General features: G+C 32.7%; 58 protein-coding genes and 1 tRNA gene (1 of these 59 running past the window's edge). 33 read left to right on the plus strand and 26 right to left on the minus strand.

Annotated elements, in window-relative coordinates; all coding sequences use genetic code 11:
• From ACEN2F_RS07515 to ACEN2F_RS07540, 6 genes are all read right to left on the minus strand, one after another.
• A partial coding sequence (locus ACEN2F_RS07515) for an ATP-dependent DNA helicase (RefSeq protein WP_441737558.1) occupies window positions 1–1,170 on the minus strand: 1,170 nt, incomplete at its 3' end.
• Between the two features lie 295 nt (window positions 1,171–1,465).
• Entirely contained in the window at window positions 1,466–2,032 is a 567-nt protein-coding gene (locus ACEN2F_RS07520) for an OmpH family outer membrane protein (protein ID WP_441738017.1), read from the minus strand.
• A gap of 293 nt (window positions 2,033–2,325) precedes the next feature.
• The gene (locus ACEN2F_RS07525) at window positions 2,326–3,174 is read right to left on the minus strand and encodes a class I SAM-dependent methyltransferase (protein ID WP_441737560.1); all 849 of its coding nucleotides are present in this window, start codon (window positions 3,172–3,174) and stop codon (window positions 2,326–2,328) included.
• A 141-nt stretch (window positions 3,175–3,315) separates the two neighbouring features.
• A complete protein-coding gene (gene mnmG / locus ACEN2F_RS07530; protein WP_441737562.1) occupies window positions 3,316–5,187 on the minus strand; it encodes a tRNA uridine-5-carboxymethylaminomethyl(34) synthesis enzyme MnmG in 1,872 nt (623 codons plus the stop codon).
• 140 nt (window positions 5,188–5,327) lie between these two features.
• Entirely contained in the window at window positions 5,328–5,747 is a 420-nt protein-coding gene (gene ybeY, locus ACEN2F_RS07535; RefSeq protein WP_441737564.1) for an rRNA maturation RNase YbeY, read from the minus strand.
• Window positions 5,744–8,881, minus strand: a complete 3,138-nt coding sequence (locus ACEN2F_RS07540; RefSeq protein WP_441738019.1) for a hypothetical protein — start codon at window positions 8,879–8,881, stop codon at window positions 5,744–5,746. Before ACEN2F_RS07540 ends, ybeY begins: the two co-directional genes overlap by 4 nt.
• Window positions 8,882–9,345: 464 nt before the next feature.
• On the opposite strand from ACEN2F_RS07540, the gene gltX reads away from it, so the two are divergent.
• Together gltX and ACEN2F_RS07550 are read left to right on the plus strand one after the other, a co-directional pair.
• Window positions 9,346–10,851 carry a glutamate--tRNA ligase gene (gltX, locus tag ACEN2F_RS07545; protein WP_441737566.1) on the plus strand — a complete coding sequence of 502 codons (1,506 nt, stop codon included), beginning with the start codon at window positions 9,346–9,348 and terminating at the stop codon, window positions 10,849–10,851.
• A gap of 339 nt (window positions 10,852–11,190) precedes the next feature.
• A complete protein-coding gene (locus tag ACEN2F_RS07550) occupies window positions 11,191–12,183 on the plus strand; it encodes an SPFH domain-containing protein (protein WP_441737568.1) in 993 nt (330 codons plus the stop codon).
• A gap of 31 nt (window positions 12,184–12,214) precedes the next feature.
• Here ACEN2F_RS07550 and ACEN2F_RS07555 read toward each other — a convergent pair whose 3' ends face one another.
• From ACEN2F_RS07555 to ACEN2F_RS07570, 4 genes are all read right to left on the minus strand, one after another.
• On the minus strand, window positions 12,215–12,469 hold the full coding sequence (locus ACEN2F_RS07555; RefSeq protein ID WP_441737570.1) for a DUF6327 family protein: 255 nt from the start codon (window positions 12,467–12,469) through the stop codon (window positions 12,215–12,217).
• Window positions 12,470–12,474: 5 nt separating this feature from the next.
• Window positions 12,475–12,825, minus strand: coding sequence for a competence protein (locus ACEN2F_RS07560; RefSeq protein ID WP_441737572.1), 351 nt, complete (start codon window positions 12,823–12,825; stop codon window positions 12,475–12,477).
• A 20-nt stretch (window positions 12,826–12,845) separates the two neighbouring features.
• On the minus strand, window positions 12,846–13,193 hold the full coding sequence (locus ACEN2F_RS07565; RefSeq protein WP_441737573.1) for a YtxH domain-containing protein: 348 nt from the start codon (window positions 13,191–13,193) through the stop codon (window positions 12,846–12,848).
• A 286-nt stretch (window positions 13,194–13,479) separates the two neighbouring features.
• Window positions 13,480–15,582: a glutamine--tRNA ligase/YqeY domain fusion protein gene (locus ACEN2F_RS07570; RefSeq protein WP_441737575.1), complete on the minus strand. Its 2,103-nt coding sequence runs from the start codon at window positions 15,580–15,582 to the stop codon at window positions 13,480–13,482.
• A 122-nt stretch (window positions 15,583–15,704) separates the two neighbouring features.
• Between ACEN2F_RS07570 and folB the strand changes: the two genes are divergently transcribed.
• Entirely contained in the window at window positions 15,705–16,064 is a 360-nt protein-coding gene (folB, locus tag ACEN2F_RS07575) for a dihydroneopterin aldolase (protein ID WP_441737576.1), read from the plus strand.
• 105 nt (window positions 16,065–16,169) lie between these two features.
• A tRNA-Cys gene (locus tag ACEN2F_RS07580) sits at window positions 16,170–16,240 on the plus strand.
• 240 nt (window positions 16,241–16,480) lie between these two features.
• On the opposite strand, the gene ACEN2F_RS07585 is transcribed toward ACEN2F_RS07580, so the two are convergent.
• The 3 genes from ACEN2F_RS07585 to rnr are packed head-to-tail and all read right to left on the minus strand — an operon-like array spanning window position 16,481 to window position 20,103.
• A complete protein-coding gene (locus tag ACEN2F_RS07585) occupies window positions 16,481–17,158 on the minus strand; it encodes a LysE family translocator (RefSeq protein ID WP_441737578.1) in 678 nt (225 codons plus the stop codon).
• Window positions 17,159–17,200: 42 nt separating this feature from the next.
• On the minus strand, window positions 17,201–17,908 hold the full coding sequence (locus tag ACEN2F_RS07590; protein WP_441737580.1) for a head GIN domain-containing protein: 708 nt from the start codon (window positions 17,906–17,908) through the stop codon (window positions 17,201–17,203).
• Window positions 17,909–17,913: 5 nt separating this feature from the next.
• Entirely contained in the window at window positions 17,914–20,103 is a 2,190-nt protein-coding gene (gene rnr / locus ACEN2F_RS07595; protein ID WP_441737582.1) for a ribonuclease R, read from the minus strand.
• Window positions 20,104–20,211: 108 nt separating this feature from the next.
• Between rnr and ACEN2F_RS07600 the strand changes: the two genes are divergently transcribed.
• The 3 genes from ACEN2F_RS07600 (at window position 20,212) to ACEN2F_RS07610 (ending at window position 22,887) form a co-directional block, all read left to right on the plus strand.
• Complete coding sequence (locus tag ACEN2F_RS07600; RefSeq protein WP_441737584.1) at window positions 20,212–20,445, plus strand: DUF2007 domain-containing protein; 234 nt, start codon at window positions 20,212–20,214, stop codon at window positions 20,443–20,445.
• Window positions 20,446–21,186: 741 nt separating this feature from the next.
• A complete protein-coding gene (rpiB, locus tag ACEN2F_RS07605) occupies window positions 21,187–21,615 on the plus strand; it encodes a ribose 5-phosphate isomerase B (protein ID WP_441737586.1) in 429 nt (142 codons plus the stop codon).
• A gap of 129 nt (window positions 21,616–21,744) precedes the next feature.
• Window positions 21,745–22,887, plus strand: a complete 1,143-nt coding sequence (locus tag ACEN2F_RS07610) for an ATP-binding protein (RefSeq protein WP_441737588.1) — start codon at window positions 21,745–21,747, stop codon at window positions 22,885–22,887.
• Here ACEN2F_RS07610 and ACEN2F_RS07615 read toward each other — a convergent pair.
• The gene (locus tag ACEN2F_RS07615) at window positions 22,866–23,135 is read right to left on the minus strand and encodes a DUF1294 domain-containing protein (RefSeq protein WP_441737590.1); all 270 of its coding nucleotides are present in this window, start codon (window positions 23,133–23,135) and stop codon (window positions 22,866–22,868) included. The two genes, ACEN2F_RS07610 and ACEN2F_RS07615, sit on opposite strands and share 22 nt — an antisense overlap.
• Window positions 23,136–23,353: 218 nt before the next feature.
• Window positions 23,354–23,935, minus strand: a complete 582-nt coding sequence (locus ACEN2F_RS07620; protein WP_441737591.1) for a hypothetical protein — start codon at window positions 23,933–23,935, stop codon at window positions 23,354–23,356.
• Window positions 23,936–24,136: 201 nt separating this feature from the next.
• On the opposite strand from ACEN2F_RS07620, the gene ACEN2F_RS07625 reads away from it, so the two are divergent.
• Entirely contained in the window at window positions 24,137–26,260 is a 2,124-nt protein-coding gene (locus ACEN2F_RS07625; RefSeq protein WP_441737593.1) for a Tex family protein, read from the plus strand.
• 70 nt (window positions 26,261–26,330) lie between these two features.
• Here the strand turns inward: ACEN2F_RS07625 and tatA are convergent, their stop codons facing one another.
• Window positions 26,331–26,504 (minus strand): twin-arginine translocase TatA/TatE family subunit, encoded by a 174-nt coding sequence (gene tatA, locus ACEN2F_RS07630; RefSeq protein ID WP_441737595.1) that lies wholly within the window; start codon window positions 26,502–26,504, stop codon window positions 26,331–26,333.
• Window positions 26,505–26,718: 214 nt separating this feature from the next.
• Between tatA and ACEN2F_RS07635 the strand changes: the two genes are divergently transcribed.
• From ACEN2F_RS07635 to ACEN2F_RS07675, 9 genes are all read left to right on the plus strand, one after another.
• Window positions 26,719–27,237 (plus strand): peptidase, encoded by a 519-nt coding sequence (locus ACEN2F_RS07635; RefSeq protein WP_441737597.1) that lies wholly within the window; start codon window positions 26,719–26,721, stop codon window positions 27,235–27,237.
• 72 nt (window positions 27,238–27,309) lie between these two features.
• Window positions 27,310–28,809 carry a GH3 family domain-containing protein gene (locus tag ACEN2F_RS07640; RefSeq protein WP_441737599.1) on the plus strand — a complete coding sequence of 500 codons (1,500 nt, stop codon included), beginning with the start codon at window positions 27,310–27,312 and terminating at the stop codon, window positions 28,807–28,809.
• A complete protein-coding gene (locus ACEN2F_RS07645) occupies window positions 28,810–28,971 on the plus strand; it encodes a hypothetical protein (protein ID WP_441737601.1) in 162 nt (53 codons plus the stop codon). It abuts the gene before it with no gap.
• A gap of 74 nt (window positions 28,972–29,045) precedes the next feature.
• Window positions 29,046–30,725 (plus strand): DUF6909 family protein, encoded by a 1,680-nt coding sequence (locus ACEN2F_RS07650; protein ID WP_441737602.1) that lies wholly within the window; start codon window positions 29,046–29,048, stop codon window positions 30,723–30,725.
• Between the two features lie 9 nt (window positions 30,726–30,734).
• Window positions 30,735–31,712, plus strand: a complete 978-nt coding sequence (locus ACEN2F_RS07655; RefSeq protein WP_441737604.1) for a hypothetical protein — start codon at window positions 30,735–30,737, stop codon at window positions 31,710–31,712.
• Between the two features lie 6 nt (window positions 31,713–31,718).
• Window positions 31,719–32,576: a glucose-1-phosphate thymidylyltransferase RfbA gene (gene rfbA / locus ACEN2F_RS07660; protein ID WP_441737606.1), complete on the plus strand. Its 858-nt coding sequence runs from the start codon at window positions 31,719–31,721 to the stop codon at window positions 32,574–32,576.
• Window positions 32,577–32,584: 8 nt separating this feature from the next.
• Complete coding sequence (gene rfbC / locus ACEN2F_RS07665; RefSeq protein WP_441737608.1) at window positions 32,585–33,136, plus strand: dTDP-4-dehydrorhamnose 3,5-epimerase; 552 nt, start codon at window positions 32,585–32,587, stop codon at window positions 33,134–33,136.
• Entirely contained in the window at window positions 33,130–33,984 is an 855-nt protein-coding gene (rfbD, locus tag ACEN2F_RS07670) for a dTDP-4-dehydrorhamnose reductase (protein ID WP_441737609.1), read from the plus strand. Before rfbC ends, rfbD begins: the two co-directional genes overlap by 7 nt.
• A 61-nt stretch (window positions 33,985–34,045) precedes the next feature.
• The gene (locus ACEN2F_RS07675) at window positions 34,046–35,215 is read left to right on the plus strand and encodes a hypothetical protein (RefSeq protein ID WP_441737611.1); all 1,170 of its coding nucleotides are present in this window, start codon (window positions 34,046–34,048) and stop codon (window positions 35,213–35,215) included.
• Here the strand turns inward: ACEN2F_RS07675 and ACEN2F_RS07680 are convergent.
• The 4 genes from ACEN2F_RS07680 to ACEN2F_RS07695 all read right to left on the minus strand — a co-directional run bounded on the left by ACEN2F_RS07680 (window position 35,156) and on the right by ACEN2F_RS07695 (window position 38,828).
• Entirely contained in the window at window positions 35,156–36,379 is a 1,224-nt protein-coding gene (locus ACEN2F_RS07680) for an O-antigen ligase family protein (RefSeq protein WP_441737613.1), read from the minus strand. The two genes, ACEN2F_RS07675 and ACEN2F_RS07680, sit on opposite strands and share 60 nt — an antisense overlap.
• On the minus strand, window positions 36,376–37,278 hold the full coding sequence (locus ACEN2F_RS07685; protein WP_441737615.1) for a hypothetical protein: 903 nt from the start codon (window positions 37,276–37,278) through the stop codon (window positions 36,376–36,378). Before ACEN2F_RS07685 ends, ACEN2F_RS07680 begins: the two co-directional genes overlap by 4 nt.
• Window positions 37,271–38,509 (minus strand): oligosaccharide flippase family protein, encoded by a 1,239-nt coding sequence (locus ACEN2F_RS07690; protein WP_441737617.1) that lies wholly within the window; start codon window positions 38,507–38,509, stop codon window positions 37,271–37,273. The genes ACEN2F_RS07685 and ACEN2F_RS07690 overlap by 8 nt, the downstream gene beginning before the upstream one ends.
• Window positions 38,510–38,591: 82 nt before the next feature.
• The gene (locus ACEN2F_RS07695) at window positions 38,592–38,828 is read right to left on the minus strand and encodes a hypothetical protein (protein ID WP_441737618.1); all 237 of its coding nucleotides are present in this window, start codon (window positions 38,826–38,828) and stop codon (window positions 38,592–38,594) included.
• A 507-nt stretch (window positions 38,829–39,335) separates the two neighbouring features.
• Here ACEN2F_RS07695 and ACEN2F_RS07700 point away from each other — a divergent pair.
• The 6 genes from ACEN2F_RS07700 to ACEN2F_RS07725 all read left to right on the plus strand — a co-directional run bounded on the left by ACEN2F_RS07700 (window position 39,336) and on the right by ACEN2F_RS07725 (window position 45,483).
• Window positions 39,336–39,854: a DapH/DapD/GlmU-related protein gene (locus ACEN2F_RS07700; RefSeq protein ID WP_441737619.1), complete on the plus strand. Its 519-nt coding sequence runs from the start codon at window positions 39,336–39,338 to the stop codon at window positions 39,852–39,854.
• Window positions 39,855–40,880 (plus strand): glycosyltransferase, encoded by a 1,026-nt coding sequence (locus tag ACEN2F_RS07705; protein WP_441737621.1) that lies wholly within the window; start codon window positions 39,855–39,857, stop codon window positions 40,878–40,880.
• A gap of 6 nt (window positions 40,881–40,886) precedes the next feature.
• Window positions 40,887–42,026 (plus strand): glycosyltransferase, encoded by a 1,140-nt coding sequence (locus ACEN2F_RS07710; RefSeq protein ID WP_441737623.1) that lies wholly within the window; start codon window positions 40,887–40,889, stop codon window positions 42,024–42,026.
• A gap of 46 nt (window positions 42,027–42,072) precedes the next feature.
• Window positions 42,073–43,056 (plus strand): UDP-glucuronic acid decarboxylase family protein, encoded by a 984-nt coding sequence (locus ACEN2F_RS07715; RefSeq protein ID WP_441737625.1) that lies wholly within the window; start codon window positions 42,073–42,075, stop codon window positions 43,054–43,056.
• A 289-nt stretch (window positions 43,057–43,345) separates the two neighbouring features.
• Window positions 43,346–44,698, plus strand: a complete 1,353-nt coding sequence (locus ACEN2F_RS07720; RefSeq protein ID WP_441737626.1) for an exopolysaccharide biosynthesis polyprenyl glycosylphosphotransferase — start codon at window positions 43,346–43,348, stop codon at window positions 44,696–44,698.
• A gap of 2 nt (window positions 44,699–44,700) precedes the next feature.
• The gene (locus ACEN2F_RS07725; protein ID WP_441737628.1) at window positions 44,701–45,483 is read left to right on the plus strand and encodes a glycosyltransferase family 2 protein; all 783 of its coding nucleotides are present in this window, start codon (window positions 44,701–44,703) and stop codon (window positions 45,481–45,483) included.
• On the opposite strand, the gene ACEN2F_RS07730 is transcribed toward ACEN2F_RS07725, so the two are convergent.
• Genes ACEN2F_RS07730 through ACEN2F_RS07740 form a run of 3 tightly spaced genes read right to left on the minus strand, consistent with a single transcriptional unit; the run spans window position 45,467 to window position 47,371 of the window.
• Window positions 45,467–46,777, minus strand: a complete 1,311-nt coding sequence (locus tag ACEN2F_RS07730; RefSeq protein WP_441737630.1) for a phenylacetate--CoA ligase family protein — start codon at window positions 46,775–46,777, stop codon at window positions 45,467–45,469. The genes ACEN2F_RS07725 and ACEN2F_RS07730 overlap by 17 nt on opposite strands.
• On the minus strand, window positions 46,777–47,079 hold the full coding sequence (locus ACEN2F_RS07735; protein ID WP_441737632.1) for a HigA family addiction module antitoxin: 303 nt from the start codon (window positions 47,077–47,079) through the stop codon (window positions 46,777–46,779). The genes ACEN2F_RS07730 and ACEN2F_RS07735 overlap by 1 nt, the downstream gene beginning before the upstream one ends.
• A 10-nt stretch (window positions 47,080–47,089) precedes the next feature.
• A complete protein-coding gene (locus ACEN2F_RS07740) occupies window positions 47,090–47,371 on the minus strand; it encodes a type II toxin-antitoxin system RelE/ParE family toxin (protein ID WP_441737634.1) in 282 nt (93 codons plus the stop codon).
• A 95-nt stretch (window positions 47,372–47,466) separates the two neighbouring features.
• Between ACEN2F_RS07740 and purD the strand changes: the two genes are divergently transcribed.
• The gene (gene purD / locus ACEN2F_RS07745; RefSeq protein WP_441737635.1) at window positions 47,467–48,741 is read left to right on the plus strand and encodes a phosphoribosylamine--glycine ligase; all 1,275 of its coding nucleotides are present in this window, start codon (window positions 47,467–47,469) and stop codon (window positions 48,739–48,741) included.
• Window positions 48,742–48,772: 31 nt separating this feature from the next.
• Here purD and ACEN2F_RS07750 read toward each other — a convergent pair whose 3' ends face one another.
• Window positions 48,773–49,003, minus strand: coding sequence for a DUF6341 family protein (locus ACEN2F_RS07750; RefSeq protein ID WP_441737637.1), 231 nt, complete (start codon window positions 49,001–49,003; stop codon window positions 48,773–48,775).
• Between the two features lie 145 nt (window positions 49,004–49,148).
• Here ACEN2F_RS07750 and ACEN2F_RS07755 point away from each other — a divergent pair, with 145 nt between their 5' ends.
• Window positions 49,149–50,078 (plus strand): DUF6427 family protein, encoded by a 930-nt coding sequence (locus ACEN2F_RS07755; RefSeq protein WP_441737638.1) that lies wholly within the window; start codon window positions 49,149–49,151, stop codon window positions 50,076–50,078.
• Here ACEN2F_RS07755 and upp read toward each other — a convergent pair.
• Window positions 50,073–50,726, minus strand: a complete 654-nt coding sequence (gene upp / locus ACEN2F_RS07760; RefSeq protein ID WP_441737640.1) for a uracil phosphoribosyltransferase — start codon at window positions 50,724–50,726, stop codon at window positions 50,073–50,075. The two genes, ACEN2F_RS07755 and upp, sit on opposite strands and share 6 nt — an antisense overlap.
• An 86-nt stretch (window positions 50,727–50,812) precedes the next feature.
• On the opposite strand from upp, the gene ACEN2F_RS07765 reads away from it, so the two are divergent.
• Together ACEN2F_RS07765 and ACEN2F_RS07770 are read left to right on the plus strand one after the other, a co-directional pair.
• On the plus strand, window positions 50,813–51,418 hold the full coding sequence (locus tag ACEN2F_RS07765; protein ID WP_441737642.1) for a DUF4254 domain-containing protein: 606 nt from the start codon (window positions 50,813–50,815) through the stop codon (window positions 51,416–51,418).
• A gap of 107 nt (window positions 51,419–51,525) precedes the next feature.
• Window positions 51,526–52,542 carry a glycosyltransferase family 9 protein gene (locus tag ACEN2F_RS07770; RefSeq protein ID WP_441737644.1) on the plus strand — a complete coding sequence of 339 codons (1,017 nt, stop codon included), beginning with the start codon at window positions 51,526–51,528 and terminating at the stop codon, window positions 52,540–52,542.
• 130 nt (window positions 52,543–52,672) lie between these two features.
• On the opposite strand, the gene ACEN2F_RS07775 is transcribed toward ACEN2F_RS07770, so the two are convergent.
• A complete protein-coding gene (locus ACEN2F_RS07775) occupies window positions 52,673–53,725 on the minus strand; it encodes a 2Fe-2S iron-sulfur cluster-binding protein (protein WP_441737645.1) in 1,053 nt (350 codons plus the stop codon).
• Between the two features lie 153 nt (window positions 53,726–53,878).
• On the opposite strand from ACEN2F_RS07775, the gene ACEN2F_RS07780 reads away from it, so the two are divergent.
• The 6 genes from ACEN2F_RS07780 to ACEN2F_RS07805 all read left to right on the plus strand — a co-directional run.
• Complete coding sequence (locus tag ACEN2F_RS07780; RefSeq protein WP_441737647.1) at window positions 53,879–54,220, plus strand: PadR family transcriptional regulator; 342 nt, start codon at window positions 53,879–53,881, stop codon at window positions 54,218–54,220.
• A gap of 10 nt (window positions 54,221–54,230) precedes the next feature.
• Entirely contained in the window at window positions 54,231–54,884 is a 654-nt protein-coding gene (locus ACEN2F_RS07785; protein WP_441737648.1) for a hypothetical protein, read from the plus strand.
• A 4-nt stretch (window positions 54,885–54,888) separates the two neighbouring features.
• Window positions 54,889–55,569 (plus strand): hypothetical protein, encoded by a 681-nt coding sequence (locus tag ACEN2F_RS07790; protein WP_441737650.1) that lies wholly within the window; start codon window positions 54,889–54,891, stop codon window positions 55,567–55,569.
• Window positions 55,566–56,237, plus strand: coding sequence for a hypothetical protein (locus tag ACEN2F_RS07795; protein ID WP_441737652.1), 672 nt, complete (start codon window positions 55,566–55,568; stop codon window positions 56,235–56,237). The genes ACEN2F_RS07790 and ACEN2F_RS07795 overlap by 4 nt, the downstream gene beginning before the upstream one ends.
• Before the next feature lie 4 nt (window positions 56,238–56,241).
• Window positions 56,242–56,913, plus strand: coding sequence for a hypothetical protein (locus ACEN2F_RS07800; RefSeq protein ID WP_441737654.1), 672 nt, complete (start codon window positions 56,242–56,244; stop codon window positions 56,911–56,913).
• Between the two features lie 275 nt (window positions 56,914–57,188).
• Window positions 57,189–57,671, plus strand: the 5' portion of a protein-coding gene (locus tag ACEN2F_RS07805) for a hypothetical protein (protein ID WP_441737656.1). It continues 225 nt past the right edge of the window; 483 of the gene's 708 nt are visible here — the first part of the coding sequence; it begins with the start codon at window positions 57,189–57,191; the stop codon falls past the right edge of the window.

Below are 57,671 nucleotides of genomic sequence, written 5' to 3' on the forward strand. Positions count from 1 at the left end.
AAAAGTTAATCCCTGGCTTTTATGAACGGTGATTGCCCAAGCTAATTTGATGGGATAATGCACAAAAGTTCCCAAAAATTCCTCTTCAATTTCTTTAGTGGCTTGATCTATTTTGTAGCGAATGTTTTGCCACTCGTATTTTTCTACTTCAATGGTTTTGTTTTCTTCCGGAAAATGAACTAAGATTTCCTTGCTCGAAAGCGATTTGATAACGCCCATTTTTCCGTTGAAATAATGTTTATCAAAGGATAAATCATTTTTTACAAACATAATTTGCGCACCAACTTTTAACTGCAGTTGATGTTCCACGGGAAATATCTTCTCCGGAAAATCACCAGTAATCTCGGGTTTATATATCCCCAACTTTCCCTCTAAATCTTCCAAAGCCTGCGCATTCATCGTGTCGGCTTTGTTGTTGTGTGTAGTTAATGTAATGTATCCTTTATTAGCTTTTAAATCAAAATCTGGCTTTACATATTGGTTTAAGGTTTGAATGTCTTGCTGCGAAATCTCATTATTACGCAAATTGTTCAAAACTGAAATAAACGTATCATCAGTCTGCCGAAAAATCTTAGACAATTCAATGTACAAAGGCGGATTTTGTTGTACCACATGCGAGTGGAAAAAGAATTTTCCTTTATAATAGGTTTTAAGGGTTCTCCATTCTTCATCACGAATCACTGGAGGCAACTGCAGCAAATCCCCAATATATAAGACCTGAACGCCCCCAAACGGAATACTTTTTTTGCGTACGGATTGCATCATATAATCCATCGCGTCCAGTAAATCAGCCCGAAGCATACTCACTTCATCAATTATCAACAATTCCATATTGCGAATCACTGATTTTTTCAAACCACTCATTTTAAAATGCCTACGCAAGGTAGCTTTAGTCTCAAATTTAGTACTTTCGGAAAATTGTGGCGATGAATTATCCGGAATAAATCCTCCAAAGGGCAACTGAAACATGGAATGAATGGTAACACCGCCAGCGTTTAAAGCGGCAATTCCAGTTGGTGCCACTACAACAGTGTTCTTGTGTGTAGTTTGAATAATTTCCCGTAAAAGGGTAGTTTTACCTGTTCCTGCTTTCCCAGTTAAGAAAACGGATCGTTGGGTTTGGTTGATAAATCGTAAAGTGTAGGCAGCTGCTTCTGAGATGGTTTGCATTTGGCGTGTATATATAGCTAAAGTATTGAAAATTAGTAATATTATTGAAATAAATGGAAAACATTTACCATTATAATTCGACTGTATTTTTAGCCCTGCTAGCAACGGAAATCCTCGAAATATAGAAAGTGATTTTTTCTAGCTGGAAAAGAGCGACCAACGGAAGCTCCTTTTCTAGGTAAGAAAAAACACTTGCTAAACGAGAGGTTGAAGCGGATAGCGGGAAATAGCTTCAAAAAAAATGCCTTCAATCTAAATGTAGACGAAGGCAATTTTTTGAATTAATAGTAAAAAATTATTTTTTAGCTTCTGCCTTTTCTTCCGTTTTTGCAGGTGCTTTGTATTTGTCGTTTAAGGCTTTGATAATTTCTTTTGTGATATCAAATTTATCTTCAGCATATAAAATTGAAGCGGCATCGCCTGTCCCGTAGATGTATGCATATCCTTTTTCTTTACCGTACGCTTTGATGAATTTTTTAACACCGCTCACTAAAGAATCCATTTCTTTTCCGCTTTCTTGTTGCAGTTCTTGAGATAATGCTTGTTGCGCATAACTCAATTGTTGTTCTTTCTTTTGCAATTCAGCGCCTTTTTCTTGCGCCCATGCTTGACCATTTGCTTGTGCCTTAGCTTGAAAACCTGCAGCTTCTTGCTTGAAACGATTTATTTCGGCTTCTAATTGTCTCCCTTTTTCCTCGGCTTTTGTTTTGTATTTTGCTTCAAGATCTTTGGCCTCTGTATATTCTTTCATTAATTCAGAAGTGTCTACGTAAGCTGTTTTTATTTCTTTAGCTGCCTCTGCTGGTTTATTGCAAGCAACAAGTGAAATTGAAAGTGCGATAATTACTAATGCTTTTTTAATCATATTTTTAATATTTCTTTTTTGGTGTACGTTGATCTTTGATTTCATTTTGATTCATTTCTAGTTTTGAATATTGCTGACAAAAATATAAAAAAATAAACAGCATTACCAGAAAGTTTGAAAAATGCTACTTATTAATTACTATCAGATTTAATTATTATAAATTAAAATTACATCGTATATTACTATTAAAAACGAATCGTATATCTGTTAAATAAACGACTTACTTGAAAAATTCAACATCATTCCTCAATTACATTAAAATTAGAGTTTAAATGCTTTTAAAATGATTTCTAGTTGTTTTTAAGAATATAAATGTGCGAAGAATATTCAAAAGTCTTCTTAGCTTCCCAATTTGATTGTAATCCAACTGAAATAGCTTTTAAATAATTCATTTTACCGGTTTTGTATTTTTCCGAAAGTAGGCTCACATAAAAAGAGTCAAATTCCATAGGAAGTACTTTTACCAATTTCATTTCTTCTTTTTCGAAAAGCAATTTTATAGCCATCTTCGAAAAATGCCAAAAATGAATCGGCACATCATAAGCCGCCCAAAACTTTCCGTAATGTTTTGCATCGAAAGATTTAAAATTGGGAACTGCAATTATCAAAGTTCCTTTTGGTTTTAATAATCGTTTCAATTCTTTGATTTGGTTATCCAAATTAGGAACGTGTTCCAGAACGTGCCACATCGAAATCACATCAAAAGAGTGATCCTCTAATTCGCCGGTTTCCCCAACAAATGAAACACCCTTCTTTTTTGCAATTGCTTTTGCTTTGTCACTTGGCTCTACTCCTATCGTATGCCAACCATTCTCTTTGGCCACGGATAAAAAGTCTCCTGTTCCGGCACCAATGTCTAAAAGGCTTCCTTTATTAGAATGCAATGAATTGATTAAATTTAATTTATTTTTCAGCGCTATATTTTTAACAAAATGATATGCTTTTTCAAACAAGGATCGTTTACTGTCAGTATGAGAAATATAGTCAACGCTTTCGTAATATTTTCCTAAATTTTCTAAACTAGGCTGTGGAGTCGTAACCAACATGTCGAATTTGGCATCATGATACAAGTCAAAAACTTCCTGAGAAACGGAATAATCTTTAACGGTTAAAAAAGGCTCTTGGTTTGAAATATCCATATTGTTAGTTTTCAGTTTCCAGTCGCAGTTTGCAGCTGAATCCCTTTAAATATAATGCAAATTTGATTTTGTTTCACGTGGAACGTCTTGTAAAGTATCTATCTTTATACTGAACACTGCGCCTGAATACCGATCACTAAACTAGCGCCCCATATAAATAAGCAACACCGAAACATCACTCGGCGAAACACCGCTGATTCGTGAAGCTTGAGAAATAGTTACCGGTCGAATCTTGCTTAATTTCTGTTTAGCTTCAATTGACATCGATTTAATTTTATCATAATCAAAGTTATCAGGAATTTTTACATCTTCCAGTCGAAGCAGTTTATCAGCGTTGTTTCTTTCTTTTTCGATATAACCAGAATACTTCACTTGAATTTCGGCCTGTTCCAATATTTCCTGATCCACATCATTAGCTGCAACATAAGAAGCAACCTTTTCAAATTTCATCATATCATCTAAATCAATTTGTGGACGCGAAAACACTTTAAACATTTTATCCCCTTGAGTTATCAGTGCAGTGTCCTTAGATTCTAAAACCGGATTTGCCTCTGCTACAGAAACGCTAGTTTCTTTGAAAAAAGCAACCATTTTTTCTGATTCATTTAATTTATGTTCCATTCTTCGCAAACGCGTTTCTGAAGCCAAACCTATTTCATGCGACATAGGAGTCAATCTGAAATCGGCATTATCCTGACGTAGCAGCGTTCTGTATTCCGCACGAGACGTAAACATTCGATATGGCTCTTCTGTTCCTTTAGTAATTAAGTCATCAATCAAAACTCCTATATACGCTTCGTCCCTTTTTAAAATTAACGGCACTTTTTCATGCACTTTTAAATGTGCATTTATCCCTGCCATCAATCCTTGAGATGCCGCTTCTTCATATCCTGTAGTTCCATTTATTTGTCCAGCAAAATACAATCCTTCAACTAATTTTGTTTCCAAAGTATGTTTCAATTGTGTCGGAGGGAAATAATCATATTCAATTGCGTAACCTGGACGAAAGAATTTAACTTTTTCGAAACCTGCAACAGAACTTAATGCTTTAAATTGAATATCTTCAGGAAGCGATGTAGAAAAACCATTGACATATACTTCACAAGTATTCCATCCTTCTGGTTCCACAAACAATTGGTGTCTGTCTTTATCCGCAAAACGATTAATTTTATCCTCAATAGACGGGCAATATCTAGGTCCCATGCTTTTAATTCTACCATTAAACATAGGCGAACGATCAAAACCTTCTCTCAAAATATCATGAACGTCTAGCGAAGTATACGTCATGTGACAAGATTTTTGATGAATTAACGGAGAGGTCACATCCGAATATGAAAATTTATCCGGTTTAGCATCTCCTTTTTCTTCGTTCATTTTCGAATAATCCAAAGAACGTCCATCTACTCTTGGAGGTGTTCCTGTTTTCATTCGTCCCGCTTCAAAACCTGCCGCAACTAGATCTTCTGTAATTCCGTGCGCAGCACTTTCACCTGCTCTTCCTCCTCCAAATTGTTTTTCGCCAATATGAATCAAACCATTCAGGAAAGTTCCATTAGTCAGTACAACCGATTTAGATCGAATCTCCACTCCTAGCGAAGTTCGGATTCCTTTTATTTTACCATTTTCAATAATCAACCCTTTAACCATTTCTTGATAAAAATCAAGATTTGGAGTTCCTTCCAGCATCATTCTCCATTCCTCGGCAAAACGCATACGGTCACTTTGAACACGCGGCGACCACATTGCAGGCCCTTTGGATTTGTTCAACATCTTAAACTGGATTGCAGTCCTATCTGAAACAATTCCCGAGTATCCTCCAAGCGCATCAATCTCCCGAACAATTTGTCCTTTAGCAATACCGCCCATCGCTGGGTTGCATGACATCTGGGCAATATTCTGTAAACTCATTGTCACCAATAAGGTTTTCGAACCCAAATTTGCGGCAGCAGCAGCAGCCTCAGAACCAGCATGCCCTGCACCAACAACTATCACATCATATTCATTTTGAAACATCTTCTTTTATAATTTAATCCTTATTCAGGATTGTAATTTTGAAATCTATATTTTGTTCCACGTGAAACATTGCAAACTTATTTTTGAAACCAATAGTTAATGTTCCACGTGAAACACTTCGAATTAAAATTTAAAAAACGCTACTGTTCCACGTGAAACATTGCGATTTTCTGATCTTCTTTAGAGCGCATTATTGGTTCATCAACTTCACCCTTGTCCTTGTAGCCACAGTAATGCAAAATTCCATGAACCAAAACTCGCCTTAGTTCTTCCTCAAAGGATACATTAAAATCGGCAGCATTGTCTTTCACTCTTTCAACGGAAACAAAAATATCACCATGCAATTCATTACCCATAGAATAATCAAAGCTGATGATGTCCGTTAGTGTATCGTGATCCAGATACTCGACATTAATTTTATGGAGATATTCGTCGTCACAAAAGATATAATTTATTTCCCCTTCTTTCTTATTTTCCGATGTAATAACATTTCCCAACCATGAAGCAATAGCTTCTTCGTTGTCAAGATTAAAGTCGGTTTCGTAATTAAAATTGATCATTTTTTATTAAAATATTCTTGAACCTTTTGATTAAAATTCGAACGCAAAGGTAACGATTGTCTATTTAATATTTCAATGCTATTCAAATAATCTAATAAGGGAGCCGGCAAGGCATTAGATCGATTGTTAAACTCATTTATATTACTGTCCGATTGGCGTTTATTTTCCTCTCCTTGTTGTTGTATGGCGGAATTCAATTTCAATAATTCCTGCTTTACATTCAATATCTTTTGAAGCGTTTCATTCTTAAAACCTTTATTCAACAATTGCTTTTCAATTTGCTTCATTTGTTCCAAAGCGCTTTGTCCATTTCCACCCAATCCTTGTTTGTTCAATTCGTTTTGCAATGCTTCACGTAATTGCTTTTGTTCTTTGTAAATTTCCATTATAGCCTGAGCGTTACCTTCACCGCCCACACCATCTTCACCAAGCTTCCCTTGTTTGCCATTTTGTCCTTTTGCGCCGGCACCCGGCTGCTCTCCTTTTTTGATTCCGTCTTTCATTTTCTCTCCAAGACCTTGTTGTTTTTTAATAATATCCGGCAATTGCATTCCTTGTCCTTGACCCGGTTTCGGTTTACCAGAACCCATTCCTGACATTTGCATTTGCATATTATTAAGCATATCACTTAGGAAATCTGCTAATTTGTTAGCCGCAGAAATGGTATATTGTTGATGCGACAAACCTTTTGGAACTTGAGCATCTGTTAAACTGGACAAAGACTTATCTACGTTGTAAACTACATTGCCAATTTCTTTAGTAATATCCTCCGCAATTTTAGGATTGCGCAACGACATCGCAAATAAACTGTCGTCAACATGCTTGAACTGCTGTTTTAAATCCTGTTGAACTTTGATATTTTTATTGAACGCCGGAGATCCTAGTTTATGCTTTTTAAATTGGTTCATCAAGTCTTCTTGGGACAAAGAAAATGCTAATAGGTTGTCCAAGATTTGTCGCAACATTACCACATCTTCCTGCAACTGTTCCATCTCACCTTGCTCCAAAGTTTGTGCCATTTTTTGCGCCATCTCTTTCATCTTTTTAGATGCGCTTTTTTGATTTGGCTTAGCTTCATCTTTTTTGTCTTTCTTCAATTCCTCAGAGGCTTTCTTTAAATCTTCATCAATACTTTTCTCTTTAGCATCGTCTTTAGGTAAATCCAAGGGTGATTTTAATTCCTTGTTTTCTTTATCCAAATCATTTAAATCCTCTCTGATTATATCAAACTCAGCATTGATAACTTCTTGCTTGTCTAGTTTGTTTTCCTTTTCATCATTAGATAACTTATCTTGCTTCTCAGACAGCTTGTCCAATTTGTCTCCTAATTGTTCTGCTTTCTTTTCTACATAAAACCTCTTTGTCAACTCTACTAATTGCTCTAAATTCTTAGTTTGGTTTTTGCTGTTTTGTTTAAATTTATCTAACTTAGTCAACAACTCTTCATTCTGAATTTTATCGTTCAGTTCTTTCAATTCATCTAAAAGCTTCTGATTTTTTTCCAATTCCTTTTCGGCTTTGTCCATTCGTTTTTGAAGCTCTTCTTTAAATTCATCCTTTTTATCCGTTTTGAATTGCTCCAAATTATCATTCATTTTTTTTGTAAATTCTTTCATCATCTCGTCTTGTTTCATTTGACGCTTGATGAAATCATTTACTTTTTGCTGATCTTTGAAATCCAGATTTTCTTTTTCTTTTCCGGTTTTTTGCAACTCCTCCATTTCAGAAATTTGCTTATCCTGGTTTTTTAAAGACTTCTCTAAACCGTTGATGTTGTCATTTTGCTGCTGCAAAATTTGATCTTCCTTTTCTTCATCTGTGGAAACACGATTAGAAAAAACAGAAGACTTGGTACTTTTGAAATTATGGATTGCATCGTTATCAAAAACTTCAAAATAATAATCATATAACACGCCTTGCTCTACCGGAAGGTTACTAGGAAACGAAAACACGAATTGATCAAAAGCACTTTTCTTAATAGCAATTGTTCCACGTTTATAAGTTTGTGGTTTCTCTCTTTCATAATAAACAATCTGAAGTCTAGTCAAACCATAATCATCGGAGATTTGACCTAAAACATAATTCTTGGCAACCTTCAAACTGTCCGGTGCGTTGTTCACATTGATCGTTGGGAACTGATCTTTAACAATTGTCAGCTGATAATTGAGTTTTTCATAGTTTTTTACCTTATCATTTGAAGTAAGAATTTGATAATCTGTGTTTTGAACTATATTTTTTGATAAAACAAAGGTGTTTTCTGTTTTTGAAAAAGTAGCTTTCGAGATTCCTTCCATCCACACTACATTTTGTGTGGCTTGTGTGTTCATTTTCCAAGTCACACGTGTTCCTTCCGGAATAACAGCATTTCCTGTTCCTTTGATAGTTTCTGGCTTTTTATTTAAATACGAAGGAAAGTTCAACTGCATTTCAAAATTAGCAATCGATGGAACAGTTATAACTTTCAATTCATAATCCGGAGAAGAAATAGCATTTCCCTCCACGTGGAACAAAATATTTTCTGAAGGCTTTGCCATCTTAAATTGAAACTCTCCCGCTTTAGTCGATTCCATAAAATAACTTTCATCATCAATAAAAATCATAGCGTTCTCAGGAACTATTTTTCCTTCTGTTTTCATGCGAAGGATAAAATCACTTCCTTGTTCGGTTTGTAAATTTGAATTAAGAACTATAAATTTAAAAGGAGCCGGTGGCAAAAAAGTAGCATTAAAATGCACTACCCTATTCAAACTTTGAGATATCATAGTACTATTTCCGGAAAAGTACAAGGACGCAAATAACAGCATTGGAATTAAAGCCAAAGGAAAATATTTCCTGTTAACATTATAGTTTATAGCGTTACCAAAAGGAATTGGTTGCAACGCATTGGCTTTTTGTTCAATCGATGCAGCTAATAATTCCGATTTTATTTGATGCTCGTTCGGATTTGATAATTGTAAAAAGTTAGTGAGCTTATCACTTACTTCCGTAAAATGATTTCCAATAATTGTCGAAGCCTGATTGTAATCGATTCCTCTTTGAAGTTTGAATAATTTAAAAATTGGAAACAAAATAAAACGAAACAACAAATACACTTCTACTCCAACGAAAGTCCAAAATAAAACGGTTCTTCCCATTGGCTTGAGCCAAAGAAAATATTCGACAAAAAGCGTAACAAGGAAATACAACAATCCGAATCCGATAAAGAAAATACTTCCTCGCATCAATTCGTTGGTGTAAAACTTTCTAATGAAAGCTTCTAGTTTTTGATAAATAAACAGCTGATTTTCCAAAATGTGTGCATTGTTTTTTGTAACCAATAAAAGTAACAATTTATACGCTGGAAATTATCTAAATTCCAAAATATCTAAATCAGTGATAGAAGACACTTGACAAACAGAATAATGGTCTTTACAGCCAATTCGCTAATTTTTATAAAAAATTTATAAGAAATAAACCACTTACTGTCAAATTGCACTGATTAATATCCTAAAATACAAAATTTAGTTTTTTTCAAAATAAATTTGCGAATTTGCGGTTGTTTAGAAAACGGCTGTTTTTGCCTAATTGAAATCGTATCTTTACCAAAAAAATTACAGCAATGTCTAAACAAGTTCGGGTGCGTTTTGCACCAAGTCCAACTGGACCTTTACATATTGGCGGAGTTCGTACCGCATTATTCAATTATTTATTTGCCAAAAAAAACAATGGTGTTTTCTTCTTAAGAATTGAAGATACAGACCAAAATCGCTTTGTTCCCGGTGCCGAAGAATATATCATCGAAGCACTGGAATGGTTAGGAATTGCGCCAGATGAAACGATTGGTAAGAACGAGAAATTTGGTCCCTACCGTCAAAGCGAAAGAAAAGATTTGTACCATCAATATGCTGCTGAATTAATCAATTCTGGTAATGCGTATTATGCTTTTGATACAGCAGAAGCTTTAGATACAGCACGAAAATTAGAAGAAGAACAAGGAAAAACTTTCATATACAATCATACTAATAGAGAAAAACTGGACACTTCATTAGTGATTTCTACAGATGAAACTGCAAAAAGAATTGCTGCTGGAGAACATTATGTCATCCGTTTTAAAACTCCGGTAAACGAAACGTTGCATCTTCATGACATTATTCGTGGTGATGTAAAATTTGAAACGAATCTTTTAGACGATAAAGTATTATTTAAAAGTGACGGAATGCCAACCTATCATCTGGCTAATATAGTGGATGATCATTTAATGGAAACCTCTCACGTAATTCGTGGTGAGGAATGGTTGCCTTCTATGCCTTTGCACGTATTGTTGTACCGAGCATTTAGTTGGGAAGCTCCTGTATTTGCACATTTACCATTAATTATGAAACCCGTTGGTAATGGAAAATTATCCAAACGGGACGGCGATAAAATGGGCTTTCCTGTATTCCCGTTAGATTGGAAAACCGCAGAAGGCGTTTCATCAGGTTACAGAGAAAAAGGATTTTTTCCCGAAGCCGTAATCAACTTTTTAGCATTATTAGGTTGGAATGACGGAACCGATAAAGAACTATTCTCGCTGGAAGAGTTAGTTGAAGCATTTGACTTAGACCGAGTTCATAAAGCCGGAGCTAAATTTGATCCTGAAAAAAACAAATGGTTTAACCACCAATATCTAATCAAACAAGAAGACACGACTTTGGCGAAAGCCTATGCGCCAATTTTGGCAGAAAAAGGATTTTCTATTGATGAAAGTCTATTAACAAAAGTGGTTTCTTTAATCAAAGAACGTGCAGATTTCGTATCTGAATTTTGGGAAATGAGTGATTTCTTTTTTGTGGCTCCAACAGCCTTTGATGAAAAAGCAAGAAAAAATTGGAAAGTAGAAACACCAGCGTTGATGCAAGAATTAATTTCTGTTATAAAGGAAATTACTGATTTTACTTCGATGAATATAGAAACGATTGTCAAAGACTGGATGACGAAAAATGAAATTGGAATGGGAAAAGTAATGCAACCGTTTCGTTTGAGTTTAGTTGGTGCACTGAAAGGGCCTCACCTATTTGATATCGTTGAAGTAATTGGAAAAGACGAAACGATAAATAGAATTCAAAAAGCTATTGCCACTCTTTAAAAACAGCATAGCTTCCAGGCTTTAATGGCTTGGAAGCTATTTATAATAAACTCTAAGTAATCTAAAAAGGGTTTCCAATAAACACATGAATTTTAAACTGTGAAACTTTCACTGCATGCTGCTCAGCGTGAAATAAATAATTAGTTGTTACAACAAAATCGCTTATAAAAAATAAAGCTCATTTAGTTGCAATCTTTCTATTTTAAAGTTAAAACACTGCCGTGCAAATGATACAACGTAAAGTAAGTGTTATTTTTCTCATATAATTTAGATTTACAAAGAAAAACCTAAAGATTTTTTGTAAATTGTCAGATAATTATTTAACTAAAAAAAAACAATATGAACATTCCATTAATAGTACTATTAGTATTAGGATTCTTTATTTTACTGTCCTCTTTTTTTACAGTCAAACAACAAACAGCAGCTGTTGTAGAGCGTTTTGGGAGATTTTTAAGTATTAGACAATCCGGTTTACAATTAAAAATTCCTTTAATAGACAGAATTGCGGGTCGCGTAAATTTAAAAATCCAGCAATTAGATGTTATCATTGAAACAAAAACTAAAGACAACGTTTTTGTGAAACTAAAAGTTTCAGTTCAATTTATGGTCATCAAAGAAACGGTTTACGACGCTTTTTATAAACTAGAGTATCCGCACGATCAAATTACTTCTTATGTTTTTGATGTGGTTCGTGCCGAAGTTCCAAAACTTAAACTAGATGATGTTTTTGAAAGAAAAGATGATATTGCCATTGCTGTAAAAAGAGAATTGAATGAAGCCATGACTACTTACGGATATACCATCATCAATACATTAGTAACAGATATTGATCCGGATATTCAAGTAAAAAATGCAATGAACAGAATAAACGCTGCTGACAGAGAAAAAACAGTAGCAGAATTTGAAGCAGAAGCATCCAGAATTAGAATTGTGGCTAAAGCGGAAGCGGAAGCTGAAAGTAAAAGATTACAAGGTCAAGGTATTGCAAACCAAAGAAGAGAAATTGCTAAAGGTTTAGTAGAGAGTGTAGATGTCTTGAACAGAGTTGGAATCAACTCTCAGGAAGCTTCAGCACTGATTGTGGTAACACAACACTATGATACGCTTCAAGCTATTGGTGCTGATGCCAATTCCAATCTGATTTTATTACCTAATTCTCCACAAGCCGGAAGTGACATGCTTAATAACATGATTGCCTCGTTTAGTGCTTCTAATCAAGTAGGCGAAATGATGAAAAAAAGAAATGGAAAAGGAGTTTCTAGAAAAGAAAGTAATGAAGAATTACCTGAAAAACAAGAAGATATAGAAGAAGATCCAGAAACAGAAGAATAGTTTACTAAATTATTTTATAAAAAAAAGAGGCTTAATGGCCTCTTTTTATTCTTTTTATCCACTTGATCACAAATGGTAACGCAAAAGTTAATAGTGAACCATAAGAACCTGAAAATGCATTTAAAGAAGATCCAACAACTCCACCAACGATGTTCATTGGAGTCATGCTTTCTTTTGTTTTTTTTAAACCATAAATCAATTTTTGATAACTGATTTCTTTCTCCATCTTTAAAATTTCCAGTTCTCTTTCAATTTGTGCATAGGATGAATATTTTTTAGTTTCCATATAAGTTAGTCGTTAAAAAAGATTTCTGAGAATTTCTCTAAAATAGGTCCTTCAATAATTCTGTCTTTTATGGTAAATAAAATCATTGTTACTACAAGATAAATTCCACCAACTATCAAAAAACCGTATGGGTAACTATTTAAAGCCATTCCAATAGCAAAAGCTGCTGCAATAGAACAAAATAATAAAACCATACCAAAACAAACTAAAATCAATGACATTTTAATGATCATTGTTGTTGATTTCATCGCAAGCTTAAAACTCCTTAATTTGTAATAAGCAGCGGTAGCCTCAATATATTCCTTAGCCTGATCTTGAATATTTTCTGTATTTTCTTTTAGTTCTTCAAAAGCCATGTATTTATTTTTAGTATTTATTAAACTGGCGTATCACTGTTTTTTTGAAGCTTAGCGTTTTGCTTTTTTAATTCCACCAATTTCTCTTCTAAAAAGGAAATGACATCATCTGTTTTGTGACTCATATTAGCTACTAACTCTTCATAAGTTCCTTCTAAATCATATTTAGCAACCGAAAACTTATCTTTCAATTCTAAAGATGCACTATCAAATCTATTTTTTAATTCACTTTTAGCGTCATCAAAACCATCTTGTAATTTCTCTCTAGTTTTAGAACCTTTGTCTGGCGCAAATAAAATTCCTACTCCCGCACCGATTGCAACTCCTGTTAAAAGAGCTAATAATGTATTTCCTGTATTATTTGACATAATTCTAAGTTTTAAATATTTGAAATATAAATCTACAAAATTATAAACAACAACCCGTTAATAAGTCGTTAAAGTGTAATTATATAAGACAAAAAGCAAATAAAAGCGAGCTGTTATCTTATTTTTTAAATTCAACATAGCGAGTCATTTGTTTAAAATAACTCCTTTAAAACAGCGCTACTGCATTCATTTTTGATAGAAAAAAGTTATTGAAATGTTAATTCCTAACGGTAAAAAAAGCTTTCCTTCAAGAAAGCTTTTTTAATATCGGTATAAAAATTTTTATTTAAAATATGAGATTATTTAATGCATAAGACACTTTTTCATTTTTTTCATTATTTTTCATTTCTGAAAGTTGTGTTTCAAAAAGTTTTAAATGATCCAAATCATTTTGTATATTTTCGATTGCCAAAATTCGAACAGCAGGCATTTGGCTTTTTAAAGACATTGCATATAATTTTGTCAAAGATTCATTTTCCATATCTTTTACTTGTACTTTATTAGAGTGATGCAAAATCAAATTAGAAAACAACAACGAGTTATTATCATTCTTGATATTTTTGACAATAGTCTGAATAATTAAACTATAATTATCAATACTTTTTATATTTTCAACAATGCTATTTAAAATCAAATTAGCATTGTTTTCGTCTTTTTCCTTTACATATTTATTGATTTCCTTTTGAGTGTTCATCAACAAATTCTCTTCTTTCTTACCTTTTTCTTCCCAAGCATCTTTTAAACCAACCGTTTTATTAAAAACAATTTTACCTTGCGTTGAATCTTTATCCACATTAAAATACCCCAATCGCTGAAACTGGAATTTATCTCCAGATTGAACTGTTTCTAGACTTGGTTCTACAAATCCTTTGACAATTTGTAACGAACTAGGATTCATAAATTCTAAGAAATTTTTCTCTTTATGACTATCCGGTGCTTCATCTATAAACAAACGATCATACAAACGGACTTCAACTTCTAACGCATGTTGTATAGAAACCCAATGCAAGGTTCCAGCAACTTTTCGTTGACTGGCTTCACTCCCACTTCCGCTTCTACTATCTTCATCATAGGTTACATGAATCTCCGTAATGTTGCCTGTTGCATCTTTTAGTACATGTTCACCTTTGATAATATATCCGTTTTTAAGACGAACCTCTCTGCCCAAACTTAATCGGAAAAACTTAGCAGGCGCATCTTCAAGGAAATCTTCTCTTTCGATGTATAACTCTTTAGAAAAAGGTACTTTTCTAAATCCTGCACTGTCGTCTTCTTGATTGTTTTCAGCTTCCAACCATTCTTCTTGATCAGCGGGGTAGTTTGTAATTACTAATTTTACCGGATCTAAAACCGCCATCACTCTTGGTGCTTTCTTATTTAAATCTTCGCGTAAGCAAAATTCCAATAGTGAAAAATCAATTATATTTTCTCGTTTAGCAACACCAATACTATCACAAAACTTACGAATAGATGCTGCAGTGTATCCTCTTCTTCTTAATCCCGAGATGGTAGGCATTCTAGGATCATCCCAACCATTTACTATTTTTTCCTGTACCAATTGCAACAGTTTTCGCTTACTCATTACGGTGTAATTCAAGTTTAAACGAGCAAACTCATATTGATGTGGTCTCACTTTGGAATCATCATAAATTTGGTCCAAAAACCAATTGTATAATTCCCGGTGCATTACGAATTCTAATGTGCAAATAGAATGAGAAATTTGCTCAATATAATCGCTTTCGCCATGTGCATAATCATACATTGGATATATATTCCAATCGTTTCCAGTTCTATGATGATGACGATGCAAAATACGGTACATCAATGGATCACGCATCAACATATTAGTTGAGCTCATATCAATCTTGGCACGTAAAACATGACTACCTTCTGGAAAATCTCCATTTTTCATTCCTTCAAACAAGGTAAGGTTTTCTTCAACAGAACGGTTTCGGTAAGGACCATCAACTCCAGGCTGTGTTGGCGTACCTTTTTGCACTGCCATATCTTCAGAAGATTGACTGTCAATATATGCTTTTCCGTTTTTGATCATCACAATTGCCCAATCATATAATTGCTGAAAATAATCAGAAGAATATAATTCCTCCGTCCAGTTAAAACCCAACCATTTCAGATCTTCCTTAATTGCATCTACATATTCCTGTTCTTCTTTGGCAGGATTGGTATCATCAAAACGCAAGTTAACGGGTGCATTGTACTTTAATCCTAAACCAAAATTTAAGCAAATTGATTTAGCATGACCAATATGCAAATAACCATTTGGTTCCGGCGGGAAACGAAAACGTAATTTATTTTTTGGAAAACCGTTTGATAAACTGTCTTCGATGATTTGTTCTATAAAATGGAGTGATTTTTCTTCAGTTGACATTTTTTTGTTTTATTTTAGCAAAGATAAAAAAGTTTAAGGTTTACCGTTTACAGTTTCAGCAGAAACCTATGAAAATTATTAACCGCTACTTAAACTTCACATTTAAATTAAAAAAATAGAAAATGGGAATTATAAAACTTAAAGATATCCGCACCTACTCCTACCACGGTTGCTTGATCGAGGAAGGAAAAATAGGTTCAGATTATACAGTAAATTTAGAAGTAAAGACTGATTTAAGAAAATCCAGTATAACCGATGATTTAAAAGATACAGTAGATTATGTGCTCTTAAATCGCATTGTTGTCGAGGAGATGGCGATTCGTTCAGACTTATTAGAACATGTTGCACATCGAATATTAACAAGGATATTTGAAGAAATTCCTGAAATATCAAGAATTATTGTTGCCGTTTCAAAAGTAAATCCTCCTATTGGCGGTGATGTTGAAGCAGTTACTATTGAACTAGAAGAATATAGAAGTTAAGTCAATTACGAATTATGAATTACCGCCAAACAATTTTTAAAACTTTGTTGTTATTGGCTTTCCTTTTTTAACTTTTTTAGTATCTTTGCAAACCAATAAATAATTGGCGTCGTGGCCGAGTGGCTAGGCTGGGCTCTGCAAAAGCTCCTACTCCGGTTCGAATCCGGACGATGCCTCTAAAACCTTCAAAGAAATTTGGAGGTTTTTTTTATGTTTAATTTTTGGAAAAAATTATATAAAGTAAGGTTCAAATCCGGTTTAAAAATCTAAAACCTTCAAAGAAATTTGAAAGTTTTTCTTATATAATTTTTGGGGAAAATTATATAAAGTAAAGTTCAAATCCGGTCTAAAATCTAAAACCTTCAAAGAAATTTGAAGGTTTTTCTTATGTCTAATTTTTGGAAAATTATATTATTTTAATCATCAATTTTTTCGAAAACTTTTTTTACCATTTCCTTTTCTTGAGGAAACCACCCTTGTGTGATTAAAACTAATCCAAAAACCATCATTACAATACTGATTCCTTTTTTGATTTTAAGAATATTTACAGGAGTAAGCTTTGTTTTTAGTTGCTTTGCCAATAGAATTTTAATACAATCAATGAACAAATAAGTACCAATTACAGCAACAAAAAAAGTGACCATTCTTGATGTTTGCATATCTAGTTTTGGTCCAACAGAAATAATTATGGCCAACCAAAAACCAAGAACACCTATATTAATGACATTCAACAAAAAACCTTTTATAAAAAGACTTACATAGTTTTTCCTAACGATTTCCTTATCAATAATGTCGGTATTGATTTTCAATTCTTTTTTTAACTGTATGAAGGAAATTATACCATAAGCCAACATCAACACACCTCCAAATATGAAAAGAGCAGGTTGATCTTTTAAACTTTGAATCAACCTATAACTTCCTAAATAAGCAATGCCAATAAAGACAATATCTCCTAAAATTACGCCTAAATCAAATACTAAAGCAGCTCTAAATCCCTTTATAATACTTGTTTCGAGTAAAATAAAAAAAACAGGACCAATCATAAAACTTAAGAAAATTCCCCATGGAATACCAGCTACAATATCGTTTACCATTAAAAATTAAAATTTATTACCGCCAAAATCTAAACAATAATACTAATTTTTTTCTATTATCGTTCCGCCAATGAAAACTTCTTTGTTTATCTGTTGTGGTTTGCCGTAGATAAATATAGAACCTCCAGCTCTCACTTTTGCATCGACTAAGGTAGTTGCATGAATCTCTGATTGTCCACCCGCAGACACAGTTATTGACGTTTGTGCAGTTTCTAAATCCTTAGCATTAAGAATTCCGCCAGATGTAATAGCAACATTTTGATTAGTTGCTTTGCCAGTTAGAGAAATAATTCCTCCAGCATTTGCTTTCACATCTACCTTATCAACATCTATTTCTAATTTTATTTCCCCTCCAGATTTTGCGTTTAAATCTAAACTTGTTTGTTTTAAATCCTCTTCACTAGAAACATAACTCCCTTCGCTAACAGCAATGCTTTGGATCTTTTTAAAATATAATTTCACAATAATATCATCACCAGATAACAATTGTGGAAAAGGCATTCTAATTTTTAATTCTCCATTTCTATTTACCATTTCTACTTCATCAGCACGGGTTCCTGTGATAACAACTTTATTTTCTGAAGCTGCAATTAGCTTTACACTGATTTTATCAAAGACTTTGACTTCATCAAAATCTCCTAAGTTTCTGCTTATTTGAGCATTTGTGAGCTGACTTAAGAATACTAAAGCAATAATTACTAATCTATTACTCATATTTCTTTTTTGGAATTCGTGAATCTTTGATTTCATTTGTTTTATTTTAACGGTTCTTCAATTCTTCTTAAAAAATTAAAATCCAGTTGTTTTTTAACTAAATCGGCATTTTTTACTTTAACGTAAATTTCATCACCTAATTGTAATAATTTACCTGAAGTTGCGCCGGTTAATGCATATTGCTTTTCGTCAAAGGTGTAGTAATCATCTTTTATGTCACGTATTCTACACATTCCTTCACATTTATTTTCAATAATTTCAACATAAATTCCCCATTCTGTTACACCGGAAATCACACCTAAAAACTCCTCATCTTTATGGTCTTGCATGTATTTTACTTGCATATATTTAATGGAATCACGCTCAGCATTAGTTGCTAATCCTTCCATTGTAGAAGAATGTAAACATTTAGCTTCATACGTTTCTTCATCTGCAGATTTTCCTCCGTCCAGATAATGTTGCAACAATCGATGTACCATTACATCCGGATAACGACGAATTGGCGAAGTAAAATGTGAATAATAATCAAAAGCTAAACCGTAATGTCCTATATTATCTGTAGAATATTTGGCTTTGCTCATACTTCTAATGGCAAGTGTATCAATAAGATTTTGCTCTTTTTTACCATTTACGTCTTCCATCAACTTATTCAAAGCTTGTGAAATAGAGCCTTGTTTAAAATCAATTTTATGTCCAAACTTAGCAATAACAGCTTGCATTGCAAAAAGTTTGTCCTCGTTGGGTTCATCGTGAATTCTGTAAATGAAAGTTTTCTTCTGTTTTCCAATATATTCCGCTACTTTTCTATTTGCCAAAAGCATGAATTCTTCAATCAGATGATTCGCATCTTTAGAAACTTTAAAATAAACACCTTGAGGTTCTCCCGCTTCATCTAAATTGAACTTCACCTCTACTTTATCAAAAGAAATTGCTCCTTCGGCCATTCTTCTTTTTCTAAGAATTTTGGCTAATTCGTCCATTTTTAGCGTCGCTGCGACAATTTCTTGAGAAACTTGATATGAAGTTCCTGTAATCGAAATTTCTTCTGGGATTACATCGTCTTTGGTTTCTATGATATACTGCGCTTCTTCATAAGCAAAACGCTGATCGGAATAAATTACCGTTCTTCCGAACCATTGATTTACCACTTGTGATGTTTCGTTAATTTCAAATATGGCTGAAAACGTATATTTTTCTTCATTTGGTCGCAAGGAACACGCAAAATTGGATAATACTTCTGGTAACATAGGCACCACTCGATCCACTAAATAAACAGATGTTGCTCTTTGATACGCTTCATCATCCAAGATTGTTCCTTCTTGCAAATAATGCGAAACGTCGGCAATGTGAATACCAATCTCGTAATTACCATTTTCTAATTTTTTGAATGAAAGTGCATCATCAAAATCCTTCGCATCTTTTGGATCAATCGTAAAAGTCAATGTATCTCGCATATCACGACGTTTGGCAATTTCATCTTCTTCTATCGAAGTATCAATCTTTTGTGCAAACGTTTCTACTTCAATAGGAAACTCTGACGGCAAACCATATTCAGCAAGAATAGCGTGAATTTCTGTGTCATGTTCCCCTGGCTTTCCTAAAACTTTTATAACAGAACCAAAAGGACTATCCGCTCTGGCTGGCCAATCTTCAACGTGAACTAAAACAACATCTCCTTGCTCCGCCTCCCCTATTTTATCTTTTGGAATAAAAATATCAGTATACATTTTTGGATTTGCAGTAGAAACAAAAGCAAAATTCGCTTGAATATCAATAACCCCAACAAAATCGGTTTTATGCCTTTCAAGGACTTCAATTACTTCACCTTCAGGTCTTTTTCCTTTTCTGCGATTGTAAACATAGACTTTGACAATGTCTTTGTCTAATGCATGGTTCAAGTTATTGGTAGGAATAAAAACATCTTCTTCCATTTCAGGGCAAACAAAATAAGCTGTTTTACGTCCTGTCATGTCAATTTTACCTTCGTAATACTCTTTACTTTCTGCTTTTACCAAATATTTACCGGGTTCTGACTCAATAATTTTATTTTGCGATGCCAGAATCTTCAAATCTTTAATAATTTGATTTCTGCTTTCCGTATCATCAACTTCCAGCTTTGCTCCTATTTGTTTATAATTGAATGCTTTATTAGCACTTTGCGACAATATTTTTATAATTTTATCAGAGAAATCTTTCTCTTTTTTTATCGGCTTTCTTAATCTTTTACTCATAAATTCGTTCTTAAAAGTTTAAAATTACAAAGAAGATATCAATTTAAGAATTTTACGGATTATATTTATTAAAAATATAACTTTAGTATCTTTATAAAAATTAGAAAAATGCAAGATTTTAAAATAATTAGAACCTTTAATTATTCACATGAAATTGTGGTACTAAAGCATTTGTTAGAACAAGAAAAAATTAATTATTTTTTTGAAAATGAAACGTTGGTTTCCATTGATCCTTTTAGCAGTTTTGCTTACGGTGGAATCAAACTCAAAGTTCACATTAATGATTTTGAAAAAGTTCAAGAATTATTAGATGATCTGAATACGAAACTGACGATTGTTTAAATCTGAAATCAAACTGAAATGAATTTTTTAAGTGTAATTTTTTTGAAAGTTGTCAACATCTATTAATATAAACAAAAAGAAAAATTAAATTTAAATTATTTTTTGGTTGTTATTATAGCTTGTTAATAGTGGCAATAAATTTATTTTAAAAGTGGTTATATTCAAGTTTAAAGATGTTATTGCGACTTATCAACATAGTTATATTAGCATAAAAGCTTAGTTTTAAAGTATTTTTAGATTTTAATTAACAATGGTTGATAACATAAAAACTATTGGTTTTGTAAATAACTCACACTACTGTTTTTTGTTAATAACCTACCTTTTAATAATGATAACTATTCTAAAAATTCATCTAACTAAATTAGGATTTAAAAACTCGCTTTTGGATTACATTTATTTTAAGCAAAACCCAAAAATAGTTCTAAGATTCTATATCAAGTTATGAACATTATATGTTAATTTAAAGTTAACTGAATATCAAGCAATTGCGTTTCGCTATTAACAATGTAAACTTTTAACATTTTAAATAAATAAATTTCATTGATTTACAGCTATTTATACATTAAATAAAATTGTTGATAACTATTAATTATTTAGTAATCTGATAGTTACAGCGGTTTATGTTAATTTTACTTTTGAAAGTATATTGTAATCAAAAAAATCTAATAAAGAAGCGTTATTTAAATTCATCTTAATAGATTACTTTATTTAAATTTGCTGTATACAACTAACATATTTATCATGAAAATCTCTATAGGAAATGATCACGCCGGTCCGGATTATAAAAAAGCAATCGTTGAAATGCTTCAATCAAAAGGATATCAAGTAACAAATTACGGAACAGATTCAACGGCAAGCGTGGATTATCCTGATTTTGGTCATCCTGTTGCAATGGATGTTTCTGAGGGAAAAGCTGATTTTGGAATTGTTATTTGCGGAAGCGGAAACGGAATTTCAATGACAGTCAACAAACAAACTAAAGTTCGTGCGGCTCTTTGCTGGATGAAAGAAATTGCAGTTTTAGCACGTCAGCATAATGATGCAAATATTATTAGTATTCCGGCTCGCTTTACTTCGATTCCGCAAGCAGTAGAAATGGTTGAAGCTTTCTTAAACACAGAATTTGAAGGTGGAAGACACCAAAATAGAGTAGATAAAATATCTTGTTAGAATTTTTTATTGACTAAATTTACATTAATTCAGTCAACGTACTGACTGAATTTACATTAATTCAGTCAGTACGTTGACTGAATTACTATTTTTTGATTATATTTGGTTTAGATTTCTAAATCAAATAGCATGGAAAATTATTTAAAAAGAGCATTGTTTCAAGATTTTGGTAAAAAAGTACTTCCTAACAAAGTATTGATTTTACTTGGTGCTCGTCGTGTTGGAAAAACCGAATTACTAAAAAATTATCTTCATACTATTCCTGATGGAAGTTATTTGCAACTAAACGGAGAAGATATTAATGATGCAAATTTACTCAAAGAACGTTCCGTTGCGAATTACAAGCGATTATTAAATAATATTGACGTTTTGGTTATAGACGAAGCCCAAACGATTCCAGAAATTGGACTTATTCTCAAATTAATTGTAGATTCTATTGAAGGAATAAAAATCATTGCTACAGGTTCCTCTATATTTGATTTAAACAACAATCTTGGCGAACCATTGGTAGGTCGAAAAAACACTTTGTACCTTTTTCCAATAGCACAAATGGAATATTCGCAATACGAAAATTACAAGCAAACTACAGAAAAATTAGAGGAGCGATTACTCTTTGGAAGTTATCCGGAGCTGCTTCAATATCCTGATTGGGAGGAAAAAAAAGAGTATTTGTATGAAATTATCAACTCGTATTTACTAAAAGATATTTTAGTTTTTGAAGGCATAAAACATGCTGATAAAATATACGATTTACTACGTTTGATAGCGCATCAGTTAGGAAAAGAAGTTTCGTTGCAGGAATTAGCAAATCAATTGCAAATGTCTAAAAATACAGTGGCAAATTATTTAGATTTACTTTCTAAAGTGTTTATTATTTTCAAAGTTGAAGGATTTAGTCGCAATCTTCGAAAAGAAATTGTTAAATCCAGTCGTTGGTATTTTTATGATAATGGCATCAGAAACGGCATCATTAATAATTTTAATCGATTGGATTCCAGAACAGATGTGGGTGATTTATGGGAAAATTACTTGGCAGTTGAACGTGTTAAAAAACAAAATTACCTTAAAACAAAAACCAATAATTATTTCTGGCGCACTTATGATCAGCAAGAATTGGACTGGCTTGAAGAAAAGGGCGACGCACTTGCGGGATTTGAGTTTAAGTGGAATGAAACTAAAAAGGTGAAAGTTCCTGCTGCTTTCGCAAAAGCGTATCCCGAAGCTACCTTTGAAGTAATTAGTAAGAGTAATTATTTAGATTTTATAACATAGAAATATACTACAAAAACCTGTAAAAACACAATTAAAAAAAACTTCCATAAAAAAGACATTTTTGAAGTTTTATGTCTAAAAAAAAGCATCGCCAGCCCAGAACCAATTGTTCCACCAATAACGCTTGCCAGCAATAAGAGACGTTCTGAAATTCGCCATTTTTGCTCAACAGCAAACTTCTTATCTACTCCTATTATAGAAAAAGCAACTAAATTAATGAGCGTAAAATACCAAATCAAAAAAGACATAAAAAAAGATTTTTGACTCAAAGGTAGTGCTTTAGCAGTAGCAAATATTACTAAACAGCATCGTCTGTACGGAATATAATTACTAAAATGTATTTCAAAAGTATAAAGTATTCTAATTTCCAATAAATATATTTGTAAAAGAAGTTCTTGTCTTGAAAAATTAATTAGTCAAGACAGGAACTTTTTTATAACCGTAAATAGCTTTTTGAAAGCAATTCCTAATTATCAAAATTTAAATTAGAGGGTTCAATGATCTTTTCAGTTTTTTCAATCTTTTTCCCAGTAACTGCTACAGAATTAGAGACAACTTCAAAGTTCAAATTGTCAAACCAGATTTGCCCAGTTCCTTTTACTAAAGCTCCGTATGAAATTTTTGAGGCAGTTATTGGAACATCAACTACAATTTCATATACTTTCCATTCATTTGTGCCAATAATGGGACGGTTATTCATGTTATCAAACGATAAAATTTGTTGTGAATTTGCTTTTTCAACGCGCAACCAGAAGCAAGCTTTTTCGGCAATATCTTTAGTTTTTACATAACCAGAAAATCTAATTCTTTTACCTAAATATTTATCGGCTGCAAAACTTTGCATAAGTGTACCAAATCCATCAATATTAGGCGTTATAGATTGAATCGTCGCTGCGTTTTTGCCATCATAACCAGCTCCTTTGTCAATCCTCATGTCATAACTGTTTGGTGCACTCCCGGATTTAAACCAGCCAGAAGGTAATTCAAATGATAACAGTGTCAGTGCTAATGTGATCAACAAAATACTTTTAATAGTAGTAGTTTCCATATTTGTGAGGTATTAATTATTTACTTACTTTTCATAGTTAGTAGGTTATAATATCTGTAAATCAGGGACTTATAAAGTTAATAAAAATTTAATTATTCGCATTATTAAAAATTAAATAAATTTCACATAAACTCAAAAATAATTAAAAACAATGTATTTTTGTTTTTTATAAAATCCATATCCGCCTAAAAGGTCAGTATTATGACAAACATTGATTACATCAAACAACATGTTGCCACTGCAGCAATAAACATTCAAAATACCGTTCAATTATTACAAGAAGATTGTACAATTCCGTTTATTTCGAGGTATCGAAAAGATAAAACCGGTAATTTAGATGAAGTTTTTATTGAACAGATTGCTAAATTCCAAAAAGAATTCGAAAGTATTAAAAAGCGCAAACAAGCAATTTTAAAATCAATACAGGAACAAAATGTGCTTAGCCCAGAATTAACTAAAAAAATTGATCAAAGTTTCGATTTACAAGAATTAGAAGATTTATACCTACCATTCAAAAAGAAGAAAAAAACTAAAGCCGATGCTGCTCGTGAAAACGGATTAGAACCGTTGGCAAAAATGATTATGGCACAAAATAATGATGATATCGATTTTATTTCGACTCAGTATTTGAATACAAATGTCATAAATGAAGAAGCTGCTTTACAAGGCGCCAGAGATATTATGGCCGAATGGATTAATGAAAATATTTATGTTCGAAAACAACTCCGACGTTTGTACGAACGCAAAGCCACTATTACGACTAAAGTGGTTAAAACAAAAAAAGAAGATGAAAAAGCGCAAAAATTTAATCAATATTTTGATTGGTCAGAACCACTGACTAAAGCACCTTCACACAGATTATTAGCAATGCTTCGCGCCGAAAATGAGGGATTCGTTAAATTCAAAGTTGCTGTTGATATCGATGAAGCGTATCATATTATTGATGCTTTAGTCTTAAAAAGTCAAAATAAAACTACGCCACACATACAATTAGCTATAGAAGACAGTTACAAACGCTTGCTGAATCCGGCAATTTCAAATGAAGCCTTGCAGGAGGCTAAAGCTAAGGCTGATGCCAATTCTATTCAGGTTTTTGCCAATAATTTAGGGCAGTTATTGTTAGCGCCGCCTTTGGGTGAAAAAAGAATTTTGGCCATTGATCCAGGATTTAGAAGCGGTTGTAAAATTGTTTGCTTGGACGAAAAAGGCGATTTGCTATACAATGAAACTATTTATCCGCATGCGCCTCAAAAAGAAGAAGCGATGGCGATAAAAAAAATTCGTTCGATGGTTAATTCCTATAAAATTGATGCAATTTCAATAGGAAACGGAACCGCTTCACGTGAAACCGAATTCTTTATAAAGAAAATAGCTTTTGATAAACCCGTTCAGGTTTTTATTGTTTCTGAAGCAGGAGCATCGGTTTATTCTGCTTCTAAAATCGCCAGAGATGAATTTCCTAATTATGATGTGACGGTTCGAGGTTCGGTTTCTATCGGAAGAAGATTGAGTGATCCATTGGCTGAATTGGTAAAAATTGACCCGAAGGCTATTGGCGTAGGCCAATACCAACATGACGTGGACCAAACCAAACTCAAGGAAGAATTAGACAGTACGGTGATTCGTTGCGTGAATTCGGTGGGTGTAAACATAAACACAGCGAGCAAACATTTGTTGAGTTATGTGAGCGGAATAGGAGAGAAGCTGGCTGAAAACATTGTAAATTATCGTTCAGAAAACGGTCCTTTTACCGATAGAAAACAACTTAAAAAAGTACCGCGTTTGGGTGAAAAAGCGTATCAGCAAGGCGTTGCTTTTATCCGAATTTCAAATGCAAAAAATCCGTTGGATAATTCGGCAGTTCATCCCGAAGCGTATGGAATTGTAGAAAAAATGGCAAAGGATTTGAAATTGACAGTACATGATTTGATTGCTAATAAAGAGAAAACCACTTTAATAAAACCAGAAAATTACATCACCACAGAAATAGGATTATTAGGATTGAAAGATATTATCAAAGAACTAGAAAAACCAGGATTAGACCCCAGAAAGTCAGCTAAAGTTTTTGAATTTGATCCCGATGTAAAGACGATAAAAGACGTTAAAACAGGAATGATTTTGCCTGGAATTGTCAATAACATTACTAATTTTGGTTGTTTCGTAGACATTGGAGTTAAAGAAAGTGGCTTGGTTCACATTTCTCAACTCAAAGCAGGTTTTGTTAGCGATGTGAATGAAGTAGTCAAATTACACCAACATGTTCAGGTCAAAGTAACGGAAGTCGATGAGGATCGAAAGAGAATTCAGTTGACGATGGTTTTGTAAAAGGGCCATTCATTGCAAAAAAAAATTTCAAATTTCAAACTGTATAGTGTGAAATTTGAAATTTTAATTTTTACTTTGTTTGTTCTTCTTTTTTATCAGCTGGCTGATCTTCTTTGGCCGCGTTTTTGAATTCTTTGATTCCGCTTCCTAAGCCTTTCATTAGTTCAGGGATTTTTTTACCACCAAAAAGTAATAAAACAACCGCCAATATAATAAGGATTTCTGTAACTCCAAATCTTCCCATGATTGAATAATTTATTGCCGAAGCAAATTTGTAATAAACCTATAGGCAAAGGTATACAGAATTAATTAATACAAACTCTTTTAAATTCATTTATTTATTTTAAAAAACGTTAAAAATTTATTAAAAACAAACATAAGATTAAGAAATACGATCCCATAAAAGGGAATACAAGCAACGACAATTATTGGTATATTTGTTTAATAATCAAAAAAACATGCCTAATAAAGGATTAAAAAGAAAGAAATTAAAAGAAAATTTATTTAATAAAAGACGTTTAATTATTCTAAATGAAGATACTTTTGAAGAAACATTTTCACTGAAGCTTACCTTAATGAACGTTTTTGTTGTTGCTACTTTGGGAGCTATAATCATTACATTTGTCACTACCTTTATTATTGCTTTTACTCCATTACGAGAGTTTATACCAGGTTATTCTTCCTCAAAATTAAAAAGAGATGCCATGGAATTGGCTTTGAAATCAGATTCTTTGTCAAACGCATTAAAGCATAACGAAGCCTATATTCAATCCATTCAAAAAGTGTTAACCGGAGAGTTAGAATATGCTAAATTTAATAAAGATTCCATTCTTGAAGTAGCAGATGAAACAGCAGCAGTAGATTTATCGGCATCTAAACAAGAATTAGAATTGCGGAAACAAGTTGATCAGGAGGAGAAAAATGTAAATACCCCTTCATCCGCTAAAAAAGGAAAAAGCCAACCTCTAAAAAAGTAAAAACAGTTTTTTAGTTACGCTAAGAAATAGTGTTTTCATAAGACTCAAAAAAATTAAAATCAGAAGTAAGAAATGTCAATAAAATCGATTGCAGCAAAAATATTTGCACAAAAAATTTACCATAAAACACAAGCTTGGTCCAATAATCCTATTGAAACTCAAAAAAAAGTTTTTTTGCAATTAATAAAAGAAGCAAAGAAAACACAGTTTGGTGTTGACCATCATTTTGACCAAATTAAAAATTTTGTTGATTTTGCAAAACAGGTTCCTATTCGCGATTACGAGGGATTAAAGCCTTATATCGATCAAGCAGTGAAAGGTAGTGCTGATGTGCTCTGGAAAGGGAAACCTTTATATTTTGCTAAAACTTCTGGAACTACTTCTGGGGCTAAATATATTCCGCTCACAAAGGAATCGATGCCGTTTCATGTTGAAGCCGCCAGAAACGCAATTTTACACTATATTCATGAAACTGGCAATGCTGATTTTGTAGATGGAAAAATGATTTTCTTGCAGGGAAGCCCAGTTTTAGAAGAGAAAGACGGAATAAAATTTGGTCGTTTATCTGGAATAGTAGCCCATTTTGTTCCTAGTTATTTGCAGAAAAACCGAATGCCGTCTTGGAAAACTAATTGTATTGAAGATTGGGATACTAAGGTAAATGCAATTGTCGAAGAAACATTTGACCAAAATATGACTGTAATTTCAGGAATACCATCGTGGGTACAAATGTATTTTGAAAAACTACATCTAAAAGGAGGTAAGCCTGTGGGTGAACTCTTTAAAAATTTTAATTTATTTATTTTTGGAGGGGTAAATTATGAACCCTATCGTGCTAAATTTGAAAATCTAATCGGTAGAAAAGTAGATAGTATTGAATTATTTCCGGCTTCGGAAGGGTTTTTTGCGTACCAAGATTCACAAAAAGAACGCGGAATGTTATTGCTGTTGAACGCTGGAATTTTTTATGAATTTATAAAATCAGATGAATTTTTTACTGATACTGACGGTTCGGGACCCAAAAGGTATACTATTGGAGAGGTAGAATTGAATGTGAATTATGTGCTAATTATTTCAACAAATGCTGGTCTTTGGGGCTATGATTTAGGAGATACCATACAGTTTACGAGTTTAAAACCATACCGAATAATTGTATCGGGAAGAATCAAACATTATATTTCTGCTTTTGGCGAGCATGTAATTGGCAAAGAAGTGGAAAGTGCTTTGCAGGAAGCAATTATTGGTACAAACATCCAAATCAATGAATTCACCGTGGCACCGCAAATTACACCTGCAGTAGGATTGCCGTATCATGAATGGTTTATTGAGTTTGAAAACGAACCGGAAGACAGTGTATCTTTTGCGGAAGCGCTGGACAATGCGATGCGAAAACAAAACATGTATTACGATGATTTGATTGTAGGCAAAGTGCTGCAAAAAGTGATTGTCACCAAAGTGGTAAAAAATGGTTTTCAGAATTATATGAAATCGATTGGCAAATTGGGCGGACAAAATAAAATTCCGAGACTCTCCAATGACAGAAAAATTGTGGATTTGTTAAAAAGAGAATAGATGAAAGAAAATAGATATTGGGTATTATTATTTTTAACTTGTTTCTCGATTACGGCTCAAATCAAAGGTTTTGTAGTTGATGACAAAAATCAACCCATTCCCTATGTTAGTATTTGCGCAGAAAATGAGAATTCAGGAACAACATCTGAGAACAATAGTTGAATTAGCAGCTAAAATTACGGTAACAAACTACAATATAAAAAAACTACATTTGGGCGTTAGAAAATAACTAGAAAATGAAAGAAACAAAAAATATATCACGCTCCAGAGCGCAAGAATCATCGGCAGCAATTGAAAAAATGTACATTACGATGCGTCACCTTTTTAATAGAGGATTTTACAAACCTATGGGAATTTCAGGTGATACGCTTCGCGAAGCATTATTAGCATTACGACCAGAAATTTATGGAAATATAGCCGAAGAAAAAGTAGAATTGAACGGACTTTTATATGTTATAGAGCGTCTTCCGGTAGGAATTGAAGAATGTAGATTTATCAATTTAACATCAGATGAGGGGTATTCTAAATCGCATTTTCAGGCAATTGTACCGCCAAAAAGACGCCGTAATTGTTACAGAATTGATGAGGAGCAGATGAATGTGGAGATTACAAGAGGACGCTCAGATATTTATGATATTTTGACGCATTTGACGTTTATTTTCATCGAATCACACAAAATTAGAAACAGGGTTTTACTGGATGATGCCGGTGAGGTTTCCCGCGATTGGTTCAAACTGGAACAAGCGGTTTCTCAAAAGAAAAAACTGACTTTGGTAGAAAAAGAGAAAGCTATTTCGCACGCTGCCAATATTCTAGGACGAACATTTGCGGAGGTGTTAGATATATATGATGCTTTTGGTTCAGCTGTTGCGCCAGATCGTTTCTTGCATGTCATATTTTGGTTAGGAAAACTCGCCATTGAGGAAATTGTAGATGATAATAAGAGAACGATCACCTTTAGCCCTATTTTAAGAGAGCGATTGGGACACCATATTCATGGGGAAATTTGGGCAACAAAAATTAAAGAAGTTTTAGAAGAAAATCAATTATTAGATCGCCCAATTCACGTTATTAGTGCCAATATGCACAGTGTGATGAATTCTATTTTTGCCACTGAAGTTCTGAAAACCAAGTTCAATGACAAATCAGATTTCTTTATTTATGAGGAATTGAGTAAATCAGGTGCAAATGAAGTTCGAAACCAAGTCACGGCAGTAGCTTTGAAACACGGAATGATTTCGTTACCGGATACATCAGGAACAAATATTGATGTTCAGATTTTTGATACTGCCAAAATGAATTGGGCAAAAACTTCTTTTCCAAAGGCAAATACCGGAGATAAAAAGCCAGTATTGATTGTGATGGATTATGCTTTTGGGGAACAAGCGTATGAAACTATTGATGAGTTGCTGAAACCATTTAAAAAAGATACTTTTTTGAATGTTGAATCAGTTTCTATTATGGGAAAAGCAGGAATTCTGGAAGGCGGAAAAGGAGATATTATGATTCCAAATGCACACATCAACGAAGGAACAGCAGATAATTATTTTTTCGAAAATGAATTAACTGCTGAAATGTTTGAAGGAAATGACATTTCAGTTTTTGCAGGACCCATGGTTACTGTTTTAGGAACTTCATTGCAGAACAGAGATTTATTGAAATTTTTCCATGAATCAACTTGGGGGGTTATCGGATTAGAAATGGAAGGTTCGTATTATCAAAAAGCGATACAATCTGCATCAAAAATCAGAAAAAGTGTCCCACATGATGTGAAGGTAAGATATGCGTATTATGCCTCTGATAATCCACTGGAAACGGGAAGCACATTGGCTTCAGGTGGATTGGGTACAACAGGTGTAAAGCCAACGTATTTAATTACGATTAAAATATTAGAACAAATATTCAACGTAAAATAACAAGATACTATGAGCACAAACTTGCCGAATATCCCGGAGGAGGATCGAGAAATTGATTTGATACAAATTTCCAAAAAAATAGGGGATTTTGTAGATAGTATTTTTTTAAGTCTTTTTGAAGGGTTTTTATTTTTAAAAAGAAATGGTATTGTATTGTTAATTTTACTTTTTTTAGGATTAGGTACAGGTGTGTTTTTAGATAACAATCGGGTTTCTTACGAACATGAAGTTATAGTAATGCCCAATTTTGGTTCAAATGATTATTTGTACTCCAAGATTACTTTGTTGAATTCTAAAATTACAGAAAAAGATACTGTTTTTTTAAAAGTATTAGGCTTTAAAGATATTCCCGAAATAAAAAAAATTGAAATTGAACCTATAATTGATGTTTATAAGTTTGTAGGTAATGATTCACAGCGATTAGATCTTATCAAATTAATTGCTGAAGATGGAGGTTTAAGCAAAGCAATGTTGAATAAATTGACTAGTAAAAATTATCCATTTCATTCGCTTAAAATAAGTTCTTCTAAATTAGTGACAACTGAAGGGCTTATCAATCCCTTGATGCGGTTTTTAAATAACTCCGAGTATTATTCGAAAATACAAAGAGAAAACTTGAAAAATATCAAAATCAAAATCAAAGAGAATGATTCTATTATAAAGCAGATAGATGGACTTTTGAACAAATACAATATAAATTCAAAAAGATCCAATAATAATCTTGTTTACTATAACGAAAATTTACAATTGAATGATATTATTAAAACCAAAGAAAACCTAATTATTGAACAAGGAAATAATAGGTTAGAAAACATCAATTTTGATAAAGTTATTAAAGATATCAGTTCGGTAACTAATATTAAAAATGTAAAATCAATTAACGGAAAGTTGAAATTTATTTTTCCTTTTTTACTGATTTTTATATTCTTAATCAGTTCTATGCTGCTTAAATTTTATCAAAAACTTAAAGCAAAATACAATAAATAATAGTTTATGAAAGGAATAATACTAGCGGGAGGTTCAGGAACGCGGTTGCATCCGTTGACGTTAGCTGTAAGCAAACAATTGATGCCCATTTATGACAAACCAATGATTTACTATCCGCTTTCCTCATTGATGTGGGCGGGAATAAGGGAAATCCTTATTATTTCGACACCTCATGATTTGCCATTGTTCAGACAACTACTTGGTGATGGTTCTAAACTTGGCTGTCGTTTTGAATATGCGGTTCAAGAGCACCCAAATGGGTTGGCGGAAGCCTTTATAATTGGAAAAGAATTCATTGGAACAGAAAAAGTAGCGCTGGTTCTAGGGGATAATATTTTTTATGGAACCGGATTGTCAGATTTATTACAAGCTAATAATAATCCGGATGGTGGTATTATTTATGCATATCATGTAAATGACCCAGAGCGCTATGGCGTTGTCGATTTTGATACAAATGGGAAGGTGCTTTCTATTGAAGAAAAACCTCTGGCGCCCAAATCAAATTATGCTGTTCCCGGCATTTATTTTTACGATAATGATGTGGTTGAAATTGCTGCCAATATAAAACCAAGTCCCCGTGGAGAAATAGAAATTACCGATATCAATAAGGAATACCTACGAAGAGGAAAGCTAAAAGTCAGCATCTTAGATCGAGGAACTGCCTGGTTTGATACGGGAACTTTTAATTCTTTAATGCAGGCTTCTCAATTTGTTCAAGTCATTGAAGAGCGCCAAGGACTGAAGATTGGCTCTATTGAAGAAGCTGCTTATAGAATGGGTTACATTGATGCTGAACAATTAAAAAAAATAGCCGAGCCCTTATTAAAAAGTGGTTACGGAACACATTTATTAGACATTATTTAAATTTAAATATGAATTTTATACCTACCAAACTCGATGGATGTTACATTATAGAACCTAAAATCATCAAAGATGAAAGAGGTTACTTTATGGAAAGTTTCAACGAGAACACTTTTCAAAAAGGAGTCCAGCAGGACGTTCATTTTGTTCAGGATAATCAGTCTTTTTCAACAAAAGGAGTACTACGCGGATTGCATTATCAAACCGGAAGCCATTGCCAAGCAAAACTGGTACGGGTATTACATGGTGAAGTTTTAGACATTGCAGTTGATATTAGACCTGAATCAAAAACATTTGGAGAGCATATTGCAATATCTCTTTCAGCGGATAATCAAAAGCAGTTTTTTGTGCCAAGAGGTTTTGCTCATGGATTTTTAGTATTGAGCGAAACTGCCACTTTCTTTTATAAATGCGATAATTTTTATAATAAAGAATCGGAAGGCGGGATTTTATTTAATGATCCGGAGCTCAATATAGATTGGCAGTTTCCAGAAGCCGAATTAATTATTTCGGAGAAAGACCAAATATTACCAACTTTAGCAAACGCAAAAAAAACATGGTAGTTCTTGTGACCGGTGCCAATGGACAATTAGGGCAATCCTTGCAATTTATTGCAGAAAATTATCCTCAAATTGATTTTGTTTTTTGTGATTCTAAAGCCCTTGATATTACACAAAAAGAAGCTATTGCGCTTGTTTTTGCAAAAGTAAAACCTGATTTTTGCATTAATACAGCAGCATATACAGCAGTTGATAAAGCTGAGAGTGAGCCCGAAAAAGCAGAAGCAATCAATGTGATTGGAGCCCGAAATTTGGCAGAAGTATGTAGGGATTTTAAAACAAAATTAATACATGTGTCAACAGATTTTGTTTTTGATGGTACCCAAAAAACACCCTACGCAGAGGATGATACTCCAAATCCCAAAAGTGTGTACGGCCTAACTAAATTAGAGGGAGAAAAAGCTATTCAAAAAGTTCTAAACGAATATTTTATCGTTAGGACTTCTTGGGTATATTCGCAGTTTGCCAGTAATTTTATGAAAACTATGCTGCGGTTGGGGGCGGAAAAAGATTCAATATCTGTTGTGAATGATCAAATAGGAACACCAACTAATGCAATTGATTTAGCACATGCTTTGGTACAAATTATTTTAAAGACTATTGAAAGTCCAGAAATAAACAGGTATGGAGTTTATAATTTCAGTAATGAAGGTTATTGCAGCTGGTTTGATTTTGCACAGAAAATATTCGAATACACAAACACAAATATTAATTTACAGCCAGTATCATCGACAAGTTATCCTACTGCCGCAGAACGGCCTAAGTTTAGTGTTTTAGAAAAATTAAAGATTAAAACGGTTTTTGGGATTGCCATCAAAACATGGGAGGAAAGTTTGAGAAATTGTTTTTAGTATTCAAATCATAATATTTAATGGTTCATCACAGGTAATGAGGAATGTTTTTGTAATTAAATTGACTAATACAAAGTTGAGAGAATTATTATTTTTTCTTGCAGTTTTACTTGTCATTATTATTCCTAAAGGAGGTTTTAAAATTGCTGGAATTCCTATAACCTGGGGATATTTGTATCTTGGATTTTTGATGCTATTATCGGTATTTATTATCCTAAATAGATACAAATTTACAGTGATGAATAAGCCGTTTATAGCTTACATTGCTACCTTGCCGTTCGTGATTTATTTCACTATTCATCTCCTGATAAATGGCTATACAGGTACGTTTGGCAATTTAATTTCTTTTTATGTTAGTTTTGTTTTTTTACCGTTACTGTTTTATATTTTTTTAAGTTCTTTTTTAGTTAAAATTAAAAGCGCTTACATAGAAACCATTTTAAGTAAAGCGGTTTTGATAATTTCAATTTACGGGATTTTCTTGTTTATGTACAAACAGATTACGGGTCATTTTTTAGAAATTCCATATATCACTGTAAATGTTGCTGATTTAGGAGAGTTAGACACTTCTAAATTCAATCAGCGAGGCTCCGTAAGTAAATTAATTTCTACATATAATAATGGTAATATATTTGGTGTTTGTACTTTAATGTTATTTCCTGTCTTTTATAAAAATACGAATTCAAAAACACAAATTCTCCTTGTTGTTCTTGCTTTATTATTAACTTTATCAAGAACAGTTTGGATTGGATTGATGTTTTATTTTCTGTTTTTGTACAGGAATCAGCTCGTAAAACTAGTAAAGATATACCTTCTTGGAGGCTTGATTTTGCTACTCTTAGGAGCAATTATTATGACACGGTATTTTCAGTATGGATCGCTATCTGGATTCATTTTAGATTCTAATTTAGGAGGCCGTATTTTACAGATAAGAAAAACAAATGAAATCACCTTTTTTGGAAGTGGAGTGTATCGTGTAATAGAGGAAATTGTATATTTATCGATATTTAAACAGTTTGGTTTAATGGGTTTATTCTTGTTTTGTGTTTCTTTTTTCACACCAATTTATTTATATCTAAAGACAAAAAATAATAATTATTGTTATTTTATAGGTATTTTGGTTTACCTATTTGTTTGTTTAAGTGACGGTTGTATTTTGTTAATTCCAACTTTAGCTTTTTTTTATTTTATTACCGTTATGACTTTCATCAGACAAAACACCTCCCAATAATATTATATCACAAAACACATAAATAAAGATTCCATATTGTCTAACGAGAATGTTTTCTGTAACAAAGGCAAAAGTGAATAGTAAGGTGATTGAAAAATAAAGATAATTTTCTTGCTTCCAGGAATGACGTAATTTCACCACCAAAGTAAATATAAAGGAAATAAAAAGTAGTATACCCCCTTTTAAAAAAAAATCTAAATATTGATTGTGTGAATTTATATTGGCTCTTGATAATTCAAGAAAACCATAATTTTCATAACAAGCATTGAGATTGTTTTGAATACTATTTGGATTCATACCCAGTAAAATGGAGTCATAAATAGTTTGTAATGAACAATAACAAATGGTGTATCTGGAGGTATTTGATAGCGTGTTTTTATACAGAAATGCTATATCCTCAACGTAACGCTGGGATAGAAAAAGAATGAAACACACTAAGGCAATCAAATAAAAAAAAGATTTTTTCTTATTTCCCAAAGTTTTGGTTTTGTAATAATAAAAATAATAGTAAAGAACACTTAAAAAAAGTGTAGAATACAAAATCATCCGAGCGTTTATAATGATTAATCCGGCAAGCAAAAAAGTCATCAAAAAAACTAAACTACAAGCGAAATATGTTTTTAATTCCTTTTTTTTTATTAAAAAGTCAATTAGAAACAGTATGGCTACTCCAATCCAAAGGCTGAGGTAGGTTCCGTGAAAATGAAGGTGGTTCTCGATATTAAATCTGGCAAAATACCAGTTAAACTTGTGATTAGGAATGTCTTTAATGTAGTAACCAACAATGTACATGCAAAGTAATCCAATAGAATAGCAGTACGTGAGGATTATTTTTGCTTTGTTTTCCAGAAAACGGTTTAATTGATATAGATAAACACTAAATAATGGTATAACAAAAAGCAGCATGGCATTAGCCAACATTGTTATAGTTTTAGGACCATAATACCAAAGCCCAATAACACAAATAATAAAAAACGAGACTAAAAAAGAAGTCATTTCAGATTTAAAAAATGAATTTCCGCTTCGAATTTGCAAAAGCATCAAAATACTTGTAGTTATAATTACTGCAGATTGTATGGCTTCAAAAGAATAAATAATTGTTGATAAAGCAAAAAGATACAATAATACAATCAGGTAGGGAATGGTTTTAGTTTCGATTTTCATTTTACCAATTTTTTAAAAATATCCCGAATATTATTTTGAAGACTAACAGATAGGTTTTCTCTAATAAATTGAATGAGTTTCTTTTTGAGTTTTAATTTTAATAAATCTAAGGAACTGATATCTAACTTTAGCAAGTGAATTTGATCTGTTGCAATAAAGCCTAAAGAGTTCCATTTTGTAGGATCATTTTCATGCAAATTGGTAAATTCTTTATAATTGGTAAGGTTTATTTTTTTCCAAAATTCAAAAAAAGCTAAATTATCAGAATCATCACGATGCGACCAATTAGTTATTTTAGTATAAATTTCGTCATCATCTCTGGCCCAAGATTGATGTAATAAAATGTGTTTTGTTATTATTTTTTTTGAGTGCCGCGGAGCTCTCATGTATTTATATTTTGGCACATTTGTAGCTACTTCAATAGTGTCTAAAGAGTCTTTTATATAAAGAAAACCACCTTCTACTTTTTTGAATAAAGTAATCCATTGTACATGAATTTCAACAGGTTTTTTTTCTGGATCTTGTAATAAATTGTTTTTTTCTTTTAGGAAATTAGTAAATTGTTTGAAATCATTAAAATACTCATCACTATCAATTTGAATGTGCCAGCCACCATCGCCCATAGCTTTTGCTAAAAGATTCCGCTCTCGAGTATCATTTTCAGCAGGAGTATTTCCTGGCACAAAAAAAGTATCTTCATATATCACTATTTTTTTTAGAATATCAAATTTTTTAATCCATTCAAAAAAAACAGGATCAATGTACAATGGGTTACCGCTCCAAGTAAGGCGATCTTTATCAACTGCAAGCACAATCAAATCTGCATCAGTATACACTAACGGAATGGATTGATAGAGATATTTAAAATCATACGAAACAAGAAATCCTACTTTAATCATAATGGTTGAAAAAATTTAAATATTTATGAGTTAAGATGTTGTAATTTAAGAATATAGTGATAAATAGTTCCGTAATTATTAGTGTTGCTATCATCCCTTCAACCTTAAAAAAATACGTCAATATAAAGGAAAGACTAAGATTTATAAGTAATCCAATGAAGTAACCGGAGAAATAAATATTCTTTTTTTCATGAAGCACTAACGTTATATATGCTGATTGATTTAAAGAAGCAATTAGCGGGATAGGTGATAGAAGTATCAAATAGCGACTGGATTCTTCGATATTTTCATTGCTCAGAAATGGAATTATTTTTTTAGCAAATACGATTAACAGTAAAGTGCCCAATGCGTATAAAAATAGATACGATCTGAATATCAATCGTAGATTGTGGTTTAATTCTTTGAGATTTGAGACTCCTAATCTGCTTATTTTTGGAAAAATACCTTGGAATAAAACACCTATTGTATGCTTGCAAAGCATAATGATTTTCTCTGCTACACTGTAAATACCAATAATTTTAGATTCAAAAAACAAACCTAAGATCAATGTTCCTGAATTTAATATCGAGCAAATAGTGAGGTTTGTTAAGAACATTTTAAATCCATTTTGTAACTCCAAAAAAATATTTTTAAGAGAGGTAGGTGTGTATTTATAATCACATTTGAGATACAAGTACAGAAGCGAAAATATAAAAATCATACTGTCAAAAAAACCTAATATAAAAAACAAATACTGAAAAGATTCTCTTTGTTTTATACACAATAATACAATAACGATGGTACTGATTTTAAAAATCGAGTTAATAACAAAATAGACCATAACTTTATTTAATCCAATAAAAATCCAATGGGAGTTTTGGGATCTCGAAAAAAGCATGATGAATAAAGAAATACATAAAATGGTATTTGAATTTATGTCTTTGTACAATTGAACCAGAACAAAAAGTACTAAGAATGAAGGAATAATCAGTGCTAATTTTGTATTGATTACAGTAGAAATGTAGTGGTTTACTGCAGTCGTGTTTGGACCAATTTGACCTATTTTAGCTGGTCCGAGAATATTCCAAGAGTAGTCGTTTATGACCGAAATATAATTGATTAATGAAATACAAATCGCTATTAATCCGTAATTAGTGATTCCAAATACACGAATGTAAAAAGGAATAAGAATAACTGGAAATAAGAAGTTGATAAAATTGATGCCAAAACTCAGAAAGACATTTTTAATCACAGTAGTTAGGATATAGAACAGTAGTATCTAAGGAGAGATACTACCGTTCTTTTTATATTCAAGTCAAATTGTAGCATTATATTCATTGAGCCTCATCTGGACTTCCTTGTGATGTCCAAGCACCTGATTTATCACCTCTCATTGTCACTTCGCCCGTTTCCGTATCTAACAGAAACAAACAAACTTCACCACTGTCTGTTCTTTGTATGACAGACATTTGGTATTTGCCTAATGTTTCTTTTTCTGATTTTTCTTTTGACGGTTCTTGACACGCTGCTAATAAAGAAACGATGCAAATACTAAAAAATATTTTTTTCATTTTTTTTTCATTTTAAACCAAATGTAATTTTTTTAGAGCAGAATACAAAATTATTATCAGACAGGGAATATCTGCACGGGAAGCTTTTTTTGTAGAACTATCCTAAACCAAGGGACTTGGATTTCTTTAACTTGAAATCTTATAAAATTGAATACAAACAAGCCAATTACAGTAAAAAAAATTCAGAAAATATTTGGAACTAAAATGTAGTTTTCATTTGTATAGCTGTATTCATTTTGTAAAAAGGATTGTTGTTTAACAAACACAAAAGTGGAATAGAATCTGTACTAATCGCTACTGGATGTATTTTGTTAAACAATTATACCAATGGGTTATATCAATTTAAAACATACATTTGTGAAACGGACTTATTGTAATATATCTAGATAGATCATGAAAAAAATTGGTATCATTTGCGCAGATCTTCTTGCTTCCTTTTGTAGTCTATTCTTATCGTATTCTTTTTTAAAATATGTAAGGTATTTTAGAAACAGAATATATTCTTTTATGGTAAAGAGAAATTTCAAGAACTGTGGTAAAAATTTTTATATTGAATCTCCAATTTATTTACACGGAGGTCAAAATATCGAAATAGGAGATGATTTTTTCTGTTTCGAAAGATTGCGTCTGGAAACCTTTGACAAGCACAACCAATTCTCTTTTAAACCTAAAATTACGATTGGCAATAATGTAAGTATAAATTACGACTGTCATATAGGTTGTATCAATTCAATAACAATTGGCAACAATGTTATGATCGCCAGTAAGGTATTTATAACGGATCATTTTCATGGATTACCAAACTTAGAATCCTTAGCAATACCGCCAAATAGAAGAGCTTTAGTATCAAAAGGACCAGTTATTATAGAGGACAATGTATGGATTGGTGAAGGGGTCTCGATTATGCCCAACGTAACCATTGGTAAAAACGCTATAATTGGTGCCAATGCAGTTGTAACCAAAAGTTTTCCTGAAAATGCTGTAATTGTTGGAAATCCTGCAAAATGTATAAATATCATTCAATAAATGTTAGTAGATAACGTACAAAAAGGATACACTATTGCCATTCCCGCTTACGGCAGACCAAATGAATTTCAAGAGCTCTTACAATCTATTTACGACATGAACACTTTGCCGGAAGAAGTGTTAATTTGTGAGGATTTTTCAAAGGAAAGAGATGAAATTCAAAGACTTGCCAAACGATTCCAGGTGTTATTTAATCAAAAAAATGTTCGCTTAAATTACATTGAAAACGAAGTTAATTTAGGTTATGATGCCAATATTAGAAAATTAATCAACATAGCTCTTTGCCAATGGGTCATTCTGATTGGGAATGATGATTTATTTCTAAAAGATGGATTACAACAAATTGCTGCTTTTTGTGAAAAGCACAAAGATGTTAATGTAATTTCTCGTCCTTTTATCCGATTTGATTTAGACATCAATAAACCTATTGGAATTTCCAGGATTTTTAATCAAGAAACCATATTGAAAGCAGGTGATTCTCCTAAGTTTATATTTAGGAGTTGCGGCTTTGTTGGTGGTCTTGTTATCAACGCGCCTTGGGCAAAAGAATTGGCGACTAACAAATATGATGGTACACTTTATTATCAGATTTATTTAGCAGCTCATGCTTTTTGTGCAAATGGGATTGGTTATTTAGCATTTCCTTCAGTAGGGGGAAGAGCCGGAAATCCACCTTTATTTGGTGAATCCGCCAAAGATGGCATTGTACATACTCCCGGAGCCTATTCTGCTAAAGGACGAGCAAGCATGTGGAAAGGAGTTCTTGCTATTGGTACTGATGTTGGCAAACTATACCATATCAATTTAGTAGATGATTTAAGGCGAGAATTAATGATTAGACAAGCTTTTCATGTTTTTGAAATGAATGTAGGAGTAGATAAATATATTTTGAGGGAGCTAAAACAGGAATTAAAGAGCCTAAATTTATTTCATCATTGGATACCAAAATTGTTATTTTATAGTAACTTTATTTTAGGAAAATATGCTTATTATATTTATTTTCTAATTCGAAAAATAGCACAATAATTCTCTATGAAAAAAGCCTTAATTAATGATTGGTATTATGTAAATGGAGGAGCAGAGAAAGTAATTCATTCCTTAAATGCAATTTGGAACGACTTTGACCATTTTGCTTTAATAGATTTTTTGAATGAACAAGACCGCAACTATATTTTAAATGGAAAAGGGACGACAACCAGTTTTATTCAAAATTTGCCCACCGCTAAAAATAATCATCGCAAATTTTTGCAGTTATTTCCAGCTGCTATTGAACAATTTGACTTGAGTAAATATGAATTAATCTTCAGTTCTTCATCCTCAATTGCTAAAGGAGTTCGTACTCACAAGAATCAGTTGCATATTTGCTATTGTCATTCCCCTATGCGCTATGCATGGGACTTGAAGGAGCAATATTTAAAAGATTCTGGCCTAGATAGCGGCCTAAGAGGGATGTACGCTAAATATGTTTTAAATAAAATTAGAAAATGGGATGTTTCAAATGCAGCTCAAGTAACTCATTTCATTGCCAATTCTTATCATGTTGCTACGAGAATAAAAAACATTTACAACAGAGATTCAGTGGTCATTTATCCCCCAGTTGACACTACTTTTTTTTCATTAAAAGAAGAAAAAGAAAAGTATTATTTCACCGCCTCCCGAATGGTTTCGTACAAAAAAATACAATTGATAGTGGAAGCGTTTAATGAAATGCCTAATTTGAAATTAATTGTTGCTGGAACAGGACCAGAGTTTGATAAAATTCAAAAAATTGCTAAAGACAATATTGTTGTTGTGGGCTATATAAGTCAGGTACAATTGAAGGAATATTTGCAAAATGCCAAAGCTTTTGTCTTTGCCGCCGAAGAAGATTTTGGTATTATTCCAGTTGAAGCGCAAGCATGTGGAACTCCTGTAATTGCTTATGGAAAAGGAGGTGTTTTAGAAACAATCATCAATGGTACAACTGGAATATTTTTTGACCAACAAAAAGTGGATACGATCAAAGATGCTATTGCTGTTTTTGAAACCAAAACATTTGACCCAAAGGTAATAAGGGCTAATGCCTTACAATTTTCTAAGGAACGTTTTGAAGAAGCAATAAAATCATTCGTAGACGAGAAATATAATCAGCATCTGAATTCAGTCTTGGATTTTAAAAAACAAACCCAATAATTATAACTATTTTTGCTTTCGACAAATGATATTTACAAATTAATTTATGAAAAGAATACTTATCACCGGAGCCGCAGGATTTTTAGGATCACATCTTTGTGACCGTTTCATCAAGGAAGGCTACTTTGTTATTGGGATGGATAATCTTATTACGGGAGACTTAAAAAATATTGAGCATCTTTTTAAATTGGAGCAATTCGAATTTTACCATCATGATATTACGAAGTTTGTGCATGTTCCTGGAAATTTAGATTATATACTTCATTTTGCATCACCAGCCAGTCCAATAGATTATCTAAAAATTCCTATCCAAACACTGAAAGTAGGTTCACTCGGAACGCACAATTTGTTAGGATTAGCCAGAGTAAAAAACGCAAGAATTCTTATCGCATCTACTTCTGAAGTATACGGAGATCCATTGGTTCATCCACAAACTGAGGAATATTATGGCAATGTAAACACCATAGGTCCAAGAGGAGTGTATGATGAAGCAAAACGTTTTCAGGAATCAATCACGATGGCATATCATACCTTTCATGGCGTAGAAACCAGAATTGTTCGAATCTTTAATACCTATGGACCAAGAATGCGTCTCAATGACGGACGTGTTATTCCGGCCTTTATTGGTCAGGCGATTCGTGGAGAAGATTTAACCATTTTTGGTGACGGCATGCAAACACGTTCATTTTGTTATGTTGATGATCAGGTCGAAGGGATTTTTAGGTTATTGCATTCGGATTATGTGTATCCAGTAAACATTGGTAATCCAGATGAAATTACTATCAAGGATTTTGCTGAGGAAATCATAAAATTAACTGGAACTAATCAAAAAGTAGTATACCATCCATTACCTGTTAATGATCCATTACAGCGTCAGCCGGACATTACTAAAGCTAAAAATTTATTAGGCTGGGAAGCTAAAATTGGTCGCGCAGAAGGAATGAAGATTACGTATGATTATTTTAAATCGCTATCTAAAGAAGAATTATCCAAAGAAGAACATAAGGATTTTTCAAAATATATCTCTTAATTATAAGAATTTAGGTTTAAAAATGGGATGAATATTCTGATATAATTTTATCTCACTTAGTTTGATTTTATATTCATTTATAACAAACCATTTTTATGTGCCTAATTGTTTTTTCATTATTGCGAAGCAACTCATTTATAAAACTATAGTAGTTACAATATTATTTCTGCTTTAAAAAGTATACTTTAGGCAAGAAAATACAGCGTTAAAAGACCTGTTGTTTTCTAACTCTCAGTGTAATTATAGTAATAAAAGAAAAGTATTGCGGCTTTTCTAATCAAATAAAATAGTGAAAACAAAAACGGGAAGATATTCAGGCTATATTCGCCCTTTTTCATTTGTAATAGACTTGATTGTTATCAATGTACTTTCGGTATACTTGACGGATTTCCCTGTGAACACCTTTTTTTATCCCCTTTTTATAAGTATTAGTTGGTTTCTTATAGCGGCTAGGCTCGGGTTTTATGAAGTCTACAGGTATACTAAATTGATCTCAATATTAAATTGTGCCTTGAAACAAGGGATTTTGTTTACTCTTTTCTGTCTCGCCCTAGCTTTTTTTGATTCGGATAATTCTAGTTTTCAAAGAATTATTCTATTTACTTCGGTTTCATTATTCTTAATTTTGATTATTAAATTATGTATTTATTACTTTCTAAAAAGATACAGAGTTCTTTTTGGTGGAAATTTTAGAACAGTAATATTATTAGGTAATCCAAAAAGCGTTGAGCCATTGCAGCACTTTTTTACTGAAAATCCAGATTATGGATACAAATTAGAACGTGTTTTTAACCTCCAAAAAGATAATAATTGTATTCTTCGGGAGAGCTTCGCTTTTGTCTTAGAAAATAAAATTGACGAAATGTATTGCTCGATGAGCGATTTGACGCAAAATCAAATCAATGAAATTGTCTATTTTGCGGATAATAACTTGAAAACTTTAAAGTTTATTCCGGACGAAAAGCAAATTCTTTCTCGGAATTTTACCTTTGAATATTACAATTATATCCCAGTAATTTCCTTGAGAAATATTTTGCTCGACGACACGTTGAACAAGACATTAAAGCGGGTTTTTGACCTTCTATTTTCAATGGTGGTCATTCTTGGTTTACTTTCTTGGCTTAGTTTAATCCTCGCAATTATCATCAAGTGGGAATCAAAAGGCCCCTTGTTTTTTATCCAAAAAAGAAACGGATTAAATTATAAAGAATTCAATTGTTACAAATTCAGATCTATGGAATTAAACGATGAAGCGCATTTAAATCAGGTTTGTAAAAATGATATTCGGGTCACTAAAATTGGACGCTTTATGCGAAAAACCAGCATTGATGAGCTTCCGCAATTTTTTAATGTGCTTTTTGGTGACATGTCCGTTGTAGGTCCAAGACCGCACATGGTTAGTCATACGCAAATGTATGCCCTTAAAATTGATAAGTTTATGGTACGCCACTTTGTAAAACCAGGAATCACCGGACTTGCCCAAACTAAAGGTTTTCGTGGCGAAGTCGAAACGGATGAGGATATTATCAACCGTGTGAAATTTGATATATTTTATATGGAAAACTGGTCTATTTTATTAGACATCAAGATTATTTTCATTACTATATACAATACTTTAAAAGGGGATAAAAAAGCCTATTAGACATGGAAAAACCATTAGTATCCATAATTACACCTTCTTTTAATTCGGCTAAATTCATTGCAGAAACTATTCAATCGGTGCAAAATCAAACGTATCAAAATTGGGAAATGATTATTGTGGATGATTATTCGTCTGATGAAACGGTTTCCATAATTGAAGAAATCGCAAATAATGACGGTAGGATTCAGCTTTTTAAGCTCAGTAAAAACTCAGGAACGGGAATTGCCAGAAATACTGCTTTGGCAAAAGCAACCGGAAAATTCATTGCTTTTTTAGACGCTGATGATTTGTGGAAACCCGAAAAATTAGACAAACAGCTCGATTTCATGAAAGTGAATAAGCTTCCTTTCACGTTTTCATTTTATGATTGCATCAACGAAGCGGGACAATCGTTAAACAGAAGGATTGAAGCGCCATTGCATCTTTCCTACCAACAGTTGTTTTTTTGTAATTACGTAGGGAATCTAACGGGAATTTATGATGCCAATTATTTTGGGAAAATTCCAGTTTCGTCGATTCGGAAGCGTCAAGACTGGATGATGTGGTTGACTATTCTTAAAAAAACACAATTCGCGCAACCTGTTCCGGAAAGTTTAGCTCTTTATCGCATTCGAGAAAATTCGATTTCGGCCTCGAAATTGGATCTAGTAAAACATAATTTTTCAGTATATAGAACACATCACCGTTTGAATTTAATTGGTGCAACACTTTGTATGATTGGGTTTTTATTCACGCAATTAATTCTCAAACCACGTTATACCAAAACTATTAAAGCATCGATTTAAACTGCTTTAATTTTCCTCGATTGCTTCTTTCTAAACTATCTTTTCGAATAAATATAAAGTTCAAATCAGGTTCGAGATACAATTCAATCGCCTTTTCAATTTTTTTTATTTGTTCTAAATTCAATTCGCTTTCACTCACATATTCAATTTCGAAGGAATCTGTTTTGGTTTGTTTGATAACAAATTCTTTTACGTTTCCGTCGTCCTCAATGATACTTTTTGTCACGTAATAAAACGTCAAACCGGGAGATTTTTTCCCACTTGGCAAAACTGCAACATCATTTGTTCGTCCTATTAATCTTTTGAGGATGGGTTTTTGCAAGGTACTTTTTTCATCCAAAATTCCAATATCGCCAATGTCATATCGTATAAAAGGATGCGCTTTATTGAACAACGAAGTAATCACGATTCGGCCCGAAGTACCATTTGGAACCGCTTTATTATATTCGTCCAAAATTTCCACAAATAACGTTTCTGAATTTACTTGCCATTCTCCTTCCGTATTTTGAAAAGCAATCAAATCGAGTTCCGAAGCTCCGTATTCATTGACAATAGTAACACCAAATTGTTTTTCTAAAAGGATTTTGTCGTCTTCAAAAAGCATTTCAGAAGTCACCATACATACTTTCAAACTCGGGCAAATTGCCGATAATACGATGTTTTTCTTTTGTAAAAATTTAGCAAACAATACAATAGAACTCGTATATCCATTGATGTAATCGAATTTTTTATTCTGGAATTTTTTAAAAATATTTTCTAACGCAGCATCTGATAAATCAAAAATAGAGAACCGAAATCGATGGCTTAAAAAATCCTTAAAGCGTTCTTTTTTGTTGCCAATAAAGTCCATTGGAATACCATAAAAGCGTGCTTGGTAGGAAGTATTAAAATCAATTTCATACCAGCCAAAACGGTAAATGTTCGACGCCCAAGTCAATGCATGACAATAATTGTCTTTGGCAAAAACAAAAGGAGTTCCGCTCGAACCAGAAGTTTTATTGACGTAACTGTTTTTAAGAGAGTAATTTTTAGAAAGCCGTTCTTGTAAAGGTTTTTGTAAATTTTGTTTGTTTAAAATGGGTAAGTTCCCCCAGTTTTTATAATCTTTGGCACCGACTAATTCTTGATAAAAAGGATTATTTTGCAAATGAAAATTGACAATTTCTTGTTTTTTATTTTCAATAAAAACTTCATATTCTTTCTCAGAAAATGCTACAATTTTTCGCAATTCGGCTTTGGCCTCCCGCATTGGGAAACCATTTAATTGAAGCGTAAAATCGAATAGTGGAAACATCACGCTACTTTTGGAATATCAAAACGTTTAATAGATTGTAATTCTTCGGCTTTATTTTGCTTTTCTTCTTCAATATCAAAATCATCTTGAAGACCGAGCCAAAACTTTGCGGAATTTCCAAAATACAAACTCAAGCGCAAAGCGGTATCAGCCGTAATTCTTCGGTTTCCTTTAGTAATTTCAGAAATTCTGGTTTGTGGAATTTTCAAATCCTTAGCCAATCGGTAGGCTGATATTTCCAAAGGAATAAGGAATTCTTCTAATAAAATCTCACCGGGATGTATGTTTTTTAGTTTTTCCATTTTAACTATTTTAATGATAATCTATTATTTCTACGGCAGTTGCATTTCCATCTTTCCAAATAAAAATAATACGCCATTGATTGTTAATTCGAATGCTGTAAAAGTCTTTCAATGTGCCATTTAATTTTTCTAATCGGTTTGACGGAGGAATTCTCAAGTCATTCAAATCTTGCGAATTGTTTAACATTCTTAATTTTCGTCTGCCAATTTGTTGAATTTCAATTGAAGGCTTCTTTACAACAATTCCATTCCATATTTTTTCGGTTTCTTTAGAGCCAAATGAAATTATCATATTTTTTGCGTTACTAACGTTAAAAGTAAGTAAAAAAAATTATTATTTCAACATAAAACGAACTATTTTTGCAGCACAACTAAACACAACTACACATGACAATTTTACTATTGGGTTCGGGCGGAAGAGAACATGCTTTTGCATGGAAGATGATTCAAAGTCCGCTATGTGACAGACTTTTTGTAGCACCAGGAAATGCGGGAACAGCTTCAATAGCAACTAACGTTGCGATGAGTCCAACTGATTTTGAAGCAATAAAAGCATTTGTTATTCAAGAAAAAGTAGCCATGGTTGTGGTAGGACCTGAAGATCCTTTGGTAAAAGGGATTTATGATTTTTTTCTAAATGATACTGAATTGCTTCATATTCCTGTTATCGGTCCTTCAAAACTGGGTGCGCAGCTGGAAGGAAGCAAAGAATTTGCTAAAGAATTTTTAATCAAACATAACATTCCGACCGCCGCTTATGATAGTTTCACTGCTGAAACGGTCGAAAACGGGTGTAAGTTCTTAGAAACATTGCAAGCTCCGTATGTTTTGAAAGCGGATGGATTAGCAGCTGGGAAAGGTGTTTTGATTATTCAGGATTTGGCTGAAGCCAAAGAAGAATTAAGAAATATGCTGGTGCATCAAAAATTTGGTGACGCCAGTTCTAAAGTTGTTATCGAAGAATTCCTTGACGGAATTGAATTAAGCTGTTTCGTCCTTACGGATGGAAAAAATTATAAAATATTGCCTACAGCCAAAGATTACAAACGCATTGGCGAAGGCGATACCGGATTAAATACAGGCGGAATGGGAGCAGTTTCTCCAGTTCCTTATGTTGATGCTGTTTTGATGGAAAAAATTGAGTCACGGATTGTAAAACCTACGATTGACGGTTTTCAGAAAGACGGAATCCCATACAAAGGATTTGTTTTCATTGGGTTAATCAATGTCAATAACGAACCAATTGTAATTGAATACAATGTACGAATGGGTGATCCGGAAACGGAGGTGGTTATCCCACGATTGAAAACGGATTTAGTAGCTTTATTTTTGGCTGTTGCCAATGAAAAACTAGACGAAATCACCCTAGAAATTGATGAAAGAAGCGCAACTACAATTATGGTTGTTTCTGGTGGATATCCGGAGGATTTCGAAAAAGGAAAAGTGATTTCAGGATTATCAACTATTCAAGATTCGATAGTCTTTCATGCCGGAACTAAACTCGATAAAGGAAACGTAGTCTCAAACGGAGGAAGGGTTTTAACAGTAACTTCGTACGGAAATGATTTTGAAGAGGCCAAAAAAAAATCCTACCAAAATATAGAAAAGCTACATTTTGATAAGATGTATTTTAGAAAAGATATTGGAAACGACTTAAAGTAGTTTCCAAGTATCGTTCACTTTTTTTTAAATATTATTTTAAGAAAGAGTGAGCGGTAGTATCTTGTTTTTCTGTTCCTGCGTCTTCAAAAATTTTCAATTGTTTGACCCAATACACCATTGCGGCAGCACAAATAATCATGAAAATCCAGTTGATTGTATTTGCAGCGAACCAAGATGTTAGCTCTAATGAACGTAAGAAGTCTAGGGGAGCAAATAAAATATTTACGAATAAGTAATCTATTCCTTCGAAAAATGCTTTCATAATGTATAAAATTAATTTTAGTAGTAGTTGTTTTTGGTAACGTTGTTTTTTGAAAATTCCGATTTTGAAGAAACTTTTTCAGCTTGCAGAGTTTACTTTTTAAACAAGTATTATATTTACGAACACAAAAGTATAAAATATCCGTATGATAACAAGTGTTTTTAGAAAATCTACACCGTTAAATTTTTCACTAGTCCTAATTTTGATGCTGGTTTTCTTTTTAATATTCCAATTTCAAGATTTGTCATGGATAAATTCCTTTTTTTTGATCGTAAATAAAGGGGGATTATTCTGTATTGTAGTGGCTTCTGTTTTTATTACTGATTTTGTCGCCAAAAAAAACGGATTGAGCAAAGACAGTACCTACACGATTTTTTTTTACTTTTTATTCCTATTATTTTTCCCTTCCGTATTAGATAATACGAACTTGCTTATTTCGAATTTCTTTATTTTATTGGCCCTTCGCCGACTGATTTCATTACAATCACTGAAAGCTTCTAAAGAAAAAATATTTGATGCTTCATTATGGATTTTCTTGGCGACCTTATTCCATTTTTGGAGTATAATCTTTATAGTTTTGGTTTTTATTTCTATAATTTTTCATGTTGCAAGGGATTATAGAAACTGGATTTTGCCATTTATTGCTTTTTTTATTGCAGTAATTATGTTTCTCCTTTTTGCTACAGTTTTTAATTTAAATGCGGTGGAATATATCACGCAAAGTATGAAAATCAATTTTGAGGTTGATTATTTTACTAATAATTATCAAAATGCAGCTTTGTCTATTTATGCAACTGTTGCGCTATTTTTCTTGGTTTCTATGTTTGCTACATTGTCCGCCAGACCACAATTGCTGCATACTTCGTTCAAAAAAATTATTGCGTCTTTTTTTATCGGAGTGCTTATTTTCATCATTTCAGATAATAAAAGTAATGATTTACTAGTGTTTACATTTGCTCCTTTGGCCATATTGGCAACGAGTCACATCGAAATGCCACAACTGAAATTGAAGCAGGAAATGGTACTTTTTGTATTGATTGCCTGCAGCTTATTTACTTTTTTTAGCCAGTTATAATTTTTCACCGTAGGCTAGATCACCCGCGTCTCCTAAACCGGGAACAATGTAACTGTGTTCGTTCAGTTTTTCGTCTAAAGAGGCGACCCAAAGGTGGCAGTTGTCCGGCAAATGTTCTTCCAGATGTGCTATTCCTTCCGGGGCGGCAATCACAACGGCAATGTGAATTTCTTTTGGAGTACCTCTTTCCATTAATTTATTGAAGACGGCAACAATAGACTGACCGGTGGCAAGCATTGGGTCAACCAATACTAAATTTTTACCGTTGATGTCAGCAATGGCTTGGTATTGCACTAATATATCAAAGTAATCATCGTTGTTAGGATGGTGACGGTATGCAGATACAAAACCATTTTCGGCATTGTCAAAATAATTTAGAAAACCCAAATGTAAGGGTAATCCGGCTCTTAAAACTGAACATAAAACCAATTGATCTTTAATCTCAGTCGTATTTTTTATACCTAGCGGTGTGTGAATTTCAATAGGTGCATAATGCAGTTCTTTACTCAATTCATACGCCATTATTTCGCCAATACGTTCAATATTTCTTCGGAAACGCATGCTGTCGTTGTGAACATTCACATTCCGTATTTGTCCCAAAAAATGATTTAGGATACTGTTTCCTTCCGATAAATGATGAATTTGCATGGTTGTATTTTTGTAATTAAACTTATAGTTATTTTTTTATGGGATAAAAGTATAAAAAGTATCTTTGTCTTTTAATATATAAAGATATGTTTTCAAAATTAGCGTACGCCGTATTCGAACAAAGCATCAAAGAGTATCATCAATTTGATAATGTTGATCAGCCCTTAAATAATCCTTTTCCGAAGGATAAATTTGAACATTTATTGTATCACAAGAATTGGATTGACACCGTTCAATGGCACTTTGAAGATATTATCCGAGATCCCAATATTGATCCTGTTGCTGCTTTGACTTTGAAAAGAAGAATCGATGCTTCTAATCAGGAACGTACCGATATGGTGGAATATATTGACAGTTATTTTCTTCAGAAATACAGTCATGTTGTGGTAAAAGAGAATGCTAAAATTAATTCAGAAAGTCCGGCTTGGGCTTTTGACCGATTGTCAATTCTAGCATTGAAAATTTATCATATGCAAGAAGAAGCTAATCGTGCTGAGGCTTCACAAGAACACAGAGATAAATGTCAAGCAAAGCTGAATATTTTATTGGAACAAAGAACAGATTTGTCAACTGCTATTGATGATTTGTTGACTGACATTGCCAATGGTGATAAATTCATGAAAGTGTACAAACAAATGAAAATGTACAATGATGATGATTTGAATCCTGTTTTGTACCAAAACAAGAAGTAAGAAAATATTTTTTAAACCATTAAGGTATTAAGATTCATTAAGTTTTTTAATACTTAATCGTTTTAAACAATAAGTAATTGTCAACTACTATCAAACATATAGCCGTCATGAGACTCTCCGCAATGGGAGATGTCGCCATGACGGTTCCTGTTTTACGAGCTTTTGTAAAGCAGCATCCCGAAGTTAAAATCACGGTCATTTCCAGACCTTTTTTCAAGCCTTTTTTTGAAGGAATTCCAAACCTTTCTTTTTTTGCATTCGATGAAAAAGAACGGCACAAGGGAGTTGCAGGATTGTTGCGTTTGTTCAAAGATTTGAAAGGGTTAAACATTGAAGCTTTTGCTGATTTACACAACGTTTTGCGTTCTAAAGTCATCCGAAATCTTTTTGCTTTAAGCGGAAAAAAAACAGCTTCGGTGGATAAAGGAAGAGCAGAGAAAAAAGCGCTGACCCAACCTGAAAATAAAGTCTTCCAGCAACTGCCTACGATGTTCGAAAGACACATAAAAGTATTTGGAGAACTCGGTTTTACGGTTGATTTATCCCAACCTGAATTTCCTGAAAAGGCTATTTTAAGTCCAGAAATTTTGGCGTTAATTGGCACAAATAATCGAAAATTAATAGGAATTGCTCCTTTTGCACAATATGATTCTAAAGTATATCCGTTAGATTTAATGCAGGAACTGATTGATCAAGTAGCCTTGGATACAACAAATACTGTTTTGCTTTTTGGAGGTGGAAAAAAAGAAATAGAATTGTTGGATTCGCTTGTATCCAACAAGAAAAACGTCATCAATATGGCGGGGCAACTTAAGTTTCAACAGGAATTGCAGCTGATTAGTAATCTGGATGTGATGCTTTCTATGGATTCTGGCAACGCACATATTGCAGCTATGCTTGGCGTAAAAGTGATAACGCTTTGGGGCGCGACGCATCCTTATGCAGGATTTTCGGCTTTTAATCAACTTATCGAAAATGCTTTAGTTTCTAATAGAAATCAGTTTCCTAAATTACCCACTTCGGTGTATGGAAATAAAAAAGTGTCTGGTTATGAAGAGGCCATGCGAACGATTTTACCAGAAACAATAGTTTTAAGAATAAAAAAAGTTCTTTTGAACCATTAAGGAATTAAGAAAAATTAAGTTTTAATTACAAATCACAAGATGTTTTCAAAATTTAGTTTAAAAAAAAGAGTTTGCATATTGCAAACTCTTTTTTTTAATTGAACACCGCTATTGTACGGAGAATAGTTTCCTAAACATCATCATAATCTACATAAATAGTCGCTGAGGTAGGATGCGCTTGACAGGTAAGAATAAGTCCATCGGCAATTTCTTTATCGGTAAGGATAGAGTTTTTAGTCATTTCGGCAGTTCCAGATATTATACGAGCCAGACAGCTGCTGCAGATACCGCCTTGACAGGAATACGGAGCATCAAGACCTTGTTTTAATGCCGCTTCAAGGATCGTTTGTTTTTGTGACATTTCAAAAGTTGTTTCATCGTCATCCACCATAACAGTGATTTTAGAATGACCTTCTAATGATTGTTCAATTTTCTTTTCTTTGGAAGAAGTAGAAAATAATTCAAATTTAATAGAAGTTTCCTTTACGTTAAGTGTTGCTAAAACACCGGAAACAACATTGATCATTTCTTCTGGACCACATAAATAAAACGTATCAAATTCTAATTCCTTGTGTTTGTTATTTAAAACAAAATTCACTGTCGATTTTTCAATTCGCCCAAACAAAGCATCTTCGACTTTGGCTTGACTGTACACATAATGAACAAAAAGGCGTCCTACATATTGCAATTGCAAATCGTGCAATTCCTGATGAAAAATGGTTCCTTCAGGTGTTTTGTTTCCGTAAACCAATACAAAAGAACTCTTCGGTTCGTTTTTTAATACCGTTTTTAAGATAGACATCACAGGCGTGATTCCGCTTCCGGCTACAAAAGCCGCATAGTTTTTTTGGCGGTCCGCTTGTGGTTCAAAAGTAAATTTTCCTTCTGGTTTTCCTACCTCAAGGATATCGCCTGCTTTGAGTTTTGTATTAGCAAATTGAGAGAAAACGCCGTTTTTTACCGCTTTTACTGCAATGCGCAATTCACCACTGTCAGGTGAAGAACAAATGGAGTACGCACGACGAATTTCTTGACCGTCTAGGGTTAATTTTAGATTGATATATTGACCGGCAATAAAAGCATAAGTAGCTTTTAATTCTTCAGGTACGCTAAAAAGTATAGAAACAGCGTCTTTGGTTTCTCGTTTTACTTCTTTTATAATTAATTTCAGAAAGGATGACATGTGATTATTTTTTTGCAAATATAGTAAACAGAATAGTTTTTTTGAATCCAAACTATTTGAAATTTAACATACATAATTTAGTTATGTATAAGTTTCTTATGTATATTTGTTAGATACGATTGAGATGATTCCAAAACGCTCAATGACAAAAAAATGAAAAACTCACAATTATACAAAGGAAGTCTGAATACGATTATCATGAAATTGCTGGAGGAAAACGGTAAAATGTACGGCTATGAAATCACCCAGAAAGTAAAGGCGATTACTCAGGGCGAACTCAACATCACCGAAGGCGCCTTATATCCCGCTTTACACAAACTGGAAGCCGAAGGTTTGCTGGATGTGGAAATTGAAAAAGTGGATAACCGCATGCGTAAATATTACAAACTCACGGAAAGCGGGCAGAAAGAAACCGTAAACCGACTCTCAGAACTCGAAGATTTCATTCGAAATATGCAGAGTTTAGTGAACCCAAGTCCAAAATTAGAATTTTAATTTTTTGAAGATGAAACTAACCACCGAACAAATAGAATGCATCAATCAAACTTTAGTTAAAAAAGGGGTGAAGTTTGACGATTTGAAAATGGAAGTTTTAGATCATATTGCTTCACAAATTGAATATGAGATGACAGCTACCCAAAAAACGTTTCCAGAAGCTTACAATCAAGTTTTTGAAAGATGGAATGCGGAATTTAAACCCACCAGAGCCTTTTTCTCGCTAAATACTTATTATCCTAAATTGGCGAGGAGTAAATTTGGAAATCAAATAAAACTTGAGATCATTACAGCAATTACAATCGCCGCAGTATTGTTCTTTAGTTTTCAATTGATGTCGGATTCAAACGCAAAACTGCAGTTTATTTTATGGATCAAAAAATTGTTATTGTACACATATATTGGAACAATTCTATCGATGCTTGTTTTTAAATTTTTCAATGCAAAATCAAAGGTTTCATCTACTTATAAACACTCCTTTGACATGCGATTTTCTGTAATTATTATTTGGTTGGGATTTGTTTTTACTGATAATATCCCACATGATACAACCAATCAGAATATATTTGTTCCAGGGATGGGATGTCTTTTTGTGTATTTACTTTTCAATCTTTATTGGGGATTTAAGCATTATCAATTCCAAAAGAAAATTTCAATACAATAAAACCATGAAACTAACCAACCAACAAATTGCTCAAATAGAAGAAACTTTGGTTTTAAACGGTGTTGTTTATGACGATATTAAAATAGAATTGATTGATCATATTGCTTCAGAAATTGAGGCGGAAGCCATGAGTGAAGCGAAACCTTTTGAGATTATTTTAAAAGAGGTGTTTGATAAATGGAAGCCACAATTAAAACCAACTTCGCATAATTTATTGCTTGGTTATGGGTTTTTAGCCCCAAAGATTATTTCAGATAAATTTGCCGATGACAAGAAAAAAGAACTTTTTGTTGCAGGAATTACCGTCTGTATGCTTACGTTTTTAATTTTATTGATTAAGAACAAATTTCAGAGCGCTTCGATTCTATCGAGCATTGTTTTTGTTTTACAAACGACATCCGTACTAGGTGCATTATCGATGACAAGCGCAAGATTATTTGTTTTAAATTCTAAAGCAAAAACAACATATTTATTCTGGTTTAAGAAAAATTTTTATTTGATTCTGCTCTACGGTTTGCTCATTGGGTTTGGTTTTTTTCCTATCCTTCCTGCGAATAAAATTATAGAAATAAAAGTCGGTTCCTTAATTGTAACTTTAGCTTATTTGTTTTTAATTTTTGGGAATTTAAAACTTTTTTACAAACATTTTCAATTTGAAAAAAAACTATCATTTACCAAACCATGAAACTAACCAACCAACAAATAGAATATGTATCAAATTATATCAAATCCTTTGATATTAAATATTATGAATTACAAGTAGAATTTACAGATCACATGGTTACTAGTATGGAGGAAATCTGGGAGAAAGATCCGGAACTTACTTTCCATCTAGTGAAGCATTATGCTGAAAATCAATTTGGGCGTAATGGTTTTAAAGCCATTGAAGAGGATCGCACACAAATTTTAAGGAAAGAGTTTAGAAAAGCACAGTGGAAAATGATTACTGAGTATTTGAGGTTTCCTAAAATTATCGGAAGCATTTTTCTTGCTCTTTTTATTTTTAAAGTATCTTTTTATTTTGATGAACCAGATACGTTTGTTAAAAATGCATTCGGTTTATTAGCTATACTTTCTATTCCAGCATTCTATTCTTTTTATGCAAATAGAAAAATCAATGGAAAGCGTTTTTTAGAATTGAATATTAGTCATAGTACTTTCACAGGGATTTTTGGATTTTTATTCTGGATAGTGTTTTTATTAAACACTTTTAAGGAGTCAATTCAAAAAAATCCAATTTTAATATTACCTTTTTGCTGTGTTTGGGTAATGGGAATATTAGTATTAATTACCGGGATTCATCTTCAAAGAAAGACAATCGTAAATGTCAAAAAACAATACCAATTAAATTAATCCTATGAGACTAAACACCGAACAAACCCAAAATATTTTCAACTATGTTACTTCATTTGATATCAAATATTATGAATTGCAAGTAGAATTTACAGATCACATGGTAACCAGTATGGAGGAAATTTGGGAGAAAAATCCAGAACTTACTTTTCATCTAGTGAAACAGCATGCATCAAGTAAGTTTGTAGGCGATTCTAGTTTTAAATCTATTGAAGCGGAAAGAAAATGTATTTTGCAAAAAGAATACAGGAAAGCACAATGGAAAATGATAACTGAATACTTGAAGTTCCCTAAAATTTTTGGAAGCATTCTTTTAGTATATATTGCATATACTTTTTCAGCTTATTTCGTTAGTCCTCAAAAATATTTAGCGGTATTATTTTGTTCATTATTGATTATTGGTTTGCCATTACTATATTATTGGTGGAAAACCAAAGAAATTGATGGTAAACACTTTTTAACTTTAGAAACCTTACAACCTAGTCTTTTGGTATATTCTTTTCCTAATTTGGGAATGGGTATGAGTAATCTACTGGAACAAGAATTACTACAAAACCAATGGTTAGTAGTACTCTTTTGTTGTATTTGGGTATTAGGAATTTTGATTTCAGTTACAGCAATCCACCTTCAAAAGAAGACAATCGTGAATATTAAAAAACAGTATCAATTGAATTAATTTTATGAAGATGAAACTAAATACAGAACTCAGATTATCAACTCAGTAATTTGTCATGCTGAGGAACGAAGTATCTCCACAAGTTGCTCGCAGTTCATTTAGCCAGCGCATAGATAAGGCTGATAAAGAATTTAGTTACTGAAATTACTCATAATGCTGTGATGCTTCGTTCCTCAGCATGACAAAAAGAGGTATTTTCAATTTAAGCAAGTTTATGTTCAAAAGCGAACAATCAAAATAACGATAAGAAAATATCAATTAACTTAATTTTTAAAATGAAATTAACCTCCCAACAAATTGACCAACTATACCTTTTTACCCGCCAGCATAATGTGGAATACTATGATTTGCAAACAGAATTAGTTGATCATTTAGCAAATGCTATTGAAACCGAATGGCAGCAAAACTCCACACTAACTTTTGACGAAGTCTTAAACAAAGAATTCAAGAAATTTGGCATTTTTGGTTTCATAGATGTGGTCCAAAAACGAAAAGCTGCTTTGGGGAAAAAATACGATCGGTTAATTTTTCAACATTTTAAAACGTTTTTTAAAGTGCCAAAAATTTTGTTTTTGATAGTACTGAGTTTTTTAGTTTTTACAATTTTTAAAACCAGCATTTATAGCGACTATTTTTTAAGGGGTATTGGTATTATTTATTTTGGATTTATTTGTTATAAATTTTACGAAAGTAAGAAAATTAAAAAAGCACAAAAAAACACTAATAAAAAGAAATGGCTCCTTGAAGAAATTATCAAT

This window comes from Flavobacterium sp. W20_MBD1_R3, from assembly GCF_052119725.1.
GTDB lineage: Bacteria > Bacteroidota > Bacteroidia > Flavobacteriales > Flavobacteriaceae > Flavobacterium.

What these genes read in the sequence shown, in the direction of transcription:
- ACEN2F_RS07525 (WP_441737560.1), bottom strand. Translation starts at nt 3,174, where the DNA reads ATGGATATTTCAAACCAAGAGCCTTTTTTAACCGTTAAAGATTATTCC.
- mnmG (WP_441737562.1), bottom strand. Translation starts at nt 5,187, where the DNA reads ATGTTTCAAAATGAATATGATGTGATAGTTGTTGGTGCAGGGCATGCT.
- ybeY (WP_441737564.1), bottom strand. Translation starts at nt 5,747, where the DNA reads ATGATCAATTTTAATTACGAAACCGACTTTAATCTTGACAACGAAGAA.
- ACEN2F_RS07540 (WP_441738019.1), bottom strand. Translation starts at nt 8,881, where the DNA reads ATGGGAAGAACCGTTTTATTTTGGACTTTCGTTGGAGTAGAAGTGTAT.
- gltX (WP_441737566.1), top strand. Translation starts at nt 9,346, where the DNA reads ATGTCTAAACAAGTTCGGGTGCGTTTTGCACCAAGTCCAACTGGACCT.
- ACEN2F_RS07550 (WP_441737568.1), top strand. Translation starts at nt 11,191, where the DNA reads ATGAACATTCCATTAATAGTACTATTAGTATTAGGATTCTTTATTTTA.
- ACEN2F_RS07555 (WP_441737570.1), bottom strand. Translation starts at nt 12,469, where the DNA reads ATGGAAACTAAAAAATATTCATCCTATGCACAAATTGAAAGAGAACTG.
- ACEN2F_RS07560 (WP_441737572.1), bottom strand. Translation starts at nt 12,825, where the DNA reads ATGGCTTTTGAAGAACTAAAAGAAAATACAGAAAATATTCAAGATCAG.
- ACEN2F_RS07565 (WP_441737573.1), bottom strand. Translation starts at nt 13,193, where the DNA reads ATGTCAAATAATACAGGAAATACATTATTAGCTCTTTTAACAGGAGTT.
- ACEN2F_RS07570 (WP_441737575.1), bottom strand. Translation starts at nt 15,582, where the DNA reads ATGTCAACTGAAGAAAAATCACTCCATTTTATAGAACAAATCATCGAA.
- folB (WP_441737576.1), top strand. Translation starts at nt 15,705, where the DNA reads ATGGGAATTATAAAACTTAAAGATATCCGCACCTACTCCTACCACGGT.
- ACEN2F_RS07585 (WP_441737578.1), bottom strand. Translation starts at nt 17,158, where the DNA reads ATGGTAAACGATATTGTAGCTGGTATTCCATGGGGAATTTTCTTAAGT.
- ACEN2F_RS07590 (WP_441737580.1), bottom strand. Translation starts at nt 17,908, where the DNA reads ATGAAATCAAAGATTCACGAATTCCAAAAAAGAAATATGAGTAATAGA.
- rnr (WP_441737582.1), bottom strand. Translation starts at nt 20,103, where the DNA reads ATGAGTAAAAGATTAAGAAAGCCGATAAAAAAAGAGAAAGATTTCTCT.
- ACEN2F_RS07600 (WP_441737584.1), top strand. Translation starts at nt 20,212, where the DNA reads ATGCAAGATTTTAAAATAATTAGAACCTTTAATTATTCACATGAAATT.
- rpiB (WP_441737586.1), top strand. Translation starts at nt 21,187, where the DNA reads ATGAAAATCTCTATAGGAAATGATCACGCCGGTCCGGATTATAAAAAA.
- ACEN2F_RS07610 (WP_441737588.1), top strand. Translation starts at nt 21,745, where the DNA reads ATGGAAAATTATTTAAAAAGAGCATTGTTTCAAGATTTTGGTAAAAAA.
- ACEN2F_RS07615 (WP_441737590.1), bottom strand. Translation starts at nt 23,135, where the DNA reads ATGTCTTTTTTGATTTGGTATTTTACGCTCATTAATTTAGTTGCTTTT.
- ACEN2F_RS07620 (WP_441737591.1), bottom strand. Translation starts at nt 23,935, where the DNA reads ATGGAAACTACTACTATTAAAAGTATTTTGTTGATCACATTAGCACTG.
- ACEN2F_RS07625 (WP_441737593.1), top strand. Translation starts at nt 24,137, where the DNA reads ATGACAAACATTGATTACATCAAACAACATGTTGCCACTGCAGCAATA.
- tatA (WP_441737595.1), bottom strand. Translation starts at nt 26,504, where the DNA reads ATGGGAAGATTTGGAGTTACAGAAATCCTTATTATATTGGCGGTTGTT.
- ACEN2F_RS07635 (WP_441737597.1), top strand. Translation starts at nt 26,719, where the DNA reads ATGCCTAATAAAGGATTAAAAAGAAAGAAATTAAAAGAAAATTTATTT.
- ACEN2F_RS07640 (WP_441737599.1), top strand. Translation starts at nt 27,310, where the DNA reads ATGTCAATAAAATCGATTGCAGCAAAAATATTTGCACAAAAAATTTAC.
- ACEN2F_RS07645 (WP_441737601.1), top strand. Translation starts at nt 28,810, where the DNA reads ATGAAAGAAAATAGATATTGGGTATTATTATTTTTAACTTGTTTCTCG.
- ACEN2F_RS07650 (WP_441737602.1), top strand. Translation starts at nt 29,046, where the DNA reads ATGAAAGAAACAAAAAATATATCACGCTCCAGAGCGCAAGAATCATCG.
- ACEN2F_RS07655 (WP_441737604.1), top strand. Translation starts at nt 30,735, where the DNA reads ATGAGCACAAACTTGCCGAATATCCCGGAGGAGGATCGAGAAATTGAT.
- rfbA (WP_441737606.1), top strand. Translation starts at nt 31,719, where the DNA reads ATGAAAGGAATAATACTAGCGGGAGGTTCAGGAACGCGGTTGCATCCG.
- rfbC (WP_441737608.1), top strand. Translation starts at nt 32,585, where the DNA reads ATGAATTTTATACCTACCAAACTCGATGGATGTTACATTATAGAACCT.
- rfbD (WP_441737609.1), top strand. Translation starts at nt 33,130, where the DNA reads ATGGTAGTTCTTGTGACCGGTGCCAATGGACAATTAGGGCAATCCTTG.
- ACEN2F_RS07680 (WP_441737613.1), bottom strand. Translation starts at nt 36,379, where the DNA reads ATGAAAATCGAAACTAAAACCATTCCCTACCTGATTGTATTATTGTAT.
- ACEN2F_RS07685 (WP_441737615.1), bottom strand. Translation starts at nt 37,278, where the DNA reads ATGATTAAAGTAGGATTTCTTGTTTCGTATGATTTTAAATATCTCTAT.
- ACEN2F_RS07695 (WP_441737618.1), bottom strand. Translation starts at nt 38,828, where the DNA reads ATGAAAAAAATATTTTTTAGTATTTGCATCGTTTCTTTATTAGCAGCG.
- ACEN2F_RS07700 (WP_441737619.1), top strand. Translation starts at nt 39,336, where the DNA reads ATGGTAAAGAGAAATTTCAAGAACTGTGGTAAAAATTTTTATATTGAA.
- ACEN2F_RS07705 (WP_441737621.1), top strand. Translation starts at nt 39,855, where the DNA reads ATGTTAGTAGATAACGTACAAAAAGGATACACTATTGCCATTCCCGCT.
- ACEN2F_RS07710 (WP_441737623.1), top strand. Translation starts at nt 40,887, where the DNA reads ATGAAAAAAGCCTTAATTAATGATTGGTATTATGTAAATGGAGGAGCA.
- ACEN2F_RS07715 (WP_441737625.1), top strand. Translation starts at nt 42,073, where the DNA reads ATGAAAAGAATACTTATCACCGGAGCCGCAGGATTTTTAGGATCACAT.
- ACEN2F_RS07725 (WP_441737628.1), top strand. Translation starts at nt 44,701, where the DNA reads ATGGAAAAACCATTAGTATCCATAATTACACCTTCTTTTAATTCGGCT.
- ACEN2F_RS07730 (WP_441737630.1), bottom strand. Translation starts at nt 46,777, where the DNA reads ATGTTTCCACTATTCGATTTTACGCTTCAATTAAATGGTTTCCCAATG.
- ACEN2F_RS07735 (WP_441737632.1), bottom strand. Translation starts at nt 47,079, where the DNA reads ATGGAAAAACTAAAAAACATACATCCCGGTGAGATTTTATTAGAAGAA.
- ACEN2F_RS07740 (WP_441737634.1), bottom strand. Translation starts at nt 47,371, where the DNA reads ATGATAATTTCATTTGGCTCTAAAGAAACCGAAAAAATATGGAATGGA.
- purD (WP_441737635.1), top strand. Translation starts at nt 47,467, where the DNA reads ATGACAATTTTACTATTGGGTTCGGGCGGAAGAGAACATGCTTTTGCA.
- ACEN2F_RS07750 (WP_441737637.1), bottom strand. Translation starts at nt 49,003, where the DNA reads ATGAAAGCATTTTTCGAAGGAATAGATTACTTATTCGTAAATATTTTA.
- ACEN2F_RS07755 (WP_441737638.1), top strand. Translation starts at nt 49,149, where the DNA reads ATGATAACAAGTGTTTTTAGAAAATCTACACCGTTAAATTTTTCACTA.
- upp (WP_441737640.1), bottom strand. Translation starts at nt 50,726, where the DNA reads ATGCAAATTCATCATTTATCGGAAGGAAACAGTATCCTAAATCATTTT.
- ACEN2F_RS07765 (WP_441737642.1), top strand. Translation starts at nt 50,813, where the DNA reads ATGTTTTCAAAATTAGCGTACGCCGTATTCGAACAAAGCATCAAAGAG.
- ACEN2F_RS07770 (WP_441737644.1), top strand. Translation starts at nt 51,526, where the DNA reads ATGAGACTCTCCGCAATGGGAGATGTCGCCATGACGGTTCCTGTTTTA.
- ACEN2F_RS07775 (WP_441737645.1), bottom strand. Translation starts at nt 53,725, where the DNA reads ATGTCATCCTTTCTGAAATTAATTATAAAAGAAGTAAAACGAGAAACC.
- ACEN2F_RS07780 (WP_441737647.1), top strand. Translation starts at nt 53,879, where the DNA reads ATGAAAAACTCACAATTATACAAAGGAAGTCTGAATACGATTATCATG.
- ACEN2F_RS07785 (WP_441737648.1), top strand. Translation starts at nt 54,231, where the DNA reads ATGAAACTAACCACCGAACAAATAGAATGCATCAATCAAACTTTAGTT.
- ACEN2F_RS07790 (WP_441737650.1), top strand. Translation starts at nt 54,889, where the DNA reads ATGAAACTAACCAACCAACAAATTGCTCAAATAGAAGAAACTTTGGTT.
- ACEN2F_RS07795 (WP_441737652.1), top strand. Translation starts at nt 55,566, where the DNA reads ATGAAACTAACCAACCAACAAATAGAATATGTATCAAATTATATCAAA.
- ACEN2F_RS07800 (WP_441737654.1), top strand. Translation starts at nt 56,242, where the DNA reads ATGAGACTAAACACCGAACAAACCCAAAATATTTTCAACTATGTTACT.